Origin of the sequence: Algivirga pacifica, from assembly GCF_039543525.1 — a bacterium.
Taxonomy (GTDB): domain Bacteria; phylum Bacteroidota; class Bacteroidia; order Cytophagales; family Flammeovirgaceae; genus Algivirga; species Algivirga pacifica.
In genome coordinates, this window is sequence record NZ_BAABJX010000045.1 from 57,672 (window position 1) to 115,342 (window position 57,671).

42 protein-coding genes and 6 tRNA genes (1 of these 48 only partly in view) are annotated in these 57,671 nt (G+C 40.5%); 26 read left to right on the top strand and 22 right to left on the bottom strand.

Annotated features, from left to right (window positions below):
- Positions 1-1,463 carry the 5' portion of a DUF6923 family protein gene (locus tag ABD985_RS15060; RefSeq protein WP_345373118.1) on the bottom strand. The gene continues 2,161 nt to the left of window position 1, outside the view, so only the first 1,463 of its 3,624 coding nucleotides appear in the window; it begins with the start codon at positions 1,461-1,463; its stop codon lies beyond the left edge, outside the window.
- A 345-nt stretch (positions 1,464-1,808) separates the two neighbouring features.
- Between ABD985_RS15060 and ABD985_RS15065 the strand changes: the two genes are divergently transcribed.
- A complete protein-coding gene (locus ABD985_RS15065; protein WP_345373120.1) occupies positions 1,809-2,279 on the top strand; it encodes a hypothetical protein in 471 nt (156 codons plus the stop codon).
- Positions 2,280-2,381: 102 nt separating this feature from the next.
- On the opposite strand, the gene tsf is transcribed toward ABD985_RS15065, so the two are convergent.
- The 6 genes from tsf to ABD985_RS15095 all read right to left on the bottom strand — a co-directional run bounded on the left by tsf (position 2,382) and on the right by ABD985_RS15095 (position 5,968).
- Positions 2,382-3,212 carry a translation elongation factor Ts gene (gene tsf, locus ABD985_RS15070; RefSeq protein ID WP_345373122.1) on the bottom strand — a complete coding sequence of 277 codons (831 nt, stop codon included), beginning with the start codon at positions 3,210-3,212 and terminating at the stop codon, positions 2,382-2,384.
- Between the two features lie 224 nt (positions 3,213-3,436).
- Entirely contained in the window at positions 3,437-3,604 is a 168-nt protein-coding gene (locus ABD985_RS15075) for a hypothetical protein (RefSeq protein WP_345373124.1), read from the bottom strand.
- Between the two features lie 37 nt (positions 3,605-3,641).
- Entirely contained in the window at positions 3,642-4,400 is a 759-nt protein-coding gene (gene rpsB, locus ABD985_RS15080; protein ID WP_345373127.1) for a 30S ribosomal protein S2, read from the bottom strand.
- A 116-nt stretch (positions 4,401-4,516) separates the two neighbouring features.
- A complete protein-coding gene (gene rpsI, locus ABD985_RS15085; RefSeq protein WP_345373128.1) occupies positions 4,517-4,903 on the bottom strand; it encodes a 30S ribosomal protein S9 in 387 nt (128 codons plus the stop codon).
- 21 nt (positions 4,904-4,924) lie between these two features.
- Positions 4,925-5,368, bottom strand: a complete 444-nt coding sequence (rplM, locus tag ABD985_RS15090; protein ID WP_345373130.1) for a 50S ribosomal protein L13 — start codon at positions 5,366-5,368, stop codon at positions 4,925-4,927.
- A gap of 192 nt (positions 5,369-5,560) precedes the next feature.
- Positions 5,561-5,968, bottom strand: coding sequence for a hypothetical protein (locus ABD985_RS15095; protein WP_345373132.1), 408 nt, complete (start codon positions 5,966-5,968; stop codon positions 5,561-5,563).
- A gap of 782 nt (positions 5,969-6,750) precedes the next feature.
- Between ABD985_RS15095 and ABD985_RS15100 the strand changes: the two genes are divergently transcribed.
- The 5 genes from ABD985_RS15100 to ABD985_RS15120 all read left to right on the top strand — a co-directional run bounded on the left by ABD985_RS15100 (position 6,751) and on the right by ABD985_RS15120 (position 17,070).
- Positions 6,751-9,876: a SusC/RagA family TonB-linked outer membrane protein gene (locus tag ABD985_RS15100; RefSeq protein WP_345373133.1), complete on the top strand. Its 3,126-nt coding sequence runs from the start codon at positions 6,751-6,753 to the stop codon at positions 9,874-9,876.
- 48 nt (positions 9,877-9,924) lie between these two features.
- Positions 9,925-11,409 carry a SusD/RagB family nutrient-binding outer membrane lipoprotein gene (locus ABD985_RS15105; protein ID WP_345373135.1) on the top strand — a complete coding sequence of 495 codons (1,485 nt, stop codon included), beginning with the start codon at positions 9,925-9,927 and terminating at the stop codon, positions 11,407-11,409.
- A 159-nt stretch (positions 11,410-11,568) separates the two neighbouring features.
- Positions 11,569-12,471 carry a hypothetical protein gene (locus ABD985_RS15110; RefSeq protein ID WP_345373137.1) on the top strand — a complete coding sequence of 301 codons (903 nt, stop codon included), beginning with the start codon at positions 11,569-11,571 and terminating at the stop codon, positions 12,469-12,471.
- Between the two features lie 39 nt (positions 12,472-12,510).
- Positions 12,511-16,296 carry a S8 family serine peptidase gene (locus ABD985_RS15115; protein WP_345373138.1) on the top strand — a complete coding sequence of 1,262 codons (3,786 nt, stop codon included), beginning with the start codon at positions 12,511-12,513 and terminating at the stop codon, positions 16,294-16,296.
- 453 nt (positions 16,297-16,749) lie between these two features.
- Complete coding sequence (locus tag ABD985_RS15120) at positions 16,750-17,070, top strand: hypothetical protein (protein WP_345373140.1); 321 nt, start codon at positions 16,750-16,752, stop codon at positions 17,068-17,070.
- Between the two features lie 205 nt (positions 17,071-17,275).
- On the opposite strand, the gene ABD985_RS15125 is transcribed toward ABD985_RS15120, so the two are convergent.
- Entirely contained in the window at positions 17,276-19,327 is a 2,052-nt protein-coding gene (locus ABD985_RS15125) for a sensor histidine kinase (RefSeq protein ID WP_345373141.1), read from the bottom strand.
- A gap of 282 nt (positions 19,328-19,609) precedes the next feature.
- Here ABD985_RS15125 and ABD985_RS15130 point away from each other — a divergent pair, with 282 nt between their 5' ends.
- The 9 genes from ABD985_RS15130 (at position 19,610) to ABD985_RS15170 (ending at position 33,605) form a co-directional block, all read left to right on the top strand.
- Positions 19,610-20,344, top strand: coding sequence for a LytR/AlgR family response regulator transcription factor (locus ABD985_RS15130; protein WP_345373143.1), 735 nt, complete (start codon positions 19,610-19,612; stop codon positions 20,342-20,344).
- Positions 20,345-20,729: 385 nt separating this feature from the next.
- A complete protein-coding gene (locus tag ABD985_RS15135) occupies positions 20,730-22,244 on the top strand; it encodes a sodium/pantothenate symporter (protein ID WP_345373145.1) in 1,515 nt (504 codons plus the stop codon).
- Between the two features lie 57 nt (positions 22,245-22,301).
- On the top strand, positions 22,302-24,737 hold the full coding sequence (locus tag ABD985_RS15140; protein ID WP_345373147.1) for a TonB-dependent receptor: 2,436 nt from the start codon (positions 22,302-22,304) through the stop codon (positions 24,735-24,737).
- A 379-nt stretch (positions 24,738-25,116) separates the two neighbouring features.
- The gene (locus ABD985_RS15145; protein ID WP_345373148.1) at positions 25,117-26,109 is read left to right on the top strand and encodes a 3-oxoacyl-ACP synthase III family protein; all 993 of its coding nucleotides are present in this window, start codon (positions 25,117-25,119) and stop codon (positions 26,107-26,109) included.
- Positions 26,110-26,196: 87 nt separating this feature from the next.
- Complete coding sequence (locus ABD985_RS15150) at positions 26,197-27,729, top strand: acyl-CoA synthetase (protein ID WP_345373150.1); 1,533 nt, start codon at positions 26,197-26,199, stop codon at positions 27,727-27,729.
- Positions 27,722-28,591 carry an alpha/beta fold hydrolase gene (locus tag ABD985_RS15155; RefSeq protein ID WP_345373151.1) on the top strand — a complete coding sequence of 290 codons (870 nt, stop codon included), beginning with the start codon at positions 27,722-27,724 and terminating at the stop codon, positions 28,589-28,591. Before ABD985_RS15150 ends, ABD985_RS15155 begins: the two co-directional genes overlap by 8 nt.
- Before the next feature lie 13 nt (positions 28,592-28,604).
- Positions 28,605-29,627, top strand: coding sequence for an extracellular catalytic domain type 1 short-chain-length polyhydroxyalkanoate depolymerase (locus ABD985_RS15160; protein WP_345373153.1), 1,023 nt, complete (start codon positions 28,605-28,607; stop codon positions 29,625-29,627).
- A 244-nt stretch (positions 29,628-29,871) separates the two neighbouring features.
- Complete coding sequence (locus ABD985_RS15165; RefSeq protein ID WP_345373155.1) at positions 29,872-31,092, top strand: extracellular catalytic domain type 1 short-chain-length polyhydroxyalkanoate depolymerase; 1,221 nt, start codon at positions 29,872-29,874, stop codon at positions 31,090-31,092.
- A gap of 290 nt (positions 31,093-31,382) precedes the next feature.
- Entirely contained in the window at positions 31,383-33,605 is a 2,223-nt protein-coding gene (locus ABD985_RS15170) for an extracellular catalytic domain type 1 short-chain-length polyhydroxyalkanoate depolymerase (RefSeq protein ID WP_345373157.1), read from the top strand.
- Positions 33,606-33,763: 158 nt separating this feature from the next.
- Here ABD985_RS15170 and ABD985_RS15175 read toward each other — a convergent pair whose 3' ends face one another.
- Positions 33,764-35,593 carry a MutS-related protein gene (locus tag ABD985_RS15175; RefSeq protein ID WP_345373159.1) on the bottom strand — a complete coding sequence of 610 codons (1,830 nt, stop codon included), beginning with the start codon at positions 35,591-35,593 and terminating at the stop codon, positions 33,764-33,766.
- Positions 35,594-35,651: 58 nt separating this feature from the next.
- Between ABD985_RS15175 and ABD985_RS15180 the strand changes: the two genes are divergently transcribed.
- Positions 35,652-36,608, top strand: coding sequence for a hypothetical protein (locus tag ABD985_RS15180; protein ID WP_345373162.1), 957 nt, complete (start codon positions 35,652-35,654; stop codon positions 36,606-36,608).
- A 98-nt stretch (positions 36,609-36,706) separates the two neighbouring features.
- On the opposite strand, the gene ABD985_RS15185 is transcribed toward ABD985_RS15180, so the two are convergent.
- Complete coding sequence (locus tag ABD985_RS15185) at positions 36,707-37,831, bottom strand: Na/Pi symporter (protein WP_345373164.1); 1,125 nt, start codon at positions 37,829-37,831, stop codon at positions 36,707-36,709.
- Positions 37,832-38,082: 251 nt separating this feature from the next.
- On the opposite strand from ABD985_RS15185, the gene ABD985_RS15190 reads away from it, so the two are divergent.
- Entirely contained in the window at positions 38,083-38,787 is a 705-nt protein-coding gene (locus tag ABD985_RS15190) for an SAM-dependent methyltransferase (protein ID WP_345373166.1), read from the top strand.
- A gap of 54 nt (positions 38,788-38,841) precedes the next feature.
- Here ABD985_RS15190 and ABD985_RS15195 read toward each other — a convergent pair whose 3' ends face one another.
- Positions 38,842-39,471 carry a histidine phosphatase family protein gene (locus ABD985_RS15195; protein ID WP_345373168.1) on the bottom strand — a complete coding sequence of 210 codons (630 nt, stop codon included), beginning with the start codon at positions 39,469-39,471 and terminating at the stop codon, positions 38,842-38,844.
- 611 nt (positions 39,472-40,082) lie between these two features.
- On the opposite strand from ABD985_RS15195, the gene ABD985_RS15200 reads away from it, so the two are divergent.
- Both ABD985_RS15200 and ABD985_RS15205 read left to right on the top strand, forming a co-directional pair.
- Positions 40,083-41,291 (top strand): chorismate-binding protein, encoded by a 1,209-nt coding sequence (locus tag ABD985_RS15200; protein WP_345373170.1) that lies wholly within the window; start codon positions 40,083-40,085, stop codon positions 41,289-41,291.
- A gap of 123 nt (positions 41,292-41,414) precedes the next feature.
- Positions 41,415-41,855, top strand: a complete 441-nt coding sequence (locus tag ABD985_RS15205) for a hypothetical protein (RefSeq protein WP_345373171.1) — start codon at positions 41,415-41,417, stop codon at positions 41,853-41,855.
- A gap of 132 nt (positions 41,856-41,987) precedes the next feature.
- On the opposite strand, the gene ABD985_RS15210 is transcribed toward ABD985_RS15205, so the two are convergent.
- The 3 genes from ABD985_RS15210 to ABD985_RS15220 form a co-directional block, all read right to left on the bottom strand.
- On the bottom strand, positions 41,988-42,689 hold the full coding sequence (locus ABD985_RS15210) for a hypothetical protein (protein ID WP_345373173.1): 702 nt from the start codon (positions 42,687-42,689) through the stop codon (positions 41,988-41,990).
- A gap of 51 nt (positions 42,690-42,740) precedes the next feature.
- Positions 42,741-43,427 carry a DUF4136 domain-containing protein gene (locus ABD985_RS15215; protein ID WP_345373175.1) on the bottom strand — a complete coding sequence of 229 codons (687 nt, stop codon included), beginning with the start codon at positions 43,425-43,427 and terminating at the stop codon, positions 42,741-42,743.
- 303 nt (positions 43,428-43,730) lie between these two features.
- On the bottom strand, positions 43,731-44,864 hold the full coding sequence (locus tag ABD985_RS15220) for a DNA polymerase III subunit (protein WP_345373177.1): 1,134 nt from the start codon (positions 44,862-44,864) through the stop codon (positions 43,731-43,733).
- A 425-nt stretch (positions 44,865-45,289) separates the two neighbouring features.
- Here ABD985_RS15220 and ABD985_RS15225 point away from each other — a divergent pair, with 425 nt between their 5' ends.
- Entirely contained in the window at positions 45,290-46,192 is a 903-nt protein-coding gene (locus ABD985_RS15225; protein WP_345373179.1) for a lysophospholipid acyltransferase family protein, read from the top strand.
- Positions 46,193-46,238: 46 nt separating this feature from the next.
- Here ABD985_RS15225 and ppk2 read toward each other — a convergent pair whose 3' ends face one another.
- The gene (ppk2, locus tag ABD985_RS15230; protein ID WP_345373180.1) at positions 46,239-47,051 is read right to left on the bottom strand and encodes a polyphosphate kinase 2; all 813 of its coding nucleotides are present in this window, start codon (positions 47,049-47,051) and stop codon (positions 46,239-46,241) included.
- A gap of 220 nt (positions 47,052-47,271) precedes the next feature.
- On the opposite strand from ppk2, the gene ABD985_RS15235 reads away from it, so the two are divergent.
- From ABD985_RS15235 to ABD985_RS15250, 4 genes are read left to right on the top strand one after another with little or no spacing between them, the layout of a single operon-like run.
- The gene (locus ABD985_RS15235) at positions 47,272-50,445 is read left to right on the top strand and encodes a SusC/RagA family TonB-linked outer membrane protein (protein WP_345373181.1); all 3,174 of its coding nucleotides are present in this window, start codon (positions 47,272-47,274) and stop codon (positions 50,443-50,445) included.
- Between the two features lie 41 nt (positions 50,446-50,486).
- Positions 50,487-52,007 carry a SusD/RagB family nutrient-binding outer membrane lipoprotein gene (locus tag ABD985_RS15240; protein WP_345373183.1) on the top strand — a complete coding sequence of 507 codons (1,521 nt, stop codon included), beginning with the start codon at positions 50,487-50,489 and terminating at the stop codon, positions 52,005-52,007.
- A 56-nt stretch (positions 52,008-52,063) separates the two neighbouring features.
- Entirely contained in the window at positions 52,064-52,693 is a 630-nt protein-coding gene (locus ABD985_RS15245; RefSeq protein WP_345373185.1) for a DUF5011 domain-containing protein, read from the top strand.
- A gap of 23 nt (positions 52,694-52,716) precedes the next feature.
- Positions 52,717-53,205 (top strand): hypothetical protein, encoded by a 489-nt coding sequence (locus ABD985_RS15250; protein ID WP_345373187.1) that lies wholly within the window; start codon positions 52,717-52,719, stop codon positions 53,203-53,205.
- A 407-nt stretch (positions 53,206-53,612) separates the two neighbouring features.
- On the opposite strand, the gene ABD985_RS15255 is transcribed toward ABD985_RS15250, so the two are convergent.
- The 6 genes from ABD985_RS15255 to ABD985_RS15280 form a co-directional block, all read right to left on the bottom strand.
- A tRNA-Arg gene (locus ABD985_RS15255) sits at positions 53,613-53,686 on the bottom strand.
- A gap of 86 nt (positions 53,687-53,772) precedes the next feature.
- Positions 53,773-53,847, bottom strand: a tRNA-Pro gene (locus ABD985_RS15260).
- A gap of 6 nt (positions 53,848-53,853) precedes the next feature.
- Positions 53,854-53,939: transfer RNA gene (locus tag ABD985_RS15265), tRNA-Ser, on the bottom strand.
- Between the two features lie 9 nt (positions 53,940-53,948).
- Positions 53,949-54,022: transfer RNA gene (locus ABD985_RS15270), tRNA-Arg, on the bottom strand.
- 38 nt (positions 54,023-54,060) lie between these two features.
- Positions 54,061-54,135 (bottom strand) — tRNA-Pro (locus ABD985_RS15275).
- 12 nt (positions 54,136-54,147) lie between these two features.
- Positions 54,148-54,231, bottom strand: a tRNA-Ser gene (locus tag ABD985_RS15280).
- 249 nt (positions 54,232-54,480) lie between these two features.
- On the opposite strand from ABD985_RS15280, the gene ABD985_RS15285 reads away from it, so the two are divergent.
- Positions 54,481-55,452: a vWA domain-containing protein gene (locus ABD985_RS15285; protein ID WP_345373189.1), complete on the top strand. Its 972-nt coding sequence runs from the start codon at positions 54,481-54,483 to the stop codon at positions 55,450-55,452.
- Positions 55,453-55,490: 38 nt separating this feature from the next.
- A complete protein-coding gene (locus tag ABD985_RS15290) occupies positions 55,491-56,255 on the top strand; it encodes a hypothetical protein (RefSeq protein WP_345373191.1) in 765 nt (254 codons plus the stop codon).
- Between the two features lie 334 nt (positions 56,256-56,589).
- Here ABD985_RS15290 and ABD985_RS15295 read toward each other — a convergent pair whose 3' ends face one another.
- The gene (locus ABD985_RS15295; RefSeq protein WP_345373193.1) at positions 56,590-57,486 is read right to left on the bottom strand and encodes a dienelactone hydrolase family protein; all 897 of its coding nucleotides are present in this window, start codon (positions 57,484-57,486) and stop codon (positions 56,590-56,592) included.
- Between the last annotated feature and the right edge of the window lie 185 nt (positions 57,487-57,671).

Sequence of the window (57,671 nt, forward strand, 5' to 3'; positions counted from 1 at the left end):
GCAGCTAAAGTTCCTATATTCGGAGCAGTAGAAGTAAAGCCCAAAGGTCCTGTCCACAGGTAAGTATAGGTGCCTGATCCACCTGTAACGGTTAAGTTCACTTCTCCTGTCAGGTCTCCGTTACATAGGACATTGGTTAATGAGGTATAGAGGGCTAGTTTATTGGTACGGACCGCATAGTCTTCGACTTCTCCCTCTATAGCCAGTCCACAAGAACGCTCATCCAAACTGTTGGTAGCTGTGTTATCACTCAATTGATCATAAGAGATCCGAACACGTAAATAGGTCACTGTATCACTGAAGCAACTCAACTCAGACCAGTTAAAAGATAGATCGCCACTTCCTTGTCCGACTGTTGTGGTACGTATTTCATCAGCAGAAAACTGTCCATCCTCATTTAAGTCTAACCAGGCGTAAACATAGGCCGTTTGATTTAGGGTGTTGGTATATGGTACCTGTACGGAAAAATCAAAATCAAGAGAAAGTGATGTTGAAAGCGCATCTTCATCATCAGAATTGGCATCTACTCCCAAGGCATCGCCTTCAAAGGTAACCGCACTTCCCAAGGTGAGCACAGGGTCATTTTCAATATAATGACGCGGCCCATCACTGTTGACTGTTGTTTTATACGAATCTGGTGCATCACCATAATCCAATTGAATTACCGCCAATGCACAACGAGCCCCATCATTATTACTTGATGCAGGCCCTTGTGTGAAAAAGGTAGATGTGACTGTGGTTGCTGTATCAGCAATGGTATGAGTTAAAGGGACTTGAAAGATTCTTCCTGAATTATTATTACTAACGTATAAGTTTCCATCTAAGTCATAGTAGACAGCTCCAAAACCACCAGTTTGAGAAGTAATGTCTCCTGATAAAGGAATATTAAAGATTAAGTTACCTGCCGTATCCTCTTTTACTAAATTATTACCAGACCGTACGGAGTAAAGGAAATCATCTACAGGGTTGAAAGCCCAATCGCTCCCTGTGGGGTTGGTAGAAGGAAAATCCCTGATAAATACAGGTCCCGTCCCATCCACATCCGAAAGATCTATTTCTTGTGTAGAATCTCTTCCGGGAGAATGTATATAGTATCGTCCGCTGGTGTTAATATCACCAATGATATAACTCCCTGTTGACATTCCAGGTACGGTAATGATTGTTACGGCATATGTAGAGGGATCTATTCTTACAAGCTGATTGGTTTGTGATCGATATGCATATAGATAGCCGTCTACAGGGTTAAATGCAGCGGCATTTAAGGTGCGATTAGCACTTTCATTACCCAGTATATCATCAATAACTAAAGTAGTATCTCCAGTGACTAGATCTACTTCATAAAGGTCTGTTAAGCTGTTTTGAAATAGGTAGGCTTTTCCGGGACAGTTTACTTGGGCTACTGATCGTGTTAAAGAACTCAATAGTAGCACCATGAATATCCCCAAAAGAGTAATTCTTTTCATAGTGGTGCTTGTAATATGTGTTGTGGGTTATTTTTGATAACTATGAAGCCTTTTTATATATCAATGGCATTAGATGGTAGTATTCCAATTACCTCGGCTAGTAGTGTTGTTTAATATTTATTAATATTAGTAAATACTTTTAGAATAAAGTATTCACAACTAAAGCGTTGTACGTAAGGTATTTCTAGTCAAAAAACTTTTAATCAACTCAATCCAATACTATTCTTTTATTATTACAAGAAAAAAAGTAGTAAGGGCCCTTCATGGGATGAAGACACCTTGTCCAAAGGTCATTTGATATTGTCTTATAGTTAGAAGAATCAAAAACTATTTAACAAATAAGGAATGAGACTCATTATTAGCAGTTTAATTACACTTTTATTTACCTTCACTTCTTGCACTAGTACATTCGATAAAGAACTTGACCAATTTGAGGGGACTTGGATATTGCTAGATTTGACTTATACTAATCTGGAGGGAGAGCAAAAACGAATAAGCGATTTAGCAACAACACTAACATTTACGGATGAAGAGGTTTCCGGTATGTTAGCGAGGAAAGGGTATCAGGATACTAATGGAGTGCGTTATGATTTTGTGTATCAGGTAGATCATTTGAATGCTACCATGGATATGAGTTTTGAAGGCATTGGGCCGGATTTACCGGTGGATGCTATGGGAAGAGCACAGGTTGTCAAGTATGATTTATCAGAATGGGAATTAGTTTTGTCTGCAGAATATGAGTATCATTCGGATGTATTGATCGAGCCGGAACGTTTAGAGGTAGAATATACCTTTGTTAAGGCGGGGGAAGAATAACAACTCCTGTACGGATAAAAGAAAAGCGTCATACCCTTTCAGGTGATGACGCTTTTTATTTTTATGTCAGCAAGAACCTAAGCTCTTGTGAACAGGCAGAACTTATGCAGTAGTTGCTACTCTCTGGAAGTTAACTACTTTAAGGCCTTTCTGAGTGTTGTCCAAGAATTGAGCAACAGTTACTGAAGGATCCTTAACGAATGCCTGCTCAGTAAGCGTGTTATCTTTCAAGAATTTTTTCACGTAACCGTCAGCGATACGGTCTACGATGTTCTCTGGCTTGCCTTCTTCTAATGCTTTCTCACGACCGAATGCTCTCTCTTTCTCAATAGTAGCTGAATCAACCGCATCAGGGTTAACCGCTAGAGGGCTCATCGCAGCGATTTGCATACCTACAGATCTACCTGCTTCAACTACGTCAGCATCGCCAGCTCCTTCAAGCTCAACAACAACACCAACTTTACGTCCGTGCTTGTAAACAGCTACTTTCTCAGCTTTAGTGTAAACGTATCCTGAAACGTGTACTTTCTCACCGATTTTACCGATAAGCTCAGTAGCTTTAGCCTCAAGAGTTTCGCCTTCTACTTCGATAGCCATCAACTCCTCTTTTGTTGCTGGTTTGTGCTCGATAGCTGCCTTAAGGATAGTTTCACCAAGACCAACGAAAGAATCGTTTACAGCTACAGGCTCAGTCTCACAACCAAGAGCGATAACGATTGCTTCAGAGTTGTCCTCGCTAGTCCAAGTGAAAACATCTCCTTCTGAAGTCTCTCTGTCAGCTCTTTTTGCTGCTACTTTCTGTCCTTTCTTACGAAGGATCTCAGTTGCTGCGTCAAAATCACCGTCTGCTTCCTGTAGGGCTTTTTTACAATCCATCATACCCGCCCCTGTGATAGTTCTAAGCTTCTGAACGTCTTTTGCTGTAATAGCCATTTTTAAATCTATTTAGATCGTTAAAGAATGATAGAGTGTGATGTCATCAGGATGAATGAATAGGAATCTCAGGGTTTTGTTTCCTGAGAGGAGTTCCAATTCAAATAAGCCGTGTCATCAGCTCTAAGAATTATATTTTAAGGAATTGTAAACCAGATGTTTACAAATTTGAAACCCGCAAAATGCCAGGGCACTTTGCGGGTTCAAATATAAGATAATATTTCTTATTTCGAAGCTTTGTAGGCCGCTGAAGCTTGAGCTTTAAGCTCGTTCAACTCTTTTCTGATTGCTTCAATGTCAGCAGCATTTCTGTCTGCCTTCTTTTGCTTGAAGAAATCACCTTGTTTTGCCTTTAGCTCCTTAATTTTTGCTTCTGTTGCTTTAATATCCATTGTATTAAAAATTAAAAGGAGTTGGAAAAATCAACAATTATTCACCAGCTTCGTCCGCTGCTTTTTTCTCAGCTTCCGCCGCTTTTGCGTTCTCTTCTTCTTTGTCTTTCTTACGCTCTGCCATTCCTTCTTCGATCGCTGAAGCGATTGCAGAAGTGATCAAAGCTACAGACTTGAACGCATCGTCGTTTGCTGGGATTACGTAGTCAACACCATCAGGATCTGAGTTAGTATCAACCATTGCAAATACAGGGATACCCAACTTCTTTGCTTCTTTAATTGCAATGTGCTCTCTTTTCACGTCGATGATGAAAAGGGCTGCAGGAAGGCGAGACTGGTCAGCGATACCGCCCAATACTCTCTCCAATTTTGCTCTTTCACGTTGGATCATCAAACGCTCTCTTTTTGCCAAAGCATTGAAAGCCTCGTCTTTCATAAGCTTGTCGATAGAGCTCATTTTTTTCAACGACTTTCTTACAGTAGCAAAGTTGGTAAGCATACCACCTAACCATCTTTCAGTAACGAAAGGCATTTTCAAGTTAGCAGCTTCCTGAGCAACGATTTCTTTCGCTTGCTTCTTAGTCGCTACGAACATTACCTTACGACCTGATTTCACGATGTTTTTGATCGCATTTTGAGCTTGCTCAAGAGATGCTTTCGTTTTGTTAAGGTCGATGATGTGGATACCGTTACGCTCCATGAAGATGTAAGGAGCCATTTTAGGGTTCCACTTTCTTGTCAAGTGTCCGAAGTGTACACCTGCATCCAAAAGCTCTTTATAATCCAGAGTTTTCATTATGCAATTATGATATTAGATTCTTTACTAATTAAATTTTACAAGTAGATGCGAGTGGAGAAAATATTCGCCATAGTGACGAATAAATCCACGCACCTTGCTGCCAGCAGAAACGATTAACGCTTCGAGAACTGGAACTTTCTTCTCGCCTTTCTTCTACCTGGTTTCTTACGCTCGACCATACGAGGGTCACGAGTAAGTAGACCTTCAGGCTTAAGAACAAGTCTGTGTTCTGCGTTGATCTCGCACATTGCTTTTGCAATTGCCAATCTTACTGCCTCTGCTTGGCCAGTGATACCACCGCCTTGTACGTTTACCTTAACATCATAATTGCCAGCCTCGTTTGTCAGTTCCAGAGGTTGGTTGATAATTGTTCTAAGGATAGCAGATGGGAAATAATCATCAAGATTTTTCTTGTTGACAGTAATTTTTCCTTCACCTTGAGTCAGGTAAATTCTTGCTACAGAAGTTTTTCTTCTGCCGATAGTGTTAATTACTTCCATCTTAAATTTTAATCAATAAAATTATAACTCAATTTTCTTAGGGCTTTGTGCCTCGTGTTTGTGCTCAGTACCTGCATATACGTGCAAGTTTCTGTACAACGCTCTTCCCAAACGGTTCTTAGGTAGCATACCTTTTACCGCGTTCTCAACGATACGCTCTGGGAATTTCTCCAACATTTCTGTTGCAGTTCTAGCTCTTTGTCCTCCTGGGTAACCAGTGTGTCTCAAGTAAACTTTATCAGCCCACTTATTTCCTTTTAGGACAACTTTTTCTGCGTTTACAACAACTACGTTGTCACCGCAATCTGCGTTTGGAGTGAAGCTCGGCTTGCGCTTTCCTCTTAGGATCATCGCGATCTCAGTAGCCAGACGACCTAGTGTCTTGCCTTCTGCATCAACCAAAACCCACTCTTTGTTTGCAGTAGCTTTGCTGACTGTAGCAGTCTTGTAGCTTAATGTATCCACTGTAAAACAATTTAATTATTTGAACAATAAACCAACTTCGGATACTGCAAAAAGACCTGAAAATATTCCTGTCGTTTTCTGCATTTTATCCTTTCCTTTAAGTGCATATGGCACAAAAGGAGTGCAAATCTATGATATATTTTTATCATTCCCAACACTTTGTTGTAATTTATTGGGAATGAGTGAGATGATTTAGACTTGTTTGGAAATCATCTTTTGAAAATCCTCAATGAATACTTTTTCGTTATGATGATGCTGATGTTGTTTCCCAAAGGGTCTCAATAGTTTATCCAGAACAGCGGAACTTTCTCCTATACTATAGATATTGCTCGATTCTTTTCTTTTCAGTAATCTGTTGAAAAACGGGTACCATTTTTTTAAAGTTCCTTCTGAGATGGTATTAATAATGACATATAGATGTTCAGAATGATCTAGCAAATCCTTTAATGCATTTAAAGTAATATCATCTGAGAAGTTGTCCGCTTCAAAACTAAGCCCTTCAAGAGCAGTGAATGTTTGTTGTAACGCCTCATAAAGGGGCTTATGAAAAGATAGAGGCTGTTTAGCATGTACCTCTAAGTAAATAAGACTGTAAGTCATTGATATAATTATAACAAGTAAGATTGATGAATTTGATTATTTGTAACAAGCGCCTTTTTCTCTGGCTGCAGCAATAAATTTTTTAAAGAAACGATAAAAAATAAATGATTTCGAGTCCTTTTCTTCCTAAAGAATGTGCAACGACAAGAGACATCAGGCACCGACTATGGGTAACGATAACTCTACCTTCCGCTTTTTGGGTTTCTTTAGACATGGTGAATGATATTTTTAGATGAAAGACAGTGATTCATGATTGTCTTTGAAAGGCGCTGAGAAAACGCCTATTGGTTTTGTGATTGAGCTTGAAGCGCATTCTACTCTATTAACAGAGTAAACAGTACAAATAAAAACATCGTTCTGTGTATCTCTGTGATTGTCTACAACAAAGAAAAAATAAGAAAGAAGCAAAAAAACGGGAAGACAGGTTGGGAAGAAATCAAGAGGAAATAATAGAATATTGGACATTTTAAAGAGCCTGTTAAATATTATAGTTAAAATCGTGCTTATTAATTACACTTATTATAAATTATTAAAAACCCATGAGGATTTATAGTAAGATATATCTATAGAAATAACACTCCAGGAGAGTACGATAACCCATTTAGGTAACCTAAAAGCATCACAGACTGCTGATGATACCTTATCCTCCAAACAAACAATATATTATTGTCCAAGAGACCCAGGTATATGGATTGACTCCTTTTCTGACACTTACTCATCCTTTTTGGGAGTTTACGAATACAGTTATTCAACGCTCTTTTATTCTAACAAATCAAAAACTCATGAAGCATATTTTTCTGATGCTGTTGCTATGCTCTTGTCATCTCTTATTACACGCACAAGAGCGTCGAGTAACAGGTACGGTAGCTGATAATACAGGCCCCTTGCCTGGAGTGTCCGTTGTACTGAAAGGAACAGATAATGGGGTAATTACCAATGCCAATGGACAGTTCTCTGTTACCGTTCCCGAAGGAGTAACTCATTTGATTTTCCGATTTGTCGGGTACTCTACCAAGGAAATCGAAGTAGGTAACCGTACACAATTTGATGTCATCTTGGTAGAAGAGGCACAGGAAATGGATGAGGTGGTCGTTACGGCCAATGCAATTGAACGGGAGAAACGCACCTTGGGGTATGCGGTAACCTCTGTAGACGGAGAGGAGTTTGTTAAAGCTAAGTCACCGAATTTTGTGAATTCCTTGGCCGGTAAGGTACCAGGAGTACAGGTATCTCAGGCAAGTGGTAACTTGGGAGGGTCCAGCCGTATCGTGATTCGAGGAACCAGTTCCTTAAGTGGAGATAACCAACCCCTGTTTGTGGTGGATGGAGTACCTATCGGGAATAGCAATGTGACGACAGGTAGTGGTATACAGGGAGCGTTTGATGCTGGGAATGGTGCTGGAGAAATTAACCCTGCTGATATTGCTTCGGTAACGGTCTTGAAAGGAGCTTCGGCGGCAGCGCAATATGGTTCCAGGGCAGCCAATGGAGTAATTATCATCACCACCAAGAAGGGATCTGCCAAAAGAGGTCCTGTGATCTCAGTAAATTCCAGCGCTCGTTTTGAGGAGCCGTTACGCTTACCGAACTTTCAAAATACGTATGGTCCGGGATTGGAAGGAAAGTATGATGTGAATGCACTGAACGGGTGGGGACCTCGCATTGAAGGGCAAGAAGTTCCTTATTATAACTATGAACTGGATCTGAATGATGTACCTGTAGGGCAATGGCCCACAGAAACATTGACTGCCTACCCTGACAACGTAAAAGATTTCTATCAAACGGGGATGCTTTTCATGAATACCGTAGATGTCTCTGATGCGACAGAAAAAGGGGATTTTCGGATAGGCATTACCTCTCTGAATCAAACGGGTATTATTCCTGAGGCCTCTCTTAATCGTTATACCCTGGCAGTAAATGCCGGACAGCGTTTGACAAAGGTTTTTGAGGCACGTATCGGTTTGAACTACGTTAATTCAGATAACCGAGGATCGGCCACACAAGGAGGAAACAGCCCTAATGTATTGACTTCTATTATTAATGGGATTCCTAGAACATTAAGCCTAAATCGCTTGTACTTGAATCCGGATGGTACCCAAGATCCTTATGGCCGCTTCAGTAATAGTCCTTACTGGATTGCCGAGAAGAATGGTAATGATGTAGAAGTCAACCGTATTTTTGGTTTTACGCAGTTAAAGGCAACTCCTCTGGATTGGTTAAATATTACGGGTCGTGTTGGTTTGGATTACCGGGATGATGAACGTTTTAGGAGAAGTGCAGTGGGAACACTGGGTGCCAGGGATGGTAATTTTACGACAGACTTTATTAACTCCAGACAGCTGACCACTTCCTTGATTGCTGCCATTAACAAGGAGCTTTCAGAGTCTTTTAAATTGACAGCAATTATAGGACATGAGTTTAACGAGAGATCTTTTGAGCGTACAACCAATACTGCACAGGATTTGGAAGTGCCAGGGATATATACCCCTTCTAATGCAGTAACGAATACTCCCGACAGGGGTTATTCTAAGAAACGTTTGTTTGGGGCTTACGCGGATCTTTCTCTGACCTACAACAATTATCTTACGCTTAACCTGACAGGACGTAATGATTGGTCTTCTACATTGCCTAAGGACAATCAGTCTTATTTCTATCCAGCCGCAAGTGTTTCCTTTATTTTCACGGATGCGTTTCAGCTAAACTCTAATGTGCTATCCTACGGTAAGTTAAGGGTGGGAGCAGCACAGGTGGGTAGTGATACCAGTCCTTATGGATTGGAATATAGATACTTTCCTTTGACGAATATTTTTGGACAGTATGGACAGAGTAATAACTACCCATTCTTAGGATATACTTCTTATTCCGGATCGAGTATTGTTCCTCCTACCGACTTGAAGCCGGAGCGTCAAAACTCCTTTGAGATAGGAACAGAGCTACAGTTCTTTGATGGACGAATGGGATTGGATGCTACAGTATATCGTATCTCTACCACAGATCAGATTATAAATTTACCGGTACCTATTTCGACAGGTTTTGCTGCTGAGATGATCAACGCAGGAGAAGTAAGAAACCAAGGGATAGAGTTATTGTATACCATCACTCCTGTAAAATCTCAGGACTTTCAGTGGGATATTCAGTTGAACTTTACAAAAAATAACTTCAAGGTAGTTTCCTTGGCTAATGGGCTGGAAAAATTACAAATGGCTTCCGGGTTTAATGGAATATCCATTCAGGCTGTACCAGGAAAGCCGTTGGAGCTGTTTGGGGTAGGGTTTAAAAAACATGCTGAAACAGGAGAGATTCTCGTTGACCCACAAACAGGCTTACGAATGGTAGGAGATAATGAATCCTTCGGGAATATTAATCCTGACTTTATTATGGGATTGCAAAATTCCATTACCTGGAAGGGATTTACACTGAGTGGGCTGATTGATTGGAATCATGGAGGTGTGATGTATTCAAGTACAGTTGCATCGTTGAGAGGAAGTGGATTAGTGGAGGAGACCACCGTTAATCGAGAGGGAATGTACCTGGATAAGGTGGCCGTTATAGAGAATGGGGATAGCACAACACGTCCGAATGATATTACCGTTACTCCTCAGCAATTCTGGAGTAATTACTCCTCGGGAGATGTAGCAGAGGGAGCGATCTTCAGTAAGACCTTCGTGAAGTTTCGGGAGCTTCGTGTGAGCTATAACCTGCCGTCCAATTGGTTTACAGGGACGTTCATTAAACAAACTACTTTAGGAGTAGAGGGGCGTAATTTATTGATTATCTACAGTGCGATTCCACACATAGACCCAGAAACCAGTCTTTTCCAAGCGTCCAGTAATGCATCTGGTGCAGTAGAAATGGGAAGTTTACCTTCTACTCGAAGTGTCGGATTTAACTTGAAAATGACCTTTTAATCAACATCTCCAGAAGAGAGAATTGATCAAAACTAAAAACTAAACGCAATGAAAATAGCGCAATATATAGGAATAGGATTATTGCTGATCGCGCTTGGGGGAACGTCCTGTAACCAATTACTGGACATCAATGAAGACCCCCTGGCTGCAAAGCAAGATGATATTGACGCCAATCCAGAGGTACTTTTTGTGGATATTATGGTGTCGCTAAGTTCTGACCGAGTGTTGGAAACGAATGTATTTAACCGATGGGCACAGTATTATGTAGGAGCTTCTTTTGGAGATGCGGATAATTACAGTGTGCCTGATTACCCTCAGAATAATACCTGGGCGACCATGTATCGAAAGATGATTAAAAATGCAGTATTGGGAAGGAGAGCGGCAGAAAAAAGTGACCGTCCGAATGTCGCTGCACAGTTCCTGATCATGGAAGCAGTAGCTTACTATCATCTTACGCTAATGTTTGAGGATGTTCCTTTGGATGAAGTAATGGACTTTGATGGAGAGCAGCTATTTACCCGTTATCCCAATTATAATTCACAAGAAGAAGTCTTGATTGGGGTGGTGAATAAACTGACTGATGCAATCAATAGCATGCAGCTAGGGGATGATGACCGCATTGTCGATCAGGACTTGATTTATCAAGGTGATCTGGCTTTATGGCAGCTGTTTGCCAATTCCTTGCGAATTAAGACACTGATGATTCTGAGTGGAAAGGGTGCGGAGTATCATGAGGCATTACAGATTGTTTTTGACCAGCCGTATATCACGCTTTTGAGCCAGGAGGCCATCTTCCGTTATGGCAACTCCATCGCCAATGCCAATCAGTTATATAAGTTACATCAGCAGTTTGCCGATGGACAGAGTCAGTTCTTCTTTGCTTCAGAGCCTTTTGTAGAGACCTTGAATAGTAGACTGGATCCACGTATTGAAGTGTTTTTTGATCGAGGACAGTTTAACAGCAGTAGTGCACCACATATCGGTATGGAACCGGGGAGTGGAGCAGCTTTTGTCGTTACCTCAGTATTAAGCTTAAACTTTATTACACCTACAACGCCGGACATTTGGCAAAGTGCCGCAGAGTTACGTTTCCTTAAGGCCGAGGCGATTACCAGAGGTTGGATAGAAGGCACTGCCGCTGAGGCACAGGAGTTATACTATACTGGAGTTATACAGCATTGTTATCACTTGAATAATTTCCCAGGAGTTATCGAAAAAGGAGCAACGCTATCCGATTTTGAGATCGGAACGTATTTAGAAGACCAGGTGCCGGATATTAGCTTGATGGACGCTGAGCGAGCATTGCAGGAAATTCATTTTCAGCAATATATAGAGGCGTTTGGCCGAGGGTTAGATGCTTGGACCTTCGTGCGTAGGACAGGATTTCCAGACCGCCCACTTCCTGTGAATACTGCTTTGGGAGGACATTTGACACGATTGCCTTATGCGGCAGATGAAGTGAGTGCAAATACAAATATTCCGGATCAGCCTGCATTGGATAAGCTGATGTGGTTTATGAGCAGTGAACAGTGAGTAATGTACAATGAACAGTGAACAGTGAACAGTGAGGAGTGAACAAGTGATTGGTTGTTAGTGACTAGTGATTAGAGAGGAGCAGTGAAATATTAATACACCAAACTAATCACTAATCACCAGTCACTAACCACCAACTCACAACAAATTAATTAGAACATGAAAATACAATCAATATATATACTCTTATTAGTTTCTTTATTGGGGTGTGGAGAATATGATGCCTTTGACGAAGAACTAAATATAGAATTGCTTCCTCAGACCATAGCGTTTCAGGAAGCAACATTGGAGCCTGTCAAGGTAAGGGAAGGGCAGGAAGTACTGGAGGTCGCTGTCGTGATGCCATCGGCAATTTACGGAGAGCAAGGGGTACAGGTAGCGTATAGCTTTGAGGGATCGGCAGTTTTTGGAGAGGACTACAAAGTACAGGTAGTAGAAAATAACGAGGTATCCGGACAGGAGGTTATCCGAGAAGCGACGGCTGAAGGAGGGGTGTTTATTATTAAGAACAAGCCTAGGGTAACCAATAACGGACAAGTGGAATATACCAATGCCCGTAATAGAGCTACGATGAAAGTGATTACTTTCTCTAAGGAGGGAATTGATAAGCCTGAGGGAAAAACATTATCGTTGATTTTGGAAGAGGCAACTAATCTGGATAACCCCAATAGTCGCGTGACAGTAGGGCAAGGGGCGATCAAAAAGGAATATGATATTTTGATTCAGGATATTCATTGTCCTACGAATTTGCAAGGCACCTATCAAACGACTTTTGTGAGAGGAGAGGTAGGGGAGCCGGTTGAGGATGTAACACTGACGAAGATTGACGATGGAGAATGGGGGAAATATGAGTTGTCTAATGTTGCAGCGGATTTACTGGGAGCGCCTATTTCCTTAATCATCTACGATCAATGTGGTGATTTTATCTCTGAGGGAGACCCTAACTTTAGTGTAACGGGTACAACACTAGAAGATGGTACGATTCGATTGTTAGTGAATTACCGTTTTGTGGGGTCAACAGGTACCATTACAGCACAATGGCTATTGTTATTAAGCAAATAAACGCTATTCGTCAATTCTTTGATTTTGATCAATTAAGATATGCAAATGAACTATCCTTATCATTCTATAAAAGGTGGTAATCAGGCTTTTTACGAGAGGAGTGTATTACTTTTCTTTAAAGGGCTGCTACCGCTTTTTTTCCTGACCATAGCAAGTGTCTCAGGAAATCTGTATGCACAAGGCTCCCTCACGGGACAACAACCTTCTTTGTTATTGAATGCTGATAAGCAAGGGATACAATCAAATTACCTGATGGTTAAGTTTAAATCAGCAACAGCACTTCAAGAAGTGATGAATACTTATAATCTGAACCAATTATCAGAGGACAAGAAAGTGCTATCTGGTTTATTAAACAATCCCATGATTATCCGAAAGGAAACTCCTTTGAATGGATTGCGTACGGTGACCTCCGATGTGCTGACCATTGAGTTTAAACAAGGAGCGGAGCAAGAAGCAGAGAGAACATTGGCACAGCTGAAAAAGAACTCCAATATTCTATCCGCAGATTATATGCCATTGGATTATATCTTTGAAGACCCCAATGACCCTCGTTTTGGAGAGCAGTATTATCTGGAACTTATTGGAGCAATAGAAGCTTGGGGACAGTTTGATAATAACGCAGGAGAAGAGGTAGTGGTAGCGATTATTGACGATGCTATTCGTATCAACCATGAAGATTTGAAAGCGAATATATACACCAACCCGAATGAAATCCCGGGAAATGGAATTGACGATGATGGGAACGGATATATCGATGATGTCAATGGCTGGGACCCTACAGGTAACGAATATACCAATGGAGATCCTGATCCATCCCCACCTGATTTTGCAACGACAGAGACCTTTTCTCACGGAACACATACGGCAGGATTAGCGGGTGCAGTAACCAATAATAATAAGGGGATTGCTTCTGTATCCAATGGAAAGGTAAAGATTCTTCCGATCAAGGCGACCCGTGACGACACCGGAGATACGCGTACCATGACCCATACTATGGCCGCTTTGCGTTATGCGATTACGATGGGTGCGGATGTGGTGAGTATGTCTTATGGTTCTTACTCTTATAACTCTGAGGTACAGCGTATGATCTCGGCGGCAACGTTAGAGAAAAATATGTTATTTATCGCTGCAGCAGGAAATGATAATGTATCAGCTTCTCCTTTTCCAGCAGGGTACGTAGATGTGATCGCAGTAGCGAATACTACGCAAAATGATACCAAGTCAGAGTCCTCTCAATACGGAACGTGGATTGATATCTCGGCACCGGGAACAGACATATTAAGTACCACGGCTGCCAATGATAGTGATTATGGATTCAAGACCGGGACGTCTATGGCTTGTCCAATTGCGGCAGGAGCAGCGGCATTGCTCAAGGCACAGAATCCGAGCCTTACGCCTAGAGTTATTGAGAATATCTTGAAGTCTACGGCCAAGGACCTAAATGCAGCAAATCCAGACTACGCCAACTTATTAGGGGCAGGGCGTATTGATCTGGAAAAAGCGATGGAGCAAGTAAAAGGGGCGAAGCCACTGGCTGATTTTGACGTTACTCCACGTATTGTGACGTTGGATAAGCAAGTGCGTTTTACCAACTATTCTTTTGGTAATAACTTGACCTATGAGTGGAACTTTGGGGATGGAACAATTTCTTCTGAAGAGAATCCTACGCACACTTATACAAAACTCCCCGTATTAGGGCAGTTATTCATCACCTTGAAGGTAACGGATGGGAATGGAAATAGCGATCAAACACGTATTCCTGTAGAAATTATTGAAGGCCCACCAGAAGTGAATCAGGTGAGTGTCCCTTATCGCAATACATTTGGTGATGAGGAGGGTGAGGATCCTTCGGATTTCGTGGAAGAACTGTTGTATGGAGGATTGGAAAAGGTATGGGAAAGAGGAATTGCTTCGGGGCCAGTATTGGAGGCTGATAACTATGTCTGGAAGACGGGATTAAATACGAGTATTCCTAATGAAACCTATGGAGCTGCACTATATACTCCTTCTTTTGATTTGACAGACCTCACCAAGGAATATAAGGTGAAGTTTAAGTACAGTATGCATTCAACCTATTGTAATGCTCCGGCTGCAGCTCAGATACAATACAGTATCGATGGGGGTGGAGAGTGGATTTTACTGGGAGGAATGAATGACCCTAAAGGAGAAAACTGGTTCAATAAAGAACCTGGTACACCTTGTGATATTCATGAGTTGATTATTCCAGAGAATCCTGCTGATCCTAATGCCAACCAAACGGGATGGATTACGAATGTCAACAGTGAGCAAGCAGTGTATAATATTTCTAGCCTATCAGGTAATACTGATGTAAGATTCCGTTTTGTATTCTATATGAATGGTGCGTTCCAGATTCCTGACACGGACGATGGATTTATGATTGAAGATTTTGAGATCACTGCGACTCCTCCTCAGGCAACTTTCAGTTCAGCTGATGTCGCTTATGAAGGGCAACGGACAAGCTTTAATTATACCTCTGGAGGGGCTACCAGTTATTTATGGGAGTTTGGAGATGGCAATACTTCGGAGGAAGAAAATCCTGACCATGTGTATAATGCTTCAGGTATATATAAGGTGACGCTAACCGTAAGTGGAGGAGCTACATCTTCTAAAGATATTTTGGTGATTTCAGAGCAAGTTGTTCCGTTTACTTTAGCAGATGGAGGAGATCTGGAAGGTATAACGATTGAAGATGCGTTGTTTTATACAATGTCTGAAGAAGGTTCTGAAATTGTTTTGGGACAGTCGAAGGAGAGTGGGAAAGATAGCGTAAGCAGTGGGGAAACGGCATTTGTCCTTGATCCGGATACATCTAACTATTTAGCGCCAACATTGGCTTATTTGTATACACCGGCTTTCGACCTTACCCAGGCAAAAGGAAATTACTTCTTGGAGTATAAGATTAAGCATGATATTACAGAGAGTGATGACGGGATTTTCTGGGAGTATTCTACAGATGGAGGATTAAACTGGTATTTATTCAAGCAGCAAGATTATGCTCCAGCGCATTGGTATAATAACTTCAGTAGTGAAAATTTCATTTATGGCAGAGGGTTTACGATCATGACGGGTAGTACGGAAGGAGAATTTGTCAAGAAGTATATCAATGTCAATGAATTATTAGGGCAAAAAGTAGCCTTCCGAATGACTTTTGCGGCCAATGGCAGTGTACAAGGAAGTGGTTTTGCCTTGGATGATATACAAATTGTATCTGGAGTCGCAGATCCTACAAGAATCAATGTTGTGGCGGCACGTTATGTCAATAATAACCTGGAGTTTACAGAGACTTCTTTCCCGGTAGGTGTTGGAGATATTGTTTTATTCATTGCAGATGTGGATGGAGATTACTTGAGTTATGAATGGGATTTCGGAGAAGGCGCAGAGCCAAGAAGTGGTACGGGTGCAGGATTGCATTGGATTTACTATACCACGGAAGGAGCAAAAGATGTTACTTTAACTATTCCGGGAGGTGCTGATGGAAAAATTTCCGAGACAAGAAAAGGTTTTGTAAGAGTGGGCGCTATCACTTCAGTGGAGGATGATATATATAATGCTACCGCTCTAAAAGCGTATCCTAATCCTTTGCAGGGTAATAGCGTACATTTGGCACTTGACAATGATTTTATAGGAGCGTTAGAAGTGAAGCTATATGGATTAGATGGGACGTTGCTCAAATCAGAAAAATTGAGAAAGGGAAGTGTAGAATGGAAGCATACATTAGAGTTACCTTATCTACCACAAGGATTATTTTTGCTGAGAATAGAAAGTGCTCAAGGGGCTTGGCAGCAGAAAATTATTAAGCAGTAAGGTAAGGATATCCCTTTTGGGGCAATGTCGTCAACTTAAACAAATAATGCACGTAGAAAGAGCAATACAAACCCGCTGCAGGTCGTAGCGTCCACGCTACGACCAGTTGTTAGAAGGATAAAGGATTACTTATTCATAGGTTTCTATTCCTTTATCCTTCTTCCTTCCTCCCCCTTCTAGTCAAAGGGTTCAGATTTTATCGGCTTCTATATCTTGAAAGAGGTATAAAGTTCCCTAGATAAAATCGCTCTTTGACTATTTTTTTTCACTAAACTTCAGGAGTAAACCGCCTACTCTAAGAGCGATTTTATCTTCTCTTTTTAGTACTCAATATTAATTTTTTCAATAAGATAAAATCTGAACTCTTAGAGTAGAAACGGGGTAGGAATAGATAGAAACGATTATTTATGTGTTGTAATAAATAAGAGCTGTTTCATTTCAAAGTTTTTTGTCATGCACTCCCCAGAAGACATCCAACAAGCTGTCACCTTACTAAAAAGTCATTTACAGGTACTTCCCGAAGAACCTTTGGGAGAGTCTTCGGACCCTATTGATGAGTATACCTTGTTAAAAGAGCGGTTAAGTCAATTGATTGCTTACTTGCTAGCCAATGACTTTAATCGACTCCTCAACGGACTTTATCGTATGGATGTCAGTGAAGCTAAGTTTAAGCAAGCAATGGCGGGACCTTCCGAAAAGGTGAGTGATGTGATCGCTGATTTAATTATTGAACGAGAGCTGGAAAAGATTGCTTTTCGCAAAAAATACAAGTGATGTTCATGATGTTTTAATTGAGCTTCGCTCGTTCATAGTGTTTAGTTGAGTTTATTGTTTTTTGAAAGCTTTGCTTTCTTTTGGATGTGATGATAGTTTCATTGTCTATAAGAAAGATAGTTATTGAGCAAAGCTCAATTGAAAAGCAATTAAACTCAACTAAACATCATGAACGAGCGAAGCTCAATTAAACATCATGAACAAATTAGTATTTTGTTGGCCTTTTTAGTTCAAAGAAGAAAGTACTTCCCACCCCTTCCTCAGAAGTAATCTGCAGATTAGAGTTGTTCTTTTGTAAGAAGTCCCGACAAAGTGTTAACCCAAGTCCTGTCCCCCTTTCTCCTTCCGTTCCTTTGGTCGTAAGATGTTCTTGGGTGGTCAGTAATTGCATCAAAGTTTGATTTGGAATACCAACACCAGTGTCTTGTATACGAACGATAACCTGATCACCTTCACTGTGTACCGATAAAGTCACCTTTCCTTCTCGAGGAGTAAACTTGATCGCATTGTTGAGCAGATTGCGAATCACAAAGTCAATCATGCTACGGTCAACTTGTACGAGCAAAGGTAAGTTCGGCTCCTCAATAATAAGTTGAATATTTTTACTCTTGGCCGTAGAGGTATACAGGGAGTTATTTTTGTCTAATAGTTCACGAATATCAAATACACTCTCTTCGTACTCTTGGGTTTGCATTTGCATTCTGGACCAATGTAGCAAGTTGTCCAATAAGTCGAAAAGTGCCTGTAAAGAATGGTTGGTTTCGTTAGCAACTTCTTGCAACTCTTGCTCACTCATACGGTGACTGTGGTGCAGCAATAAATCCATAAAAGACCCAAACGTCGCCAGTGGACTTCTAAGGTCATGGGAGATAATCGAAAATAGTCGATCCTTTAAGGTATTTAGTCTTTTCAAAGATGCTTCAGAAGCACTCAATTGTGTAATCGTTGCGGCCAGTTCTTCTGTACGTTCTTCTACTTCTCGTTTGAGTTCTGCCTTTTGAGAGGCTATTAACATCTGCTTTTCCCTTTCTTTTTCTCGTTCCAAACGTTCCTTTTCCAACGTTCGTTGCAAGACTTGTTCTTGTGATAGCTTGAGGCGAGAGGCTAATCCCAAGGAGAATAGAATGACTTGAGCGACTACGCCAATTTGAGTGGTATAACTAATGATGGGACTATTAGGTAGAAGGGATACTTCCTGTAAAATTAATAGTAAAGCCCCGATCACAAATAGAAAGTTAGCAACCATAAAATAACGTGCAGGACGATACCCTTGTTGATACACCATATAGGCTGTCGCAATCATACTAATGAGTACTATGCCGCCGATAATAGCGATGGACTGAGTTGCAAGTTGTAGTAAGTCCAGAGGGGTAAAGTAGCTAACAAGGCCAAGACTGATAGGAATAAAGTAAAGGAATAATAAATAATACAGTCCTTTATCCCATAGTGGCAAATATTCTTTTAGGTGTAGGTACTTCCGGGTAAATAAGGTACGGGCAATACCTGTCAAGGGTACGATGAAGGCAAAGCTATGGGCGTCCCAATAATAGGCATTGGGCCATAGAATAAGTCGGTTGAGTCCATGAAAGAACATCATATAAAGCCCAATACCCGTAATGGAAAGTACATAGTATAGGTAGCTGATATCCCGAATGGTAATGAATATCAAAAAGTTATACATAGCCATGATCAATACAATACCGATAAATAGGGCTTGTATAAAATGCTTACGGTATTGTAGTAATTCGTAGGAATGGGCAGAATGTAGTTGTACCGTCGCACCTTCTTGATTGAGAGTGCTCACTTCTGTTCTTAGACGAACCAATAAAGCCGTGGTAGAGGCTGGGATATGTAAAGCATCCCGCTGCAAATAGTGTGTGATGGACTGTACGTGCCCTCCTTTACCAATAGGCGTGAGGTCATCCCAGTTCCATACTTCAACACTTCCCCATCCAGGAATGACAAGTAGAGGATCAAAGGGGGTAGGTTCATGGAGTGGGACCTTTAGCCAGTAGGTGTTATGGTGATTGCTATTAAAACCATATTGCCCCGAAGTAATTATGTGATCAAGTTTTGCTTTGGCTTCGGAAGGAGTATAGTTTTCCATTGCCTCAAGCACGTGAAAAGGCAGCTGCTTTTGCTGAGGGGTATCATTCATCCCCGTAAAAAATAGCAGGTCCGCCGTTTGAGCACTAACAGTAGAATAGCCCGTAATAAGAGATATAAGCAGTGAAATATATAAAAAAGTGATCCGCATGATCATAGAAGCTTGTGTTGATCAATAAGTTTTCAAAAAATAATAAAAATATTCTAATTCTGTTATTTTATTGCATCCTAACTGCTATTTGTTGAATCGTTGAATTGAGCTTCGCTCGTTGAACCGTTGATTTGAGTTGAAAGGTTGTCCGAGTGTTTGTCCATATTTCAATCAACAATTCAACTCGAATCAAGACGCCATGTAATGGAGCGAAGCTCAATTCAACGATTCAACAGAGGTAGTTATTGAGGACATTACTAAAATAGAACAACACATAGAGAAATGGAGGAAGCATTGAAAATAGTCATTGTAGAGGATGATTTGGTGATTGGAAGAAGCCTTTCTTTTACCTTGGAGGATCTTGGGTATGAAGTATTGGAAATATTTAGAAAAGGAGAGGATGCGGAAGCATTTATGAAGCAAAAACCAAAGGTTGATTTATTACTATTGGATATTGAACTTCTCGGAACCTATGATGGAGTGCAAACGGCTACTGCACTTAGAGCCTATTATAAAGGCCCGATTATCTATCTGACTTCCTTAAAGGATGAAGAAACTTTCAACCGTGCAAAACACACCGTTCCTGCAGCTTACCTACAAAAACCTTTTGATAAATATACCCTGCGTTCTAGTATTGAACTGGCGATGTACAAGTCCAAGACAGAGGAAGAGGATCAAGATGACTCTCTGGAGAGACTTACAGTGTCCGATGCAATTTTCGTGAAGTCTAAAAATAAGCTGGTCAAGGTAGTCGTTGGAAATATTAAGTACATACAAGCCAATGATATCTATGCTTCTGTGGTTACTGATGAAGGTAGTTACTTGGTGAACTATGCCTTGAAGCATTTGGAGAAAAAGCTACCGAATACTCCTTTCATTAGAGTGCACCGTTCTTATATCGTTAATGTAGATCAAGTGGATGGATTAGAGGATAATCACTTATTGATTGGGGAAGTAACTATTCCTATTGGCAAAACGTATCGGGAAGAGTTGATGAAATACTTTAAGGTGTTGTAATGGAGTTTATCGGTTATTGCTTATCGCTTATCGTTTAAAAAAATGTTGAAAGGGTGTCACAAGTTGTTTAGGGGTAAAGTAGTTTTCTTAACCGATAACCGATAACCGATAACCGATAACCGATAAGCTAGATACAATTTCATAGATAGTGATAGGTACCTCATACTTTTTACCTATTACCTTTTACTTTTTTCAATAAGTGTACTTTTTACGACTTAAATCATGCCGTTTACCTAATGAAACCCCTTCGTTCACCTAAATATTGCTAGTCTTCACAAGAATAATCCATGTATACAAATGGAAAAATATACATTGGATAGAAACTTTTAAACTAACAGACCGCCTTAGGGGCTGGTCGATGCGTCAAATAACAACAGGTGAATATATGCAACTGCTAGGATGGATATCAATTATTGGCTATATGTTGCTCTTGGCATTTTTTGCCTTTAGAGGAGCTCGAAAGACGACGAGTATGTCGGACTTTGCGGTAGGAAGCGTAGCGTTTTCTCCCGTAGCAGTAGGACTTTCGTTGGCTGCTTCTATTACCAGTGCAGCGACATTTATTATTAACCCGGGATTCGTAGCCTATTACGGAGTAAGTGGAGTAATCGCGATGGCACTAGCCTTGCCATTTGGTGCGCTGGTTTCCCTGATTTTTTTAACAAAGCGATTCCGTACCAAAGGGGTAAGCATGAAGTCCCTGACCATTGCACAGTGGATAGGAGAACGTTATGGGAGTAAGGGGTTTGGAACCTTCTTTGCTTTCTTGTCTTTATTGCTGATCACCTTTGTGGTATTGATCTGTGTAGGATTAACGAAAGTGATTGCTAGTACACTACAGCAAGAAGAGCTTTATGTACTTATAGGAATTGTCGCCTTTGTATTCACTTATGTGATGTTTGGAGGGGCTAATTCTATGGTTTATACCAATATGATTCAGGCAATGTTAATGATTACGGTAGCAGTAATATTAATAGGCTCTGGGTATGCGTACTTTACGGGAGGAGAAGGGTTGCTGGATCGATTGAGAAGTATAGATCCCGTTTTAGCATCTCCTCTTAACCCAGGGAGTCCTTTATTCAGAGATTATTTTGAGATTATTGTTTGCCAAATCATTGTAGGTATAGCGGTGGTTTGTCAACCACATATTATTACCAAGTCATTGTTATTGAAGAAAGAGAAAGATGTCAATCAATACTTGACGACAGGGGTATTGGCAGAGATCTTATTTTTTAGTGTAGTGATCGTTGGATTATATGCCAGAATTGCATTTCCAGACCTGACTTTAAATGGAGAGTCTATTGGTTTGGATAGTGTTCTGACTACTTATGTAGTAGAGACCTTACCTGTGGCTGTAGGCTTACTAGTCGTTCTTGGATTGATCTCGGCAGGCTTATCGACCTTGGAAGGGTTGATACAAACGATTTCCTCTACCATTACCAATGATATTCTATCTACTGTATTTAAATCAAAATTTGAAAATAACCCTGCATTGCAGGTCACAACAAACCGAATGGTGATTGTCGGATTGGGTGTGGTTGCCATCTTGCTCTCTTATGAGCAATTGGTATCTCCGAATCTTAGCGTAGGTATCTTCGCTCAAAATGGAGTATACGCTTATTTTTCGGCAGCCTTTGTTCCGGTACTATTTGGCTTGTTTGTTCCGGCAGTGCGATCTATTGTTCCATTAATCAGTGCAATAGTAGCGCTTACAGTACATTTTGGAGTCTATTATGGAGGACTTACTTCTTATATGGAAGGTCCCGTGAGAAACCCAGGTATTGCGGCAGCGCTAGCGATTTTAGCGGCGGTATCGACAGCCTTGCTATTGCATTGGATCCTTGGAGCAAGAAATATTGAGGAGGCTATTCAAGATAAGGTTTTGGAAGAAACCGCTTAATCCTCACCTCAAGAGTCAATAAAACACAACAACAACACACAAAAGTTACAACACACAATGAAAAAACTATTATTCTTTGTTACCGCTTGCTTGTTGAGCAGCTCTATGCTGTTTGCTCAAGAGAAAGCAACCCTAAAAGGGGTAGTTAAGTCACAAAACAATGAGTCATTGGTAGGGGCTACGGTCCTTTTAAAAGAAATTAGCCAAGGAACGACTACTGACGTAACAGGTGCTTTTACGATTATTGATATTCCAGAAGGAGATTATACAGTAGAGGTTCGTTACTTAGGATACGAGACTTTGCAGAAATCAGTATCCCTAAAGGCAGGGGAAGTAAAGTCAATGGATTTCCCAATGGTAGAAGGTGGTCTTTTACTGGATGAGGAAGTAGTTGTTTCAGGTACACGTAAGGCTGAAAAAATTACTGAAACTCCGGCAACTATTGAAGTGATTGGTCTACAGCAGATCGCTGAACTACCAGGCTTGAATGCAGGAGACCTTTTGGCGCGTCAAAAAGGGGTAGACTACTTCCGTGCAGGGGTAGTAGGACAAGGGATCAACGTTCGTGGTTTCAACTCAAACTTTAACGCCAAAAACCTTCAGGTAACAGATGGTCGTTTCTCTTCTCTAATTGCAACAGGCCTTCCACTAGGTCCTTTGAATACGGTAGTAAAAGAAGATATCGAGCGTGTAGAGTTAGTATTGGGACCAAATGCAGCGCTATTCGGACCAAACGCACACAACGGTTTGATGAACACGATCACTAAAGATCCTAGAAAGCATGAAGGTACAACACTAGCATTGAACGCAGGAAATCAAAATATGCTTTCAGCGAGAATGCGTCATGCAGAGAAGGTAAGCGATAAGTTTGCTTATAAAGTAACTGCTGAGTACTCAAGAGGTACTGAATTTGACTATGTGGATTCAGTATTCCTTAACGCAACAACAGTAGTTGAAGAATTGGACCTGGATCGTGACTTTGAGTTCCTAAGAGGTGAGGCATCTATGATCTACTCTCCAATAGAGGACATGGATATTACAATGAACTATGGTGGTAGTAACAGTACTTACTTGGCTCCAACTAACGTAGGACGTAACCAGATCAAAGACTGGCAAGTACATTACCTACAAGGTAAGTTCAACTACAAAGGATTCTTTGCACAAGTATACCACACAATCTCTAAGACTGACGCGACGTATTCTATCTCAGATTATACAAAGCAGTATTACGGACAAATTGCACAAGGAAAAACAGAAGCAGAGGCAAGAGCTTATGCCTTGGACCCATCAGTTGGAGCATTGTTTATCGATGACTCTAAGCGTTGGAATGCAGAGATGCAGTACAACCGTGAAATCTATGGTGTAGATGTAACAGTGGGTGCACAGTGGCAAAGAGATATGGCCAACTCTCACGGTACATACTTGTTGGATAAAGATGCAGATGATTACATCGTAGTAGATCAATTGGGTGGTTATGCGCAAGCAGAGAAGAAGTTTGACAATGGTTTCAAAATGGTGGGTGCACTAAGAGTAGATAACCATCAGGTATATGGACTGAACGTACTTCCAAAAGTTGGTTTGGTACAGACGCTAGGCGCACACAACATCCGTTTGACTTACGGTAAAGGTATCGCAGCACCTACGATCTTGAACATGTATGGTAACCTATTCGGTGGTTTGATCTTGGGTAACGCAGAAGGATTTACATTGGCAGAAGGTGCTGGTATGGTAGAGAAGCAACGTGTAGAGCAGTTGCAAACGATTGAGTTGGGATACAAAGGACAAGTAGTTCCTAACAAACTATTTGTAGATGCTAACGCTTACTACAATATCTCTAAAGATTTCTTGAGCCCGGTAACGATTGTTGGTATCGCTGAGAAAATGGGAGACCAATTGGTATCAGATCTTCAAACAATCCCTTACGGAGGTTTGGTAGCGACGTATATCAACTTCGGTGAGTTCAATACTTACGGTGCTGACTTGGGAGTTACTTACTATATCAACAAAGAGTTTAGTGCGCAGTTGAACTACTCTTACTTCGGGTATGATATTGATGAGAACAACTTAGAGAATGACTTCAACAAGGATGGTGTAGTAAACAAATTAGACCTATTGGTGAACGCTCCAAATAATAAAGCGTCATTCGGCTTGAACTATAGCGGAGAGAAGTTCTTCGGTTCATTGTTCAACAGATGGGTACAAGAGTATGATTACTTCTCAAGCTACCAGATTGCTGCAGAAACACAAGACTTAGTATATAGAGGAGTACCAGTAGTAGAAAACGCTAGAAGTGGTAACTCATTCAACTATGGTCCTTTGGGCGGTTTCGTAACAACAGACATCGCGGTGGGATATCACATCAATGAGATGTTTACGGTATCAGGTATGGTATCTAATGTATTTGGTGTAGAGCAGAGAGAGTTTACAGCAGCTCCTCCAACAGGCAGATTGATGTCATTGGAGTTGAAAGTAAACCTTCCTTCTTACAAATAATAGAATGTTGATTAGTGCAAGGGTTGAATCGTTGAGACTGAGTAATACAAGGTTTCAAAGGGATTCAACCCTTCCTTTACAACTTGGCAGGGCTTGGAACCAGTATATCGCTTTATTTTCCTACATCCTCTTCAATGAAGGGAACAAAAAAATATTGTCCCCAACTCTTGACTATTGCAATGGACAGTAGCCAAGAAAGGACACCACAATTTAATCTTTAGGAGAATACGGTACTAAGTGTGGATGGAATGGTTGGATAATCTATTCTATGACGTAAAGGAGATGGTTTTACCGCTCCTTTACATTGATCTTTTTAGGTCAACAGGAATTACGATCAACGTAGTTCTCCTTTCATCAGTAAATAAAAAAATTAAGTGATATGAGAAATTCGGTAATTCTTTCCTCAGGAATGCATGTCCCGGAGCAGGTGTATACCAACCAGTATTTTAATGATTTACTGGGAGAAGATGTAGATACCTGGTTGAGAGAAAATGTACAGATTTATGAAAGACGTTGGTGTAACGAAGAAGAGTCTGTAGCAGATCTTTGTGTAGCAGCAGCAGAAAAAGCCTTGGCAGAAGGAGACTTGAAAGCGACGGATCTGGATCTTTTGATTATTGCAACGGATACTCCGGAGTATATATCCCCTTCAACGGCTTCAAAAGTACAGCACCGTTTGGGCGCTGTGAATGCAGGAACGTTTGATGTGAATACCGCTTGTGCTGGGTTTGTGACAGCCTTGGATATTGCGAGCAAGTACATTCGTTCGGACGAACAATACAATAAGGTAATGATCATTGGTGCTTATGCGATGAGCAAGTACCTGAACATGCAGGATAAAAAGACGGTGACCTTGTTTGCAGATGGAGCGGCTGCTTTTGTCTTGGGAGCAGATACCTCAGACAGCGGAAAAGGATTTCTGGCAAGTGAGTTAACGACTAAGGGAGAATATGCCGACTGGATGGGAATCTATGCAGGAGCGACAAAAACACCGACTACGGCTGCAGTGGTTGCCGAGAACGACCATAAGTTGAAGATCTTACAACGTTTCCCTTCAGAGCTTAACCCTGAGATGTGGTCACAACTAGCACTGAATCTATGTAAGCGAGTAGGAGTAGAACCGCATCAAGTAGACCACTTCTTCCTGACACAGATTAATATAAACAGTATTCAGGCTACAATGGATCGTTTGGGATTACCGATGAGTAAGACGACCACCGTAATGCATAATTATGGCTATACAGGGTCTGCCTGCATCCCGATGGCTTATGAAAAAGCCAAGAAAAATGGCAAGATCAAGGAAGGCGATTTGGTGATGTTTATAGGATCTGGAGGAGGACTATCATTTGGAGCAGTAGCCTTTAGACTCTAGGCATATAGATAATGCTTTTAGACGCTCTGGTAGAGCGTCTCTACTACTTAACTTTTTACCTTTTATCTTTTACCTATTACCTCTAAAATGCATTATACAAAAGACTGGTTTTCAAAGTGGGCGATGTATGAGCCGGATAAGGTAGCCATCAGGGAAGCTGATTCCGGTCGGGAGATCACCTACGGAGAATTGAATAAAAGAAGTGATTTGGTGGCTTTCGCCTTCCAGCAACTAGGACTGCAGAAAGGCGATCGAGTAGCGATCTTATCAGAGTTTTGCCTGGAGTATGTATTACTTCTGGGAGTAGCTCAGCGATTAGGGATTATTCTTGTTCCTCTAAACTACCGATTATCAGGGAGAGAGCTGGATTACATCCTATATAACTCATCTCCTAAGATGGTGATCACGGATTTGGCGTACCGTCACCTATTGAATGGACAAGATTATTATGAGGCTATTCAGCACCGTTTATCCATTCAGGATATCTTCAAGCTAGAGGAGTATGCAGAAAAAGAAGTACGTCTTTTAAAAAGAGAAGAATTGGAGGAGAATGATCCTTTATTTATCCTTTACACTTCTGGTACTACAGGTTTTCCAAAAGGGGCGTTATATACCCATGGCATGATGTTCTGGAACAGTGTGAATACGGAAATTACCTTGACGGTGACCTCCAATGATCACACGATTGTTTGTATGCCACCTTTCCATACAGGAGGCTGGAATGTGCTGTTGACTCCTCTGTTGATGCACGGAGCTTGTATTACCCTGATGCCAAAGTTTGATGCCGATAAGGTATTGAAAGAGTTGGAAGAACAGAAGATCACCCTATTTATGGCAGTGCCGACGATGTTGAAAATGATGGCCGATAGTCCATTATTTGAGGAGGTTGATCTTTCTCCATTGCGCTACTTTATTGTGGGCGGAGAGGCCATGCCTATTCCATTGATTGAGCAATGGGCGAATAAAGGCGTCATGGTACGTCAAGGGTTTGGATTGACCGAAGCAGGACCGAATATAACCTCTCTACACCATAGGGATGCCATCCGTAAGAAAGGCTCTATAGGCCTTCCTAACTTTTATATAGAAACTCGTTTGGTGGATGATAAGGGAGAGGATGTAAAGGAAGGAGAAGTAGGTGAATTCTTGATTAAGGGTCCTATTGTTACCCCAGGGTACTGGAAAAACCCAGAGGCCACAGCACAAGCTTTCTATGGAGAATGGTTCCGTACAGGTGACTTACTGAAGCAGGATAGGGAAGGGTATCTTTACGTGATGGATAGAATTAAGCATATGTATATCTCTGGTGGAGAAAATGTATATCCGGCAGAAGTAGAGCATGCCTTGAGAGAGCAGGAGGGTATTAAGGAGATTGCCATCGTGGGGGTACCTGACGAAAAGTGGGGTGAAACAGGATTTGCCTTGATTGTAGGAGAAGGAGAGACCGTACTTACCGAAGATATTGTGTTGCAAAAATGTCAGGGTATTCTGGCTCGATATAAGCAGCCCCGTCATTTCTACTTTGTGAATGAATTGCCAAAGGGAGATACGGGAAAAATCAATCGTAAAGAGGTGAAGAAAATCGCATTGGAACAATTAGCACAGCAAACGGCCAATGTATAAATGTAAAGTATACCAAGGACATCCCATTGCTTATAGAGAGGTGGGGAGTGGAGAACAGACGATTCTATTCTTACATGGAATGGGAAGTAGCTCTCTGGGATGGGAAGATACAATACAGGCCTTGAAGGAGGACTATCGCTGTATTGCCGTGGATCTTCCTGGCTTTGGCATGACACCCTGGATTGAAACACAAGACCTGTTTGGTCTGTACTTGAACTTGATTTCTGATTTGGTGACTGATTTGATAGGATCTTCATTGATCGTGGCAGGGCATTCTATGGGGGGACAACTGGCGATGTTGTCTGCCCTGGATATGCCCCATCAGGTCTCAGGAGTTATATTATCAGCACCGGCAGGATTAGAACCATACAGTGTAGAAGATCGCAGATTGACCGAGCAATTTTTCTCTTTATCCCAAGTAATGCAGTGGGATGAGGAGGAGGTGAAAGGACATTTTCTGAGAAACTTTTATGAAATGCCTTCTTGGGCTGAACCTTTATTGCAACAGCGCCTCGAAAAACTTACAGGAGAAAGACATGAGGGGTTTTGTAAGGCAGTAGCGGCAGCAGTGAGCGGAATGTTGGATTATCCATTACCAAATAAGACAGTGGATATCCCTATGACGGTCATTTTTGGACAGCAGGATCAATATATCCCGAACCGGGTATTGCATCCTGAATTAACCGTAGACAAAGTGGCCTCTTCTATCAAACAATTGACGAATAATTATAGTATTCATTTACTAGAAGATTGTGGACATTTTCCTCATGTAGAACAGCGTACAAAGTGTCTTTCTATTATTCGATCTATTGTAGAACAATATTTTCAGACCACTTCGATGCCAGTAAACATCGATGGATAAAAAAGAGATCATCATGAATATTAAAGAATATGTTGTGGTATTCAGTATCCTGATGTGGGTTATAGGATGCCAACCTCAAGAGTCAAAAGAAGAGCCTACGGTTGATGTTGCTCTTACAACTGTAGAAGCATTTGGTACTAATCCCGGAGCATTGGAGATGTATTACTATCAGCCAAAGGAAATAAAAACGGAGGCACCTATAGTAGTAGCACTTCACGGATGTACACAAACTGCTGCAGATTATGCAGTGCAAAGTGGGTGGAATACCATGGCAGATCGTTATGGGTTTTATGTGGTATACCCTCAACAAAAAACAGATAACAACGCTTATGCTTGTTTTAACTGGTTTGAGGAGGGAGATATCGCAAGGGAAGGAGGAGAAGCACAGTCGATTCGTGAAATGGTAGCCTATATGGCAGATAAATTTCAGGTAAATGAAGATAAAATATTTGTGACAGGATTCTCGGCAGGGGGAGCGATGACTTCCGTGATGTTGGCGACTTACCCAGAAGTATTTAAGGGAGGAGCCGTAAATGCAGGAATTCCTTATAAAGCAGGTATTGGTATGCTGGCAGGTATGGGAGCGATGAAAGATCCGGGAAGCTTATCCCCTCAACAAAGAGCTGAGAAAGTGAGAGAAGCATCTTCTTATGAGGGAGAATGGCCAACATTAACGGTATTTCATGGTGCTCAGGATGATGCTGTAAATGTCTTGAATGCTAATGAGTTGGTGAAACAGTTTATTGGGTTACATACCAAAGAAGAGATACCATTGACTGAATGGGCAAAGACAGATAAAGATTTTGAAGGAGTAAAGGGACTTACCAGAGTAAGCTACCCAATAGAAGAACAAGAAGCGGTTGTTTACTATGAGTTTGAAGCATTGGGGCATGCTCTTCCGGTAGATCCTGGTACAGAAAAACATCAAGGAGGACAAGAGGCAACCTATGCGAAGGATGTTGATTTTTCTTCTTCTTATTGGGCATTGAAAGAGTGGGAAATAATCCCTGAGACATTGGAAGCAAAAAGTAAATAGACCAAAGTACTGGTTAAAGAGTTCAGATTTTATCGGTTACGATATCCTGAAAAGGGTACGAACTGTCACAGATAAAATCGCTCTTTAACCACCATGACCTAAAAAAACAGGCCACTTTCACAGGCCTTAATGATAACAACACAATCATTAGCAGGGATATAAACGTATTCCACGATGTAACCAAAAACCATCTCGCATAGGAGTATGCCCTGCCATTATTTACTTTAACAACACACACTTACACATGTTTACTATTTCTAGACTACTGACGACCGTCACCTTGGTGATAGGGCTATCTCTTACGTCCTATGGTCAACTAACCTCCGTCTCCAGTTTCGGAAGTAACCCAGGAAACCTGAAAATGTATTACTATTCCCCTTCTAATGTTCCAGCAGGAGCCCCTGTTGTGGTTGCTCTACATGGGTGCGGACAAGATGCTTCAGTTTTTTCCAGAGAGACAGAATGGAACGATTTGGCAGATGTTTACGGCTTTCATGTCGTGTATCCAGAACAGAAAACCAGTAATAATGTATCCCGTTGCTTCAATTGGTTTGAGAGCAATGATATTCGTAGGGGAAGTGGAGAGGCATTATCCATTCGAAATATGGTTGCCTATATGAAGAATAATAGGAACGCAGCTAACACGGCATACGTGATGGGATTATCTGCAGGAGGAGGAATGACGGCAGTGATGTTAGCCACCTATCCGGAAGTGTTTAGGGGAGGAGCGGTAATGGCAGGTGTGCCCTATAAAGCAGCAACCCCATATACGGCACTTTCAGTAATGAGTTTGGGAGTAAACAAATCGCCAAAAGCATGGGGCGATCTTGTACGGAATGCATCGTCTTTTTCGGGAGAATGGCCTAAACTAGCCGTGTTTCATGGCACCTATGATAATATCGTTAATTATAGCCATAGTAAAGAGCTGGTTGATCAGTTCCTGAATCTCCATGACCCTTCTATTACTTCAAGTAATCAAGTAAATGCTGATAATGTTACCTACTCTTTTAATGGAACCACAAACGTAACAAGGGGAGGTTTTGAGGTAAATGGAAAAGAGGTAGTGGTGCGTTATAGCGTATACATGGGACATGCTATATCGGTAGATCCATACGGCCGTGGCAGAGAAGGAAAAGGAGGAAGAACGGGAACATATTCTTCTGACAGGTATTTTTACTCTCCTTATTTTGCAGCAAAATTTTGGGGATTGACGAGTGGTGGAAGTTCCCGTTGGGCTACTACTCCAAATTCTCAATTGAAATGGTATGTAGGCGAAGGAAATACATTGCACACGAGTTTACAGGAGAGTGCAAAATTCTCTTTGATTAGCTTGGATGGTAAAGTACTGATGGAGGAAAATATATCTCCCGATCATCAACAACTTAAACTTCAAGCGAAAGGAATTGTGATAGGGCTTTTAGAGGTGGGAGAAGAGGTATTCCGTAAGAAGTTTTACTTGGAGTAATAAGCGAACTGCCTTGAGGGAAAAGAAGTGGTTTAATAGAAGCGAACCAAACTGGTTAAAGAGTTCAGATTTTATCGGTTACAATGTCATGAAAAAGTTACGAACTATCACAGATAAAATCGCTCTTTAACCCTCACGACCTAAGAAATACAGGCTCCACAGGCCTTAACGATAACAACACAATTATCAACAGGGAGACAACATATTCCACGATGTAACCGACAGGATCTCGCATAGGAGTAGGTATGCCCTGTAATTATTTACTTTAACAACACACACTTAACATGATTATGATTTCTAGATTACTAATGACCGTCATCTTGGTGACAGGACTTTGCTTTACGTCCTTTGCTCAGCTGACTTCCGTCAATAACTTCGGAAGTAACCCGGGTAACTTAAATATGTACTATTACGCACCAGCTAACGTACCAGCAGGAGCTCCTATTGTAGTGGCAATGCACGGATGTACTCAGAGTGCTAGTTCTTTTGCTACAGAAACAGGGTGGAATGCCCTAGCAGACGAGTACGGTTTCTACGTAGTCTATCCAGAGCAAAAGAGTGGTAACAACTCATCCAGCTGTTTTAACTGGTTTGAGAATGGAGACATTAATCGAGGAAGTGGAGAGGCGCTGTCTATTCGTAATATGGTAGCGTATATGACGAATAATAAAAGTGCGGCTAATACGGCTTACGTGATGGGCTTTTCAGCAGGAGGGGCAATGACCACCGTAATGTTGGCTACTTATCCGGAAGTATTCCGCAGTGGAGCGGTGATGGCAGGAGTGCCTTATAGAGCAGGAGTAGGATTAACAGCAGCTTTTTCAGCCATGAACCCAGGAGTAGATAACACGCCTCAGCAGTGGGGAAACTTGGTACGTAATGCTTCTTCTTTCTCAGGAGATTGGCCTACAGTAGCCATATTTCACGGTACCAGTGATTTTACGGTAAGGGATATGAACAGTAAGGAAGTTACTGATCAATTTTTGAACCTTCATGACCCTTCAATTACAAGTAATAATCAAGTAGTAGCAGATGTAACCACTCCGAGTTTTAATGGTGCAGCAGATGTAACTCGTCAAGGCTATAAAGTGAATGGACAAGAAGTAGTGGTACGTTATACTATCACAGGAATGGGACATGCGGTAGCTGTAGACCCTGACGGAACGGGGAGTGAAGGTAAAGGAGGAAGTACAGGTGCTTATGCCACAGACGAGGATTTTTATTCTTGTTATTTTGCCGCTAAGTTTTGGGGATTGACAGGCGTAACACCACCGCCACCACCATCATTACAAGCTCCTACCGATGTAACGGCTACGGCACTATCGACTTCACAAATCAAGATTGACTGGACGGATACCAATACCATTGAAACAGGCTACCGCATCGATAGAAGTGCGACACTAAATGGAACCTATACTGCCGTAGCTACGGTTGCTTCAGACATTGAAACGTATACGGACACAGGACTTTCTGCCAATACAACGTATTATTATAAAGTAGTTGCCTTAGATGGAGCAAATGAGGAAACAAGTGCAGTAGTATCAGCAACGACTGATGATATCACAACGACACCAACGTTGCTGGCTCCAGCCAACTTGGCAGCATCCGTGATTTCAGAAACACAGGTAGATTTAAGTTGGACAGACCAGAATACCACAGAGACTGCTCATTTGGTAGAACGTAAGGCTAGTGGTGAGAGTAGCTTTACGGTATTGGCGACACTAGGAGCAGATGTAGAAAGTTATACCGATAACACTACCACAGCGAATACTACTTATACCTATAGGGTTGCGGTTCAGGAAGGAACAACAACTGTATACTCTTCTGAGGTAACGGTAACGACTCCAGCTCCTCCAGCGCAGTCCTATACGATTGAGCAATTGTCAGGACCATACTTCTTTGCACAACTCAGTACTTCTGATTGCTCTCAGTCATTTACCACAGTAGATGCAGGGAACTTAACTTCTATAGAAGTGAAATTGAAGTCTCCTATTAATGGTTCTAAGCTAAAGATTTTTGCAGGTGACAATATTACTTCTACTCCTATCTACACTCAAAATGGAATTAGTTTAGGTAGTGGTATACAGACAATACAGCTTTCTTCTGCAGTAGCACTTTCGGCTAACTCATCGTATACTTTTATGCTGGAAAATGCTTCCCTTGGTCTAAGTTATACGAATGTGTATAATGGAGGAAGCTTCTATATGGATGGCGTAAATTATGCTTTTTATGATGCTTACTTTATTATTACAATAGAAGGTAGCGGTAGTGCGAGGTTTGCGAAGAAGGTGGAGACTCCAAATATACAGTGGTATACTAACGGGTTAAATATTCTTCATGTTAATACACCAACTTCTGCAAGGCTATCATTGATTGGGTTGGATGGAAAACTGATTCAGGAAAATAAGCTCTCTACTGGAACACAGCAGATCGCTATCTCCAAAAAAGGTATTGTGATTGGTTTACTTCAAGTAGGAGAACAAACGTATCGCAAGAAGTTCTTTATCCAATAAGTGACAATTTTCAATGATTAATTATCAATTTTCAATGGGTAGTACATAATTGAAAATTGATAATTAATCATTGAAAATTAATACCACTACCCTATCAATCATATACAAAAAGCATCAATTTGCTCACTGCTCACTGCTCACTGCTCACTGCTCACTGCTCACTGCTCACTGCTCACTGCTATTCCTATTTTTTTCATCAACATACTCGCACTAAAACTACGGCAAGTACCTTCCCTTAGGGTATAGTCAAAAATCAGTTCATCGTCCTCAATTCTACTCTCGAAACTATAGTTTTTCACTTGTTTAGGGTAAGTTTCTTGCAGTTGTGCTAAGGTCAAGTCATGTGTGGAGATCAAGCCAGAAGCTTTTGTTTGACCAAGCTGTCGAATAAGCGCCATTACACCTTTGTGCCTGTCGTCAGAATTTGTTCCCCTGAGCAACTCATCCAGTAAATAGAAGACATCTTCTCGTTTTTTGAGAAGCTGAATTAATTGTTCCAATCTTTTAAGTTCAGCATAGAATGAGGAAATATTTTCCTCTAAAGAATCCTCAATACGCATACTACTGAAAAGTTGAAAGATACTGATCTGCATAGCACTAGCACATACAGGAGCACCAGCAAATGCAAGTACTGCATTGATGCCAAGTGTGCGTAGAAAAGTACTTTTTCCGGCCATGTTAGAACCTGTAACCAAGGCAGTAAAACCATTTTCCTCTAAAGAAAAATCATTACAGATCCTTTTAGAAGAGAGGATCAATGGGTGACCAATAGCGGTAGTTTTATAGGTCATGGTATCATTTTCTACGATTTCCGGAAAAACGTAGGAAGGATGTAAATACGCAAAAGCAGATAGACTGCTTATTGCCTCTAGTTCACCACTGACTAGAAACCATTGCTGTAGTTGTGCTCGGTGTGAAACTTTCCATTTTTCCAGTTTGATCATATGACGTATATCAAAAAGAACGGCCACATTAATGGTTCCGGTAAATACCATATTTAGTCTTGCCTCCAGGTTATTTAGGATGTGGCTAAGTTGTTTGATTATATGGGATGCAGGCTGCTTTCCTTCAAATAACTGGGAACGCAAGGATTCTAGGTACTGACTCTTAAAAGATGTTTTTTCGATATGCTGTAAAACCAATGCCTGTGCTTGCATCATTTTGAGGTATGTAGCGGCTTGCTCCACCTCTTCTGTAATATGCTTGGCATGTAGGGCTAGAAAAGCAAAGTTGATAATAAAGCAGGTAATAGGAATTTGATAGGGAACCCAGTCCATGAACCAGCTAAAAGAAGCCATCAGTAATAAGGCAGGAAGAAACCAAATGATTAAATGGTAGAATGCTTTATCTTTAAATTTGACAGGATTATTTAGCCAGTCATTGATTCCTTGTTGTTGCTCTAGTGTATCTTGGGCTAATTGTCCGTAAGCCTGTAATTGTTGCCTCCAACGGATCTCTGGAGTGAGCTCCTTGATGGCTTCTTGACGTTGGAGAATATTTTCTTTAGTCCCGGCTTGTATAAGCCATTGGGCTAAGGTATGCTTGCCATTGGCAGTTCCTCCACGGTTGATTAAAGAAAATAGACTTTTTTTTCCAAAAATATCCAGGTCATAGGTATAAGGGTGTATCCTATTTTGGTAAGTTTCACCGTTATCTATAATGGAGGAAAAGTCATGGGTATATCGTTTGAGTTCGTCTTCGTTGATCTGAAGCAATTGTTTTTGTAAGTTTCTTTGAAAACGAATTTTTCCATGCCATTGAATCAAGAGGATAAACAAGGGAAGCCCTATGGCTAAGGTACTCCAAAGCAAGAGCGTGTTTCTCTCATTAGCCCAATAAACACAGAGTGCTAAGGTGATCAGGAATAGTAATACCCTACCCCAAGCAGTGAAAAGGTATTGTTTTTGACGTTGATTAAAGGTTTGTTTGTAATTATTCTTCAACGTTTCAAACTGAAGTGTAAGTGTGTGGGATTGATCTTCTTGCATAGTTTTTTCGTCGTTCGTCGAGTATTTAATTATCCAATTATCGAATTATTTCCTATAAATGAAAAATATAATAAACGGCTTGTTGCTTTCTTTTTTGGTAATGGGAATACTGTCACCTGCAGTAGCACAGGAGGAAGTCCCTATGCCTCCCAGAAAGACAGCAGGCTTCTTAAAAGCCATTGGAGACTTTAGAGGAGGAACTATTTCTGATCGAAAGATAAGAAGAAAAGAAGCACAGAGTCGACTCAAGAATCAGGAAGTAGTTAATGATAAAAAGTCCGAGAACAGGAAAGAAAGGCGAAAGGCAACAGTAGAGCGACAGGCTAATGGAAATAAAGGAGGAGAGAATGTATATCCTATGGGCTTTTTCCGTTCTGTCAATGCAAATGAGTTGAAGAAAGAAAAAGGGATGGCTGTCAGGGGAGATCGGAAGGCAAGGAGGAAAGAAGTGGTGACCCGTCAATTAAAAGGAAACAAAGGAGAAGGTCGGTCTTATCCTAGAGGCTTTTTTCGATCGGTCAATGCCAATAATTTACGATCAGGAGAGGGACCTCAGGTGGTTTCAAGACGGTATTACCGAGATAAAATGGCTCGTATCCTACGTCAAAATCAAGGACGTAAATTAATGACTCGTAAGGAACGCAAGGCACAATTAGCGAGACAAATGCAGGATAAGACCTTGTTTGTAGAGATGGAAAAACGTAGTGATCGTCGACGCAGGGTCGCAAAAATGACTGATGCATTTAACCCTCATTATGTGCGTATGAGCTACCGATTACACTTTATGAGGGATACGTTTATCTATACAGGAATAGGACGTAATAACCAGCTAAAAACTCGTAAACAATTTGGCTTTTTCTGGGTAAAGCAGCGTTATCACCCAATGCAAAAACCACTAAAGAAGAAAAGAAAGCGTTTGTACCCTGAATACGATAGAAAAGAGGCTGGTATCTGGGAACTACCAGAACCTACTAGGGCTCCCTCCACTATGGATGCCGGAGGAGAAGAACAGTAGTAGGCAATGAAGAATGAAGAATGAAGAATTAAAAATGAAGAATAGAAATATATATTGGTGCTTTATTCCTCATTCTTCATTCTTAATTCTTCATTTCATCAAGTTTGGCTACTTAGGATTAGTAAAAAGGGAATCAAAAAGAATAGGGTAATTAGGTATAGAAAAATAAAGCTTCTGTTGCGATCAACCAATATCCCTATTTTTTTACCGTACCACATCCCAAGTTTGAATACAAAAGGAATCAGGAATAAGGCTACTCCGATCAGGTTAAATAAAATATGCGCTATCGCTAAAGTAAGCGCAAAAGGGGAGCCTACGGAGAAGGCGGCAATAAATGCCGTTAAGGTAGTCCCGATATTTAAACCCATAATATAAAAGAAACACTTAGTCAGTTTTACCCTTCCATTGGCATAAAGAGGTACGATAATAGAAGAGGTAATGGAACTGGACTGAATAAGGCTTGTCAATAGAAACCCAAAGAGGAAAGAACGCTGTCGGTTGGCAAAGAGTGTGAAATTGAAGAATCCATTTTCCGAAATAGATAACCATGTTTTGGACTGTTCTGAGATAATTTTCAAGGATAGGAATAGAAGAATAAAAGCAACGGCTCCTATTAGGAAAATATGGAAGACATTGGTCGTATCAATCCACTCTAGGATAAACTGACTGATCATTAAATTATCGCTAAAGCTTTTTTCAAGAAAGTCAATTTTCAAGAAGATTTTTGCAGTCCAATGGGAAAGTCTACTGAGTAATTGTGTGGAGTATTCCAATGGAAGAAGAGCAAAAGCAGTGAAAATATTGAAAAAACCATGAATACTGGCGACAGTCACGCCCCTGCGAAATAGATTAGGCTTATCAATATATCCTAAAGAAACCAAGGTACTTGTTAAGGTCGTTCCAATATTAGCCCCCATAATAATGGGAATAGCCTCCGTAAAAGACATCAGGGTATTTCCTGCAATAATAGCAACCATGATGGAGGTAATGGTAGAGCTGCTTTGTAAAATGGCAGCAGCTAGAAGACCAATGAAAAAAGCAACAAAAGGATTATGCGTCGCTTGTAATAATCCTTGTACATACTCTTCTCCCAAGCTTTCAAACACAAAAGACAGAAGCTCCAAAGCAATAAGAAAAGCGATAAAGGCTCCCAAAATAATAAGGAGTCGATAAATAGGAATAGAGGAGGAAGTATTGGAATCGTTTTTTTGGTGTAAAGTCATGTATTTAAGGTCAAAACATAGGATATTAAACTGATAACATGATAAAAGTCTGACAATTTACGTATAAGTGATTCCTTTTATACTAGCAAAACATTAAATAAATGAAAACTTTAAAGAAGAAATAGGACGGGTATTGACTTTACGTCACTCAGAATGGGCTGCTTTTTTTGGCTTTATAGCATACGCGCTTTATTAATCCTGAAAATTATCCCGATATTGCTCACTTTCTTCATTTTAGATAACGAACAACAATGCAATTATATCTTATTCCGTGTCCCATGGCAGAAGGGGCATTGGATACCCTTTCGCCAGCAATTCCAGAAACGGTCAAGCATATTGAACATTACTTGGTGGAGGATATCCGTTCTGCACGTCGCTTTTTGGGTAGCCTGAAGGTTGGCCTCGATATTCGATCCTTAAATTTTTATGTGTTAGATAAAAAAACACCGATGAGCAAGGTGGAGGAGTATTTTAAGGCCATTCCGAATCGTGCAAAAGTAGGCGTAATTTCTGAAGCAGGGTGTCCAGGGGTTGCAGACCCAGGAGCGAGGGCAGTAGAATACGCCCATCGTCATGAGATTGAGGTGATCCCATTAGTGGGACCATCGTCTATTTTATTGGCTTTGATGGCTTCCGGATTTAATGGGCAAAATTTTGCCTTTGAGGGGTATCTTCCAGTCAAAAAGCCTGAGCGAATCAAGGCAATAAAGTCACTGGAAAGCCAGTCAAAGCGCTTTGGCCGTACACAAATCTTTATGGAAACGCCTTACCGTAACAATCATATGTTGGAAGACCTTGTACAGCAATGTCAGCCAGAAACTAAACTATGTGTGGCTTGTGATATTACCGGAGAAGGTCAGTATATCCGAACAATGACCATTAATCAATGGAAGAGAGCTTATAAAAGGATAGACTTACACAAGAAGCCAGTGATGTTTGTTTTGTTTGCTCAATAGTTAGAAACAAGGAGAGCAAAATAGTAATAGGGTTGGCAAACGAGTTAATAACGATCACCCTCCAATAATCAAAGGTTCTAAGTGATTGACGTCGTTTTCCAGCTCTATTTCATAATGCAAACCATTAAAATGAAGCTTATACAATCCCAGATTACTATGCTTGAAGCGATCCATTTCACTTAATGGCACTTGCATTAGTTGACACAATAGGATACGTATAGCCCTTCCATGCATGCATATCAAAATATTTTCCTCATGATCATGGGACATAATATATTGCCACGCTAGTTGTTGGCGGTAAGCAACCTCTGCAGGGGACTCTCCTCCTGGTGACCTTTCATCATATTTTCCAGCTCTCCACGCTTTGACCATAGCAAAGTGCTGACGATCATCCTCCGGTGTTAGAGGCCTTCCTTCTTTGTCTCCCCAACTGATCTCATTTAATCCCCAAAGGGTTTGATGAGGGATACCGACTCCTATAAAATTAGCAACAGATTGTTGCGTACGAATAAGCTTGGATGTATAGACCTTGTCAAAAGGAACATGCTTAAAGGATTCATAGAAAGCAAGTGCTTGTTGTTGCCCTATGTTGTTGAGATGGGCATCTACACCACTTCCTTGTACCCACCCTCTCTTATTAAGCTCGGTTTGCCCGTGCCTGACGATGTAAACATATTTTTTCATAATAACACATTTTACCTATGTAAGAAGAATAACCTTTAGTAAGCTATCTTAGAATACTCAAATTTATAGGATTAAGACTTATTTACATACTCTTTACAAAATACTATTTCGTATCCTTTGGTAAGAAATAGATTGATTTTGATAAAAATGAGTGATAGCCTACGCTTAGGGGATTCTTAGTAGAGTAATAAGGTGTGTTAAGCGATAAATATTATCGTTGGAGGTGATTATTGATGATTATGTCCTGATAGACTATTTAAATAAGGCAATTTATACCATTTCACTTTTCTAAGAAAATCCCTATAAAATTAACGAAAAATGCAGTAGATGGTTTTTATGACTTTCCTTATATCAATGTAATTCTTAGATAAGAATTCATTTAACCAAACCCCATTTTAGGTTATTAAGTTCTTTTTCTAACTTCAGGGCTTAATGGCGTTATGGGATTATTCTAATTAATAGTTGTAAAAAACACTATCTTTGTACAAGTGGTTTTTAGATAAAATACTCCTTTGGTAGAGTATAGGATTGCCATGGTATTGGAATAAATTACTGGGCCATACCACGGAATATTGCTTTTGTTTATGTTGAACTAGAAATCTTTTTTTACTGTGAAACCGCACTTGCAGGAATTAAAATATAAAGGGGAGTTATCAGATCACTTATTTTTGACTGCCATGTTAGAATTCTCCGCAGATCAAGGGTTACCGGTAGCTTTTTGGAACAAGCCAAATCAAGCAGAGATCGAAGGAGTTATTGGGGAACAATTACACTACTTACAGGCGGATATAGAGGAATTGAAAGAGGGTTTTGTGTTAGGAGCTTTTGATAGTGAAGAACGCCAATGCCACTATATTCCAGCAGATGTAGTGTTTTCGACAAAGGATTTTGAGATTCGGGAGAATAATTCGGCACTGCAAGTGATCTCTTATGTACAATCGGTTATTGACCAGCAGCAAAAGGAAGCAGAAAACCTGGCTCATTATCATGTAGGCGATAACAAGGTGGTACAAGTGACAAAGGAGGGATTTGAGGGAGTAGTACAAAAAGGAATCAACAGTATACAAAAAGGCTACTTTAAGAAAGTGGTGCTTTCTAGAACCAAAGCGGTAAATCTACCTCCTCAGTTTGATGTGATCAATACATACCTCAAACTTACGAAGGCTTATCCTACTGCTTTTGTTTCTTTGATCTCTGTGCCAGAAGTGGGTACCTGGTTAGGGGCCACTCCCGAAACCTTGATACAGGTAGATGCAGAAGGAATTTTTAAAACAATAGCATTAGCAGGAACACAACCCGTAGAAGAGGGAGTCGTAGCCGCAGAGGCCCGATGGGCCCAAAAAGAGATTGAGGAACAGGCAATGGTGAGTCGTTATATCATTAACTGTTTCAAGAAGATTCGTGTAAGGGAGTACGAAGAAAGTGGACCAAAGACGGTTCAGGCGGGACATCTTTTTCATTTGGGAACAGATTTCGAGGTAGATATGAAAGGAGTACGCTATCCTCAGCTATCAACGGTGATGCTAGAACTTTTACATCCTACTTCAGCAGTATGTGGTATGCCTAAGGAAGAGTCTATGGCCTTTATTCTTGCCGAAGAAGGTTATGATCGCAGTATTTATAGTGGATATATTGGCCCCGTAAATCAGAGAGGAAAAGAAACACACCTTTTTGTAAACCTTAGATGTATGCAGGTATTCCGGGAGCAAGCGATACTTTATGCAGGAGCAGGGATTACTTCGGACTCCGTTCCGTCCAAAGAATGGAAAGAGACGGAACTGAAGATGGATACAATGTTACGCTTTTTGTCTAAATCGTAATTTTTTTCAGAATATTTTCATAGTATATACCAATAACATTCTTTTATCGTTCTTAAGAAGAAGACTTTTGAATAAAAATTAAAAAGGGAAAAAGTCAATAAAATAATTTTCCAAATACGATGGATGATGATAGAAAAAAAGAACGTTGAACAGGTGTTACTATCTCTACTGTGGGGAAGTGTTTTACTACGATTTGTTTTATTTATAGGATCTAGTGAATTTTTATTCTTCACAGATTATATAGGGATTTTTGCCTTGGTTATGGCAACAGCGCTACACTTAATACGTTCTCCTTATAGTTTTCCATTTTTACAAATAGTCTTGGTAACATTGACCTTTGGACTAATCAATTTGTGGGGAGAAGTGGATTTGATATGGGTCATTGCTTCTTCTAATGTACCTCATGTGCCATCTTTGTTGATTCATGGGATTGGGGCCAGCCTATGGGGATTATCAGGAATTTTAGGATATAAACATTTAGTCGAAAGCTGGGGCTTGACCTCAGAGAGTACTAAAGAAAAAATATGTAATCGGGAACTACAGCCAAGCAGCATTAGCAGTTAGCGGTTCTTTTGCTGGAATGCTTTTCCCGATTTTGAAAGTTTGCTGCTTTCGGTGTAAAGAGGTAAGTGCACTGGCTTAGGCCAGGGTGGCTGCCTCTTTTTTTTGTGCTTTCAAAAAAGAGGCAGTATTCTACTAAAAGATCCACCCTATACCAATATTTCCTGAAATCCACGATTGGGTATTTCGGGTATTGTTTTTAATGGCAACATTGTACTTTAAGCTACTACTTAAGTGAAGTTTATTGTAAATCGGAAGGTAAAGGCCAATCTCTGGCGCAACTCCTAAGTGCCAGGCTTCATCGTAAAAGAGTTTCATACCAACTTCTTGTTCTCTGTTGATATAGTATGTACCAACTCCTCCGCCAATAAAAGTTCTAAACTTTCCAAATTCACCAGTATAGTAGTGGCTAGTCACCATCAGGCTAAAGGCATCAAGGTATCGGAATTCCTTTCCTCCATAGTGAGTACCATCACTTCCTTCTACAATAGAGTATCCCGGAATATTCTGGTAAAGGCGATTACTTTGAATACTCCCCCCTATAGTCCATTGATCCCCTACAGTTTTTCGGTAGTCAAAGCCCCAACCAATAAAGCTATTGTTGTCAATAAAACTACGACTATTCCCTATGGAAATAGCACTACTATGTGTGATACTCATATAGGCATCTGGGTGCTCTTTTTTCTTATAGCTGATATTATCTCTGGCATGCTCTTGATGATACCAATGAGGAGGGTAAAGGGTATAGTAGTAAGGATTCCAGAATCCTCGCTGTGCAAAAACCTGAGCGGTAGAAAAAAGAAGAATACTTAGAAATATATATTTAAGAATTTTCATGCGGCTTGTTAGGTTAGTGATTGAAAAAGTTATGGATACGATATGTTATTTTTATTCTACTGCTTCACCCTGACTGCGATCTAGATAAGGAGATTGCATAAAGGCGTTGCTAATACCTGTTTTTATGCGTTCTTGTAGGTTGTAGGAATTAGACTCTAGCAGCCCGTCACAGATGGCAGTCCACACTACAGGAACTTTTCTGCTTTCTTCATCAGCATGTTGGGTATCAAGTATTTCAATAATGACTGTGCCGGTCTGATAGCTATAGGTAATAGGGTAAGGGTAATAGATATTCCATCCCGGTCCCCAGCCCCAGCCATACATAGGATCATACCATCCCCAAGAGTCCCACCAGTTGTAGTATCCCCACCAGCCACCACTGCTATGCGTAGAGCTAAAGGAAGTAGGTGTAAGAAAAAGATCAGCGGTTGCTTTTGTGTCAGCGGGAAGCAAAGTATATCCGTATTGCTCCATTTCTTCTTTGATCGTTTCCAGAATAAGTTGATTGTATTTTTCATCCATGGCTTCACCATTCCCTTCTTTATCTACAATATAGACCACGGAGTCTGGCATACTGTAGGTTTTGCTTTCTACAAAATTGAAGCTTTGGTCATGATAAGTAGTGACGGTGTCGTAATCTGTGATGACACGCTCTCCATAAGGATCACAAGAATATAAAAGGGTAGTGATAAGAAGGAAAAAGGGGGACCTCTTCCATTGATTCAGTAGATTGCTCATAGTTATTTGTTCATTAGTTGGTTGAAAGAATATATACTATAGTTGAAAGATTTTAAATCCTTTTGCTGATGTATAAAAAAGACCCTGTTCTTTGCTAAGAGGTTGGAAGTGAATGGGTTGGTTTAATCTTGTTAACAAAGAAGGGGGCGCTTATGTGACTTGTTGATATACCCTTTTGGTGAGTGGAGTTTTTGTATATCAATATGTTGTATTACTTATTATAGCTTCTCGCTTCATGAGAAGGAGGCTACGTAGTAATAGTTTCCAAGGACGGAGGTGAATTACAATAGTATTTTTCAACAACTATAACATTCCTCTAAAAATACGAGCAATCTTGATAGAGAGTGCCAAAAAGGTGATTTTAGGATTGGCATTTCGCTCAATATAAAAGTGAGCATCTGTGATTACTTCTGTTAATTGAGGAAGGTTATTCTCATTAATAACTTTAGAGAAATTTTCAATAAACGTTTTTTGAGAGGCAATACGCACCAGACTCTCATCAGCATACTTGTAGAGCATTGCTTCTCTTAGGGTATTTAAAGCGTACAAGAGCAGATTTTTTTGAGACTCTTTCCCCATAGTGTTGAAGGCATCTACCTGTGTTTGTATAAGGGTGTTCAAGTCCATTTTAAAACAGGAACGCATCCATTCTTGAAAGAAAATACTAACCTCATCACCAGATTCGTCCAAAAGCTCAACAGCCTTTCGAAGGTTACCATCAGCCAGGAAAGCGATTTGCTCTGCTTGTGTTGAAGAAACATGCTTTTCCTCTTTTAGGTATTGAATAATTTCTTGATCATTAAAGTTACGTACCTGCACAATTTGCGTACGGGAAATAATTGTCGGTAAGAGGAGATTAATGTTATTAGAAACAAGTAAGAACAATGTTTTCGCTGGTGGTTCCTCTAAGATCTTAAGGATAGCATTGGCCGCCGGAGCTTGCATCAGTTCAGGGAGCCAAATCAACATGACCTTATACTCTGCTTCAAAAGCTTTGATACTAAGGGCTTTGATGATACTTCTGCTTTCTTCTTTTGGAATGATACATTGCTTGTTCTCAGCCCCAAAAAAAGAAGACCAATCATAGAGTCTTCGGTAGGGGGAGCCCTGTATAAACTCTCTCCACTCCCCTAAAAAGCGTTCACTAATTGCATCAGACCTCTTACTGAAAGCTTTGGTTGTGGCAGTAGGAATAATAAAATGTAGGTCAGGATGTATGAGCTTATTGAATTTTCTACAAGAAGAACATTCCCCACAAGAGTCTTCAGGTTGTTTATTTAAACAATTGACATAAGTGGCATACGCTAAAGCCAACGCTAAGTTAGCGCCTCCTTCATTTCCCAGAAATAATTGAGCATGTGCTATATGACTGTTGTCAACAGTCTTTATGAGTACTTTTTTTAGGTCTTCAAGACCTGGTATCTGAGAGAATTTCACGTATAGCTATGATCCCTAATGGTTGATGAAAAAAGATATAGAAGAGGTACGCCCTCTATGGGGTGATACACTATATATCATCATTAATTGTCAACGTAAACAAACTGATATACGCTCTTCTTTTGTTCTTCTGTTAAGAAGCTCTAAGCCTATAGGCAGAAACATCCGCTAATTTAATTAAAATAAAGGCTAGAGAAGGAAAATATTCAATGATTTCTAAGGGAAGGTATATCCTTTTCATGATCAATATTGATTTTTGGACATAAGAAAACAGGAAATGTCTATATTTACTCCTTGTTACTCATATGATGAGTGATATATAATCAAGGAATATTTCTATATTAGTCGGGTTGTATTGCCTTATTTTTTATTAAGAAACACTTGTTGCTATTTGTAAGTGGGAGTGTAGTATAGTACGAAAAGAGATGGAAAAGATCAGTCAAACAAATAAAAGCTTTTGGAGTAAATTGCTTCGAAAAGATCCGTTTGGAAACTATATTTTTTTGAAAAGATTATTGATTGGAGTGGTGGGGTCAGTTACCTATGGTCGGTATATGATTCGTAATAAACTTGTGGTCAAAGGAACCGAACATATTGTGGATCTACCTCCACGTAAAGTGCTATTCCTCTCCAATCACCAAACGTATTTTGCCGATGCCATAGCGTTGTATCATATATTTAGCAGTGTAAAGTGGAGAATTAAGGACTCTATTCGTAATCCCTTTTACTTGCTGTGGCCAAGGGCTAATAATTATTATGTAGCTGCTTCAGAGACCATGAAAGGAGGATTTGTTCCTAAGCTATTGTCATTGGCTGGAGCCGTGACAGTGGAGCGCTCCTGGAGAGCAGATGGCAAAAGTGTCGCCCGTACAGTAGATACTAGTGCCGATAGTAAGATTGGAAAGGCGCTAAGTACAGGATGGGTGATTAGTTTTCCACAGGGAACAACTAGTCCTTATGCACCAATTCGTAAGGGTACAGCACACTTGATCAAGAAGTATAATCCTATTGTTATTCCGGTAGAGATTGATGGTTTTAGAAGAGCATTTGACAAAAAAGGCCTTTTCTTTAAAAAGAAAAACACGGAAATGTCAGTGACCTTTAAAGAACCTCTAATTTTTGATCATGAGAGTAGTATTGAGGACATCGTAAAGGTGATTGAAACGTCTATAGGACAGTCGATTCCTGAAGGAGATTGGGCTAGAGATCTCAAGCAAGAGCTAGAAAAAAAGCAGGAGGAGCAAAGAAAAAGAAAAGAAGAGAAGAAGCTGCAAGCGCAGATGAAAAATATGGGAAATAGGTCTAAGGAGGTAAAAGGTAAAAGGTAAGAGGTAAAAGTTTACCTCTTACCTCTTACCTTTTACTTTATACCTTTTAATATCTTTCTGGTACAAAGGTTTGATACCCTATAGGAGTACGAACGTACCCCGTTTTATCAATAGGCGGAAGTTTTATTTTTTCCTTTTTGATCTTTTCATAAGGAATAAGGGAGAGCAAGTGAGCGATACAGTTTAGTCTTGCTCTTTTTTTATTGTCAGAATTGACGACAAACCAAGGAGATTGCTTGGTATCGGTATAGGCAAACATCATATCCTTGGCTTTAGAGTATTCTACCCACCGGTCTCTGGACTCTAAGTCCATTGGGCTAAACTTCCATCGCTTTAAAGGATTGGTGATACGTTCTTGAAAGCGTTTTTCTTGTTCCTTATCGGAGACAGAAAACCAATATTTCACTAAGATAATACCTGAGCGAATGATCATACGTTCAAATGGAGGACATGAACGTAAAAACTCTTGGTACTCTTCATCAGTGCAGAATCCCATCACTTTTTCCACTCCAGCACGGTTGTACCAACTGCGGTCAAATAGCGTAATTTCACCAGCAGCAGGTAGATGAGTCACGTAGCGTTGAAAGTACCATTGACTTTTTTCTCTTTCTGTGGGGATGCCCAAGGCAATGATTCGGCATACACGAGGATTGAGGTGCTGGGTAATTCGCTTGATGACACCACCTTTTCCGGCCGCATCTCGTCCTTCAAAGATGACCACAACCCTTAATCCTTTTTTCTTTACCCATTCTTGCATGTGTACCAGTTCGGTCTGAAGTTTCACTAATTCGCTTTGGTAGAATTCCTTGGAAATCTTCTTTTTTTTCTTTTTTGGTTTCCCTTTTTTATCCTGATTCATGATGACAGTTTTTGTGTTAATATGAATTGTTTTCGCTTGGGTTTAGTGAATTCCTTCCTTTTTATTACATCTAACAATGCTCTTTCGGGATGAGGATCACTCTACAGATTTGATAATAGTGTTAAATGCTCCTACCTTTTTTCAAGGGTAAATGCAAATGAGAATAATAAACCTAAATACACCCATTCAATAGAAGTAACCTAAAAAAAACACTTATCAAATGATAAAACAATTATTGTTTAGCTTATGCTTATGTATAAGCACCTCTCTTGTCGCTTGGTCGCAGGATCGAGTGGTTACAGGGGTGGTCTCGGATGAGAATGGACCTTTGCCAGGCGTAACCGTGGTGATCAAGGGAACAACCAACGGAACTGTTACGGGGATTGATGGAGATTATCAATTAACTATTCCCGAAGGGGATATCACCCTAGTCTATCAGTTTGTAGGTTATAAGGATAAAGAAGTTGCGGTTGGAAACCAATCCGTTATTGATGTACAGATGGAAGCAGATACCAAAGAATTGGACGAAGTAGTGGTAACAGCCATCGGTATTGAGCGAAGTGAGAGAAGTCTTGGATATTCGGTAACTGCCGTAGATAGCGAAGAGCTGGTTAAAACGAATGAGACGAGTGCCTTGAACTCTTTGCAAGGAAAGGTAGCCGGAATTAACATTACCAGAGCTTCTGGAAACCCAGGAGCATCCACCAAGGTGAGGATTCGGGGACTTTCTTCCTTGACGGGAAATAACCAACCATTGTATGTAATCAATGGTGTTCCAGTGAGTAACTCTTCTTTGGGCTCCAGTGACCTTAATGGTAGTTTGGACTTTGGTAATGCCCTGAATGATATCAACCCGGATGATATTGTCAATATTTCCGTGCTAAAAGGGGCTAGTGCTACCGCATTATATGGCTTGAGAGGAGCGAATGGGGTAATCATGATTACTACTAAATCAGGGAAAGATGCAGCGCTTAGACGTAGAAAAGCAGAGGTGACGGTCAATTTAGGGGTGACCTTTGATACGCCATTGAAATTACCAGAGTTACAAAACCGCTTCGGTCAAGGATTTAACGGAGAAGAAGATTTGTCTGAAAATACGAGTTGGGGACCTCGATTTGATGGGAAACTGAGATTGTGGGGACGACAGGTTGGAACTCAACAAAAAGCCAAGCCTTTTGAAAACCTTGAAAATAATATTCGAAACTTCTTTGGAGTGGGAGTACAGTTTAATACTTCTGTTTCATTGGGAGGTGGAAATGATAAGGTGAATTATTATGCCTCCTACAGTAATGTAACCTCGGATGGTTATATCCCTTCAGATAAGGATATCTATCAAAGAAATACGTTTACTTTCAGTGGAGGAGCAAAGTTGACGAATAATTTGAAGTCGTCTGCTAGTGTCAGCTATATCAATACGGAAGGACGACAGGTCTTTGGTGGACAGAGCCAGAACTCTGTGTTTGATAACCTTTATCAAACGCCTAGAGATATACCAGTAACGGAGTTGGCTGACCTGAATGATCCTTTTAATACACCAGAGAATTATTATACTCCTTATGGATTGATTAACCCTTATTTCGTTATTGAGGAATACGGAAACAACTATAATCAGGACCGTGTATTTGGTAATATTCTATTGGAATATGAGTTGTTGGAAGGGTTGAGTTTACAATGGCGTTTAGGGGATGATGTGATCAATAGACGATTGGAACAATGGAGTCCACTACTGGAAATTGAAGGACCGAATGCGGCCCAAAGTGATCCCGGGCAATATCAGGTGACAAGAGAATATGTTAACCAAATCAACTCGGACCTTATTGCCAGTTATTTGTGGAAAATTTCAGAGGATTTTTCATTGAATACGATAGCAGGTTGGAATGTTAACCATAGAGGGTCAGAAACGTTGGTTACCCAGATCAATAGTTTGGAAAGTCCAGGGTTTTATGATTTGTCTAACTCCAGTGATTTACCTATTGCGACACAAATTAATAGTCAGCGTAGACTTCAGGCAATCTACGCTAGCGTGGATGCAGACTTTAGAAATTTCCTTTTCCTGACAGCCGCGGCACGTAATGAGTGGTCTTCAACACTTCCGGAGGACAACCGTTCCTTCTTTTACCCAAGTGTTAACCTAAGTTTCTTGTTTTCTGAGTTGATCGACAATGATCTCTTCACGTATGGAAAGGTACGTCTAGGGTACGCACGTTCTGCAAATGATGCGCTTCCATATCAGACGGAGACAGTATTCTTCCCTTCGGGCTTCACGGATGGGTTTACGCAGTTACGTTTTCCATTGGCGAATACGGCGGCCTTCTCTGAAAATAATTTGGCGGGAAACCCTAACCTAAAACCAGAGCTGACAGATGAGTTCGAGTTGGGAACGGAGCTACGCTTCTTTACTGGACGCTTGTATATTGATGCAACCTATTATAATAAGACAACATCAGATGTTATTCTAGCGGTACCATTACCTCTTTCTACGGGATACTCGGTACAGACAAGGAATGCTGCTAGGGTTCGAAATAAGGGAATAGAGCTTTTGGTAAGAGGGACACCTGTAGAAACAGATAACTTCAATTGGACCATCTCATGGAACTTTACCAGGAACCGAAATGAGGTATTGGAGCTGACAGATGGAGTCGAGGAAGTTTCTTTGGGCGGCTTAAGTACGATACAATTTCAAGCAATCCCAGGGCAACCGATGGGAGTATTTAAAGGACAAGTACCTCTAAGGGATGATAATGGAAATATCGTTGTGAACGAATCTGGTAGACCCATCTTTGAGCAAAATGTAATTCTAGGAGATAGTCAGGAAGATTTCATCACGGGTTTAACCAACTCTTTCCAGTGGAGAGGCCTTACCTTTGATTTTACACTGGACTATCGCAAAGGAGGATTAATGTATTCTCGTACAGCAGATATTATGCATTTCTTAGGAACTACCCCTGAGACATTATATAACGACCGACGCCCATTTGTAATCCCAGGTTCAGTGGTGAATGTTAATCCAGATCCTAATGGAGAACCACAGTATGAACCCAATACAGTACCTATAGCCCAAGAGAATAACAGTTTATTGACTTTCTGGGGAGATGGAGGGTTTGAAGGAGATAGAGCTTATTTGGTCAAGAAGGATTATGTCAAGTTAAGAGAGATTAATATTTCTTATCGCTTGCCGTCAAACTGGTTGAACCGTACACCTTTTGGAATGGTCTCTTTTGGCTTTGTTGCTCGTAACCTGTTTATCGTAACGCCAGATAGTAATATCTATGTGGACCCAGAGATGACTTCGTTTGCTTCAGGCTCTGGAGTGGATGCAGGTTCAGAATTTGGAGAATTTACGACAACACTTCCTACAAGAAGTATGGGAGGAATGCTCAAGTTTACCTTCTAATAGAAGCCTGTCAAACCTTCATTAATTACATTATTAGAATTATGCGAAAAATAACCATCTATATAACCTCATTACTACTGCTGATCCAAGGAGGGAGTTGTAGTAGTGATTGGTTTGATATTAATCAAAACCCAAACGCAGCTCAGTCTTCTACCATACAGTTGACTTTGCCTGCTGGAATTGCAGGAGTTGCCTATGTCTTTGGAGGAAAATTCCAAGTATTAGGAGGCTTGTGGGGACAATATTGGACACAGTCTCCAGGAGCTCAACAGTATAGAGATTTGGATCAGTATAAGGTAAGTCCAGGAGAGTTTTCTCGTATGTGGCAAATTATGTACACAGGAGCTGATAGAGGGTCAGTAAACCTACAAGGATCAGGAGCCTTGAAAGATCTGACGGCCGTGCAGCGTATGGCAAGAGAACAAGAAAACTGGACTTATTATTTGATTGCCACAACCATGAAGGTATATGGTTTTCAGATGATGGCTGATTTGTACAATGATATTCCTTATACGGAAGCACTCAAGGGCCTTGAGGTAGCTGCTCCTATATTTGATGAAGGACCTTTGGTGTATGACTCTTTGATCAATGAGTTAGATTTTGCACTGGGTCAAGATTTGACGATTAAGGATCCTACGGCAGAACTAGGACCAGAAGAGGTAGGCACAGAGGATTTTGTCTTTGCTGGAGATATGGATCAATGGGTACGTTTTGCAAATACCCTAAAATTGAAAATATACCTCAGACAAGTAAATGCCCGCCCAGAGGTTACTCAGGCTGGAGTACAAGAATTATTCAGTAATGGCGCAGAGTTTCTAGTAGAAGAGTCAGCAGCAATGACACAGTTCAATGATGCGGCGAGTCAGCGTAATCCCTTGTATGAGACGGAGGTGACCTTTCTAGGAAATACCAGTTTGATTGCCAGTAATACTTCTTTACAGTACTTGTTGGATAATAATGACCCTCGCATTGATGAATTTTATGAGTTGTCTAGGAGTGATAACGCTTATATAGGATTAGATCAGGGAACATTATTTGGAGATGGGAATAGCGACAACTATTCTAGGGTTGATCTAGGACCTGTTAAGCCAGTATATTTTATGACAGTGGCTGAAGCATATTTTCTATTGGCTGAAGCAGCATTACGTTATCCTGCAGCAGTAGGAGAAACTCCTCAGGTATTTTATGATGCTGGAGTTACAGCTTCTTTCGAAAGATTAGAACTATTGGAAGATGATATGCCTCCCGTACAAGTAGCCGACGGAGGGGTATATGCTTATCCCACCACAGGTGATTTTGAAACACAGTTAGAGGCTATCATTACTCAAAAATGGGTAGAATTGAATGGTATAGGAGGTCCTGAGGGTTTCTTTGAATTTAATCGTACCGGTTATCCATCCTTTTTCGTAGAGTCGGCGAATCCTTTCGTGAATGGAATAGGGTTTCCTCAACGTATACCATACGATAATGAAGAGGCACAAGTAAATCCTAATGCACCAAGTTACAACGAACTAGAGGTGCGTAATGGAGTATGGTGGTCTTTAAAAGCAACTGGCAATTAATTGTTTTCCCTTTCTTCGGAAAGGGAAAAAATTTAAAAAAATTCATCAGAAAAATCATGAATAAAATCAAACCATATATAACTATTGTAGCCATTGGTCTTTGGGTGTTGGGAAGTGGTTGTGATCGAGAAGATAATGTGTCTACAATTATCAATTTCGCAGTGATTGAACTGCAAGGAGATGAGTATGTTTATTTAAATCCTGGTGATGAGTTTACAGACCCAGGAGCTACTGCAACAGAGAACGAGCAGGAGATTAATGTAAATGTTAGTGGCACTGTAGATACGGCTACACCAGGGGTATATGAAGTCGTATACTCAGCCCAAAATAGCGAAGGGTTTGAGGCTTCAGAAACACGTTATGTTATTGTTAGAAATGAGAATTATGATCCGAGTATAGATATTACGGGAAGTTATGATCGAGGAGGAAATCCAGCGGTAGTTACTGCAAGAGATGATCAAGGGTTATATTTTACGACGAATGGATGGGGGTCGTCTTCTGTCATACCTTTTGAGTTTGTGGATTTGGGAGGGGGAGAGTTACAGATCGTACCATCGACAACGGTATTTGGACCTGTAAGTGGTACTGGAACGATTAATGATCCCGAAGGCGATTTGGTTTTCTTTGTGACCTTATCTGCTTTTGGAATTGTGGATAGCAAGAGAGTATTTACCAAGGTGGAGTAATTAATCTTTTTACGATAGACATTATGAGAAAACTAACACATTATTTATTAACCCTTTGCACCATTATTGGTATTAATGCTTGTTATTATGATGGTGATTTAGGACTGGATGAGTCCAACTATGACGTAACAGAATTATCTAATTTTGATTTGGCAGGGGAATATGTGGGAACGGAAAACTGTGATGGAGAGGAGTACTTTTATCATTTCTTTATCGCATCTTTTGCAGATAGTCAGGTAGTATTGGATAATGTAGCCGATTTTGGTTATCGGATATTGGCTGATGTGTCCGATGGAGAGGTAAGTGCTAATGAAGCATTAGATTTGGGACATGATTATGAAGTGGGAGAAGAAGTGGTGATTAGTGTGAGTAACTTCTCTTTCACCAAAGGGGAAACAGCAGTACAGGACTCTATATCCCTGGAATATACCATAACAGATCGTTCGGATAATAGCAGCTTTACTTGTTCTTTTACGGGAGTCAGGTTTAATGGATTTGAAGGAGAGCAGTAGTAATAATAAGGTCTGCTTAGAAAAAGAGAGAGATGAGTCATCCCATATTAACATTTAAGGGGTGGCTCATATTTTTTTTCTTTAAAAAGTGCCTTTATATATCTAAAAGTGGCCTTGAAGAATTGCCGTTAAAATTTTTAATCGTAAAAGCGTTAAGAAAATTCCATTGTTTGAGCGTAGCGAGTTTGGAATTTTTAGCTTTTGCGATTAGAAATTAGGCAAATTCTTCAAAGCCTTGATTTTTTTGCTTCGTTTTTTCATCAAGGAAAAAATGAAGAAGTTCATAAAGGGCTTTTGAGATAGCTGTAAAGTGATGAATTCTCAGAAAGCTAAGCCATTTGTTAATATGGGATGATTCATATTTTTTATGCATAAAAAAAACCGATACATTCAATGTATCGGTTCTGTGATCCGGACAGGACTCGAACCTGTAACCTTCTGCTTAGAAGGCAGAAGCTCTATCCAGTTGAGCTACCGGACCATTGCCTTCATTACATTTGTAGTAACTTATAGATCAATATCTTAGTTCATTTTTTGAAAGAAGAAGTGATCGTTGTAATAGTTTCGTCGGGGTGGCAGGATTCGAACCTGCGACCCCCTGGTCCCAAACCAGGTGCGCTAACCGGGCTGCGCTACACCCCGAAACTATGGCGGAGAGTGCGGGGATCGAACCCGCGCATCGAAAAACGATGACAGCTTAGCAGGCTGCTGCATTACCACTCTGCCAACTCTCCTAAAGAAAGTGATCCGGACAGGACTCGAACCTGTAACCTTCTGCTTAGAAGGCAGAAGCTCTATCCAGTTGAGCTACCGGACCATTATTTCCTTATATGTTTTGCAAGATGAAATCTCTCGTCGGGGTGGCAGGATTCGAACCTGCGACCCCCTGGTCCCAAACCAGGTGCGCTAACCGGGCTGCGCTACACCCCGAGAACTATTGTGCGGAGAGTGCGGGGATCGAACCCGCGCATCGAATAAACGATGACAGCTTAGCAGGCTGCTGCATTACCACTCTGCCAACTCTCCCAATAGACTATATTTCGTCATTGCGATTGCAAATATAGGGGTTCGTCTAACTCATATCCAAACGCCACTGACAAAAAATGTTAAATATAATAGGGGTTGTATTTCATCATGCTGATAATCAAAGAGAAATTTTTTTACTTTATTTTTGAACATTTTGAGGATTCTACTGAATCCATAAATTTGGAGAGTATAATTCGATTTTTTTAGTGTATGAACGCTTCTTGTAAATACTAAACAAGCAATCAAGATATGACATTTGGCAGAGACTTTGGTATGTTGGAGATTTCCCTGATTATAGCATTTGTAGTGCTATATGGTTTGTACCTGTTTAGGGTATATCGGGTATCAAAGGTATTGGGAACTCCTATGCGGGCAACAATTTATAAATTGTTGTTGCGTACGCTCTACTTTGGACTGTTCTTAGTCGCCTTGAGAGGGCCAGCTTATAAGCAAGGGAAAAAGGAGATGCAGACGATTGGTAAGGATATTTATATGTGTGTGGATTTATCCAAATCCATGGATACGGAAGATATTGCTCCTTCCAGATTACAACGTGTAAAATTCTTGTTGAAGGAGATTGTTTCTAATTTTAGTTCTGATCGTTTAGGATTGATTGTGTTTACTAATGAGGCCTTCTTGCAATGTCCTTTGACGTTTGATGGCAGTGCCTTGAACTTGTTTATTGAGGCGATGAGTACTAACCTGATATTTTCCTCTGGAACAGATTTTGGACCTCCTTTGCGTTTGGCAATCAAGAAACTTAAAGAGGCACAGGAAACGGTAACAACAGATGTACAAAGTAAAACTATTCTTCTGATTAGTGATGGAGAAGATTTTGGAGAGGAAACCACGGAAGTACTACAAGAAATTAAGGATGAAAATATTCGTTTATTTACCCTTGGAGTAGGAACGTATGAAGGGGGTAAAATCCCTTATGGTTACCGTTATAAGAAGGATAAGTCAGGCAATGAGGTAGTTTCTAAATTGAATAATAATTCTTTGAAGAAGTTGTCTGAGGAAACCGATGGGCGATACTTTGAAATTAGTGAAAACAAGAATGATCTTAAGTCCTTGATCAAGGCTATCAATAATATTGAAGGCACTGTAAAGGCGAGCAGACAAGTGGATGCATCTAACAATATTTACTACTATTTCTTAGCTGGAGCATTGGCTTTATTCTTGGTAGATTTATTGTTTGCTGTTCAGGTGTTTAGAATTTAGATAAATGAAATTTAAGAGATAAACCTAATGCTATTAAGATGATGTATAAAGTAATTCTCTTTCTCTTGGGCTGGAGCCTTTTGGGCGCATCAGACCCTATTAGTTTAAAAAAGATTAATGAGCATAAGGAAGCTGGGAAAAAGGCTTTAGATCAACAAGACTATACAACGGCGATTACTCATTATCAGACTTTGGTTGATAAGTATCAAGTGACTGACGCAGGGGTGCGCCTCAATTTGGCACATGCTTACTACTTGTCTGAAAAGCCAGAGCAGGCAATGAAGTATTATCAGCAGGCTGCTTCTAGCCCAGAAAATGAGTTGAGTTCTGTTGCATATCAGCAACTAGGTGTGATGGCGACGGCTAATCAAAAACTGGATATTGCACTTTCGTTTTTCAAGGATGCTTTGAGAAAAGATCCGACTAATGAGGAAGCGCGCTATAATTATGAGTTGGTCAAGAAGTTGATGGAAAACCAGAAGCAGGATAATCAGGATCAACAGGATAAGCAAGATCAAAAAGATCAAAAGGACCAACAGGATAAGCAAGATCAAAAGGATCAAGAGAATAAGGATAAACAAGACCAAAAAGATCAAAAGGACCAGCAAGATCAAAAAGATCAGCAGCAAGAGAATGCAGACCAAAGTCAGTCTAGTGAAGGAAAGCCCAAGGAAGAGTCAAAGATTTCTGACCAACAGGCACAGATGATTTTGGATGCATTAAAGAATAATGAAGCGCAGTTCTTACAGCAGCAACGTAAGAAGTCAACGAGAAAAGTTGATCCAGGAAAACCGGATTGGTAGAAGGAAATCAAAATATGAGTCATCCCATATTAACATTTAAGGGGATGGCTCTATTTTTTTAAAAACGGCCTTGAAGAATTGCCGTTAAGATTTTTAATCGTCAAAGCGTTAAGAAAATTCCATTGTTTGAGCGTAGCGAGTTTGGGATTTTTAGCTTTGGCGATTAAAAATTAGGCGAATTCTTCAAAGCCTTGATTTTTTTGCTTCGTTTTTTCATCAAGGAAAAAATGAAGAAGCTCATAAAGGGCTTGTGAGATAGTTATAAAGTGATGAATTCTCAGAAAGCTAAGCCATTTGTTAATATGGGATGATTCATGTTTTTTTTGGTAATAGATTATTTGGGTAAAAAGTATTGTTTAAGAAAACGAGCGCTTTCTTTTTGGGCTGCCTCTGCGGCTTCTTTGTTGTAACGAGGGCTACTAGGGTTGGCAAAAGCATGATCTGCATCATAAGTCACTACTTTCAGGGTTTTTCCAGCTTCTGTCATACTTTGCTCGAATTCCTTGACTACTTTTTCATCAATCCACTTATCCTTTTCTGCAAAAATACCGAGTACAGGAGCCTTAAGGTCACGCTTTAGAATATTACTATCGGTTACAGGCATTCCGTAATAGATAATACAAGCTCTCATGTCTTCTTCAGCAATTAAGGCCGACTGTAATGACCAGCCTCCTCCAAAACACCAGCCAATAGAGGCAAATTCTTTATCTCTTCCGCAATAGTTGATAGCTCCTTTGATGATATTACGAGCTCTCTTGGTATCGACTCCTTTCATGTACTCTCCAGCTTTCTCTCTAGTCTCAGCAACCTTTCCATCGTATAAGTCAATTGCCAATACATGTACTCCTTCCATTTTCTCGGCCCAAAGCTCACTTTCCTGCATGATGTGTTCATTGAGTCCCCACCATTCGTGGAATACCAACAAGTATTTATTTGATTTCCGGTCTCCTTTGATATAGTAGGCGTTGGCTTTTTTTCCCCCTAATGTTTTAAAAGAGATCATTTTTCCTTTGGCTTTTTTCTTGTCAAAAGAAATAGCCCTAGGTAACTCGTGTGCCTTCAGAAAATCTGAATCATTCGTGAAAGCAGTAAAGGCTGACTGCTGTATATCTGCTGAGTGACAGAGTCTACTTTCTTTAGGCGGCGTTGCAATGTTGGGACGCATAAATGCGGAGATTGTCAGCGTAATACTGATTAAAGTGAGTGAGAAGATAATTCCAAGCTTTTTCATAATGTGTATAGTTTTATGTTGAAGGGTATTTATTGTTTATCGTTTTGAAAGTTTATCGGTTATTGCTTATCGCTTAAAAATAATATTGGGAAATACCTATAGGGTATTGTATGTTACCTAGGGGGAAAATAATTTTCTTAACTGATAACTGTATTAACCGACAGATCCAAAGTATGTTTATGACA

Coding starts and splice junctions, on each gene's coding strand:
- rpsB (WP_345373127.1), bottom strand. CDS start 4,400: ATGAAAACTCTGGATTATAAAGAGCTTTTGGATGCAGGTGTACACTTC.
- ABD985_RS15285 (WP_345373189.1), top strand. CDS start 54,481: ATGACATTTGGCAGAGACTTTGGTATGTTGGAGATTTCCCTGATTATA.
- ABD985_RS15125 (WP_345373141.1), bottom strand. CDS start 19,327: ATGCGGATCACTTTTTTATATATTTCACTGCTTATATCTCTTATTACG.
- ABD985_RS15145 (WP_345373148.1), top strand. CDS start 25,117: ATGAGAAATTCGGTAATTCTTTCCTCAGGAATGCATGTCCCGGAGCAG.
- rpsI (WP_345373128.1), bottom strand. CDS start 4,903: ATGGAAGTAATTAACACTATCGGCAGAAGAAAAACTTCTGTAGCAAGA.
- ABD985_RS15135 (WP_345373145.1), top strand. CDS start 20,730: ATGCAACTGCTAGGATGGATATCAATTATTGGCTATATGTTGCTCTTG.
- ABD985_RS15100 (WP_345373133.1), top strand. CDS start 6,751: ATGAAGCATATTTTTCTGATGCTGTTGCTATGCTCTTGTCATCTCTTA.
- ABD985_RS15130 (WP_345373143.1), top strand. CDS start 19,610: ATGGAGGAAGCATTGAAAATAGTCATTGTAGAGGATGATTTGGTGATT.
- ABD985_RS15170 (WP_345373157.1), top strand. CDS start 31,383: ATGATTTCTAGATTACTAATGACCGTCATCTTGGTGACAGGACTTTGC.
- ABD985_RS15210 (WP_345373173.1), bottom strand. CDS start 42,689: ATGAAAATTCTTAAATATATATTTCTAAGTATTCTTCTTTTTTCTACC.
- ABD985_RS15150 (WP_345373150.1), top strand. CDS start 26,197: ATGCATTATACAAAAGACTGGTTTTCAAAGTGGGCGATGTATGAGCCG.
- ABD985_RS15175 (WP_345373159.1), bottom strand. CDS start 35,593: ATGCAAGAAGATCAATCCCACACACTTACACTTCAGTTTGAAACGTTG.
- ppk2 (WP_345373180.1), bottom strand. CDS start 47,051: ATGAATCAGGATAAAAAAGGGAAACCAAAAAAGAAAAAAAAGAAGATT.
- ABD985_RS15250 (WP_345373187.1), top strand. CDS start 52,717: ATGAGAAAACTAACACATTATTTATTAACCCTTTGCACCATTATTGGT.
- ABD985_RS15295 (WP_345373193.1), bottom strand. CDS start 57,486: ATGAAAAAGCTTGGAATTATCTTCTCACTCACTTTAATCAGTATTACG.
- ABD985_RS15185 (WP_345373164.1), bottom strand. CDS start 37,831: ATGACTTTACACCAAAAAAACGATTCCAATACTTCCTCCTCTATTCCT.
- ABD985_RS15290 (WP_345373191.1), top strand. CDS start 55,491: ATGATGTATAAAGTAATTCTCTTTCTCTTGGGCTGGAGCCTTTTGGGC.
- ABD985_RS15245 (WP_345373185.1), top strand. CDS start 52,064: ATGAATAAAATCAAACCATATATAACTATTGTAGCCATTGGTCTTTGG.
- ABD985_RS15180 (WP_345373162.1), top strand. CDS start 35,652: ATGAAAAATATAATAAACGGCTTGTTGCTTTCTTTTTTGGTAATGGGA.
- ABD985_RS15120 (WP_345373140.1), top strand. CDS start 16,750: ATGCACTCCCCAGAAGACATCCAACAAGCTGTCACCTTACTAAAAAGT.
- ABD985_RS15205 (WP_345373171.1), top strand. CDS start 41,415: ATGATGATAGAAAAAAAGAACGTTGAACAGGTGTTACTATCTCTACTG.
- ABD985_RS15215 (WP_345373175.1), bottom strand. CDS start 43,427: ATGAGCAATCTACTGAATCAATGGAAGAGGTCCCCCTTTTTCCTTCTT.
- ABD985_RS15240 (WP_345373183.1), top strand. CDS start 50,487: ATGCGAAAAATAACCATCTATATAACCTCATTACTACTGCTGATCCAA.
- ABD985_RS15065 (WP_345373120.1), top strand. CDS start 1,809: ATGAGACTCATTATTAGCAGTTTAATTACACTTTTATTTACCTTCACT.
- ABD985_RS15095 (WP_345373132.1), bottom strand. CDS start 5,968: ATGACTTACAGTCTTATTTACTTAGAGGTACATGCTAAACAGCCTCTA.
- ABD985_RS15235 (WP_345373181.1), top strand. CDS start 47,272: ATGATAAAACAATTATTGTTTAGCTTATGCTTATGTATAAGCACCTCT.
- ABD985_RS15105 (WP_345373135.1), top strand. CDS start 9,925: ATGAAAATAGCGCAATATATAGGAATAGGATTATTGCTGATCGCGCTT.
- ABD985_RS15190 (WP_345373166.1), top strand. CDS start 38,083: ATGCAATTATATCTTATTCCGTGTCCCATGGCAGAAGGGGCATTGGAT.
- ABD985_RS15195 (WP_345373168.1), bottom strand. CDS start 39,471: ATGAAAAAATATGTTTACATCGTCAGGCACGGGCAAACCGAGCTTAAT.
- ABD985_RS15140 (WP_345373147.1), top strand. CDS start 22,302: ATGAAAAAACTATTATTCTTTGTTACCGCTTGCTTGTTGAGCAGCTCT.
- ABD985_RS15225 (WP_345373179.1), top strand. CDS start 45,290: ATGGAAAAGATCAGTCAAACAAATAAAAGCTTTTGGAGTAAATTGCTT.
- ABD985_RS15160 (WP_345373153.1), top strand. CDS start 28,605: ATGAATATTAAAGAATATGTTGTGGTATTCAGTATCCTGATGTGGGTT.
- tsf (WP_345373122.1), bottom strand. CDS start 3,212: ATGGCTATTACAGCAAAAGACGTTCAGAAGCTTAGAACTATCACAGGG.
- ABD985_RS15115 (WP_345373138.1), top strand. CDS start 12,511: ATGCAAATGAACTATCCTTATCATTCTATAAAAGGTGGTAATCAGGCT.
- ABD985_RS15165 (WP_345373155.1), top strand. CDS start 29,872: ATGTTTACTATTTCTAGACTACTGACGACCGTCACCTTGGTGATAGGG.
- ABD985_RS15075 (WP_345373124.1), bottom strand. CDS start 3,604: ATGGATATTAAAGCAACAGAAGCAAAAATTAAGGAGCTAAAGGCAAAA.
- ABD985_RS15155 (WP_345373151.1), top strand. CDS start 27,722: ATGTATAAATGTAAAGTATACCAAGGACATCCCATTGCTTATAGAGAG.
- ABD985_RS15110 (WP_345373137.1), top strand. CDS start 11,569: ATGAAAATACAATCAATATATATACTCTTATTAGTTTCTTTATTGGGG.